Source organism: Jannaschia marina (assembly GCF_013404595.1).
GTDB classification, from domain to species: Bacteria; Pseudomonadota; Alphaproteobacteria; order Rhodobacterales; family Rhodobacteraceae; genus Jannaschia; species Jannaschia marina.
The window spans coordinates 1-55,000 of the sequence record NZ_JABVAX010000009.1 but is presented as its reverse complement, the minus strand read 5'-3'; the positions used below and the strand labels follow the sequence as shown (position 1 = coordinate 55,000).

General features: G+C 67.1%; 55 protein-coding genes and 3 tRNA genes (1 of these 58 cut by a window edge). 29 read left to right on the top strand and 29 right to left on the bottom strand.

Translation table 11 applies throughout. The annotated features are described in order from the left end of the window. The 9 genes from HSX43_RS14465 to HSX43_RS14425 form a co-directional block, all read left to right on the top strand. Positions 1-460, top strand: partial view of an AAA family ATPase gene (locus tag HSX43_RS14465; protein ID WP_179380858.1) — the 3' portion only. The gene continues 380 nt to the left of window position 1, outside the view; only the last 460 of its 840 coding nucleotides appear in the window; the start codon falls outside the window, past its left edge; its stop codon occupies positions 458-460. 320 nt (positions 461-780) lie between these two features. Continuing rightward, the gene (locus HSX43_RS14460) at positions 781-1,236 is read left to right on the top strand and encodes a GNAT family N-acetyltransferase (RefSeq protein ID WP_179380857.1); all 456 of its coding nucleotides are present in this window, start codon (positions 781-783) and stop codon (positions 1,234-1,236) included. After that, positions 1,236-2,612 (top strand): DUF2927 domain-containing protein, encoded by a 1,377-nt coding sequence (locus HSX43_RS14455; RefSeq protein WP_235962669.1) that lies wholly within the window; start codon positions 1,236-1,238, stop codon positions 2,610-2,612. Before HSX43_RS14460 ends, HSX43_RS14455 begins: the two co-directional genes overlap by 1 nt. 9 nt (positions 2,613-2,621) lie before the next feature. Continuing rightward, on the top strand, positions 2,622-2,783 hold the full coding sequence (locus HSX43_RS14450) for an apolipoprotein acyltransferase (protein ID WP_179380856.1): 162 nt from the start codon (positions 2,622-2,624) through the stop codon (positions 2,781-2,783). Then, a complete protein-coding gene (locus tag HSX43_RS14445) occupies positions 2,784-3,968 on the top strand; it encodes a vWA domain-containing protein (protein WP_179380855.1) in 1,185 nt (394 codons plus the stop codon). 87 nt (positions 3,969-4,055) lie between these two features. Next, positions 4,056-4,754, top strand: a complete 699-nt coding sequence (locus HSX43_RS14440; RefSeq protein WP_179380854.1) for a M48 family metallopeptidase — start codon at positions 4,056-4,058, stop codon at positions 4,752-4,754. Between the two features lie 49 nt (positions 4,755-4,803). Continuing rightward, positions 4,804-5,667: a PfkB family carbohydrate kinase gene (locus tag HSX43_RS14435; protein ID WP_179380853.1), complete on the top strand. Its 864-nt coding sequence runs from the start codon at positions 4,804-4,806 to the stop codon at positions 5,665-5,667. Further along, positions 5,664-6,053 carry a VOC family protein gene (locus tag HSX43_RS14430; RefSeq protein ID WP_179380852.1) on the top strand — a complete coding sequence of 130 codons (390 nt, stop codon included), beginning with the start codon at positions 5,664-5,666 and terminating at the stop codon, positions 6,051-6,053. Before HSX43_RS14435 ends, HSX43_RS14430 begins: the two co-directional genes overlap by 4 nt. A gap of 72 nt (positions 6,054-6,125) precedes the next feature. Next, positions 6,126-6,836 carry a DUF502 domain-containing protein gene (locus HSX43_RS14425; protein ID WP_179380851.1) on the top strand — a complete coding sequence of 237 codons (711 nt, stop codon included), beginning with the start codon at positions 6,126-6,128 and terminating at the stop codon, positions 6,834-6,836. A gap of 6 nt (positions 6,837-6,842) precedes the next feature. Here the strand turns inward: HSX43_RS14425 and HSX43_RS19675 are convergent, their stop codons facing one another. The 13 genes from HSX43_RS19675 to HSX43_RS14360 form a co-directional block, all read right to left on the bottom strand. Further along, positions 6,843-7,121, bottom strand: a complete 279-nt coding sequence (locus HSX43_RS19675; RefSeq protein WP_208454616.1) for a UBP-type zinc finger domain-containing protein — start codon at positions 7,119-7,121, stop codon at positions 6,843-6,845. Beyond that, positions 7,118-7,378 (bottom strand): hypothetical protein, encoded by a 261-nt coding sequence (locus tag HSX43_RS14415; RefSeq protein WP_179380850.1) that lies wholly within the window; start codon positions 7,376-7,378, stop codon positions 7,118-7,120. Before HSX43_RS14415 ends, HSX43_RS19675 begins: the two co-directional genes overlap by 4 nt. An 81-nt stretch (positions 7,379-7,459) precedes the next feature. Continuing rightward, positions 7,460-8,836, bottom strand: a complete 1,377-nt coding sequence (gene murD / locus HSX43_RS14410) for a UDP-N-acetylmuramoyl-L-alanine--D-glutamate ligase (RefSeq protein WP_179380849.1) — start codon at positions 8,834-8,836, stop codon at positions 7,460-7,462. Next, positions 8,833-9,558 (bottom strand): transglycosylase domain-containing protein, encoded by a 726-nt coding sequence (locus tag HSX43_RS14405; protein WP_179380848.1) that lies wholly within the window; start codon positions 9,556-9,558, stop codon positions 8,833-8,835. The genes murD and HSX43_RS14405 overlap by 4 nt, the downstream gene beginning before the upstream one ends. Beyond that, on the bottom strand, positions 9,558-10,640 hold the full coding sequence (mraY, locus tag HSX43_RS14400; RefSeq protein WP_179380847.1) for a phospho-N-acetylmuramoyl-pentapeptide-transferase: 1,083 nt from the start codon (positions 10,638-10,640) through the stop codon (positions 9,558-9,560). The genes HSX43_RS14405 and mraY overlap by 1 nt, the downstream gene beginning before the upstream one ends. A 7-nt stretch (positions 10,641-10,647) precedes the next feature. Continuing rightward, the gene (locus HSX43_RS14395) at positions 10,648-12,051 is read right to left on the bottom strand and encodes a UDP-N-acetylmuramoyl-tripeptide--D-alanyl-D-alanine ligase (RefSeq protein ID WP_179380846.1); all 1,404 of its coding nucleotides are present in this window, start codon (positions 12,049-12,051) and stop codon (positions 10,648-10,650) included. Then, on the bottom strand, positions 12,048-13,502 hold the full coding sequence (locus HSX43_RS14390) for a UDP-N-acetylmuramoyl-L-alanyl-D-glutamate--2,6-diaminopimelate ligase (protein WP_179380845.1): 1,455 nt from the start codon (positions 13,500-13,502) through the stop codon (positions 12,048-12,050). Before HSX43_RS14390 ends, HSX43_RS14395 begins: the two co-directional genes overlap by 4 nt. Positions 13,503-13,561: 59 nt before the next feature. Continuing rightward, the gene (locus HSX43_RS14385; protein ID WP_407929382.1) at positions 13,562-15,301 is read right to left on the bottom strand and encodes a peptidoglycan D,D-transpeptidase FtsI family protein; all 1,740 of its coding nucleotides are present in this window, start codon (positions 15,299-15,301) and stop codon (positions 13,562-13,564) included. 59 nt (positions 15,302-15,360) lie between these two features. Continuing rightward, on the bottom strand, positions 15,361-15,813 hold the full coding sequence (ftsL, locus tag HSX43_RS14380) for a cell division protein FtsL (protein ID WP_179380844.1): 453 nt from the start codon (positions 15,811-15,813) through the stop codon (positions 15,361-15,363). After that, entirely contained in the window at positions 15,813-16,796 is a 984-nt protein-coding gene (rsmH, locus tag HSX43_RS14375) for a 16S rRNA (cytosine(1402)-N(4))-methyltransferase RsmH (protein ID WP_179380843.1), read from the bottom strand. Before rsmH ends, ftsL begins: the two co-directional genes overlap by 1 nt. 3 nt (positions 16,797-16,799) lie before the next feature. Beyond that, positions 16,800-17,306: a division/cell wall cluster transcriptional repressor MraZ gene (locus tag HSX43_RS19475; RefSeq protein WP_208454615.1), complete on the bottom strand. Its 507-nt coding sequence runs from the start codon at positions 17,304-17,306 to the stop codon at positions 16,800-16,802. A gap of 698 nt (positions 17,307-18,004) precedes the next feature. Next, positions 18,005-19,078, bottom strand: a complete 1,074-nt coding sequence (locus HSX43_RS14365) for an Mrp/NBP35 family ATP-binding protein (RefSeq protein WP_179380842.1) — start codon at positions 19,076-19,078, stop codon at positions 18,005-18,007. A 25-nt stretch (positions 19,079-19,103) separates the two neighbouring features. Then, on the bottom strand, positions 19,104-20,294 hold the full coding sequence (locus HSX43_RS14360; RefSeq protein ID WP_179380841.1) for an MFS transporter: 1,191 nt from the start codon (positions 20,292-20,294) through the stop codon (positions 19,104-19,106). A gap of 222 nt (positions 20,295-20,516) precedes the next feature. Here HSX43_RS14360 and HSX43_RS14355 point away from each other — a divergent pair, with 222 nt between their 5' ends. Further along, complete coding sequence (locus tag HSX43_RS14355; RefSeq protein WP_179380840.1) at positions 20,517-20,738, top strand: DUF1127 domain-containing protein; 222 nt, start codon at positions 20,517-20,519, stop codon at positions 20,736-20,738. A 611-nt stretch (positions 20,739-21,349) separates the two neighbouring features. Further along, positions 21,350-22,408, top strand: coding sequence for a Hint domain-containing protein (locus tag HSX43_RS14350; protein ID WP_179380839.1), 1,059 nt, complete (start codon positions 21,350-21,352; stop codon positions 22,406-22,408). A 147-nt stretch (positions 22,409-22,555) separates the two neighbouring features. On the opposite strand, the gene HSX43_RS14345 is transcribed toward HSX43_RS14350, so the two are convergent. The 3 genes from HSX43_RS14345 to HSX43_RS14335 all read right to left on the bottom strand — a co-directional run bounded on the left by HSX43_RS14345 (position 22,556) and on the right by HSX43_RS14335 (position 26,030). Beyond that, on the bottom strand, positions 22,556-24,988 hold the full coding sequence (locus tag HSX43_RS14345; RefSeq protein WP_179380838.1) for an ATP-dependent helicase: 2,433 nt from the start codon (positions 24,986-24,988) through the stop codon (positions 22,556-22,558). Positions 24,989-25,070: 82 nt separating this feature from the next. After that, complete coding sequence (locus tag HSX43_RS14340; protein WP_179380837.1) at positions 25,071-25,211, bottom strand: hypothetical protein; 141 nt, start codon at positions 25,209-25,211, stop codon at positions 25,071-25,073. A gap of 54 nt (positions 25,212-25,265) precedes the next feature. Continuing rightward, complete coding sequence (locus tag HSX43_RS14335) at positions 25,266-26,030, bottom strand: aldo/keto reductase (protein WP_179380836.1); 765 nt, start codon at positions 26,028-26,030, stop codon at positions 25,266-25,268. 109 nt (positions 26,031-26,139) lie between these two features. Here HSX43_RS14335 and HSX43_RS14330 point away from each other — a divergent pair, with 109 nt between their 5' ends. Then, the gene (locus HSX43_RS14330; protein ID WP_179380835.1) at positions 26,140-27,003 is read left to right on the top strand and encodes a LysR family transcriptional regulator; all 864 of its coding nucleotides are present in this window, start codon (positions 26,140-26,142) and stop codon (positions 27,001-27,003) included. 60 nt (positions 27,004-27,063) lie between these two features. On the opposite strand, the gene HSX43_RS14325 is transcribed toward HSX43_RS14330, so the two are convergent. Beyond that, a complete protein-coding gene (locus HSX43_RS14325; RefSeq protein WP_179380834.1) occupies positions 27,064-27,360 on the bottom strand; it encodes a hypothetical protein in 297 nt (98 codons plus the stop codon). A 166-nt stretch (positions 27,361-27,526) separates the two neighbouring features. Between HSX43_RS14325 and HSX43_RS14320 the strand changes: the two genes are divergently transcribed. From HSX43_RS14320 to HSX43_RS14305, 4 genes are all read left to right on the top strand, one after another. After that, positions 27,527-30,967, top strand: a complete 3,441-nt coding sequence (locus tag HSX43_RS14320) for a pyruvate carboxylase (protein ID WP_179380833.1) — start codon at positions 27,527-27,529, stop codon at positions 30,965-30,967. Positions 30,968-31,123: 156 nt separating this feature from the next. Further along, positions 31,124-31,849 carry a hypothetical protein gene (locus HSX43_RS14315; RefSeq protein WP_179380832.1) on the top strand — a complete coding sequence of 242 codons (726 nt, stop codon included), beginning with the start codon at positions 31,124-31,126 and terminating at the stop codon, positions 31,847-31,849. A gap of 122 nt (positions 31,850-31,971) precedes the next feature. Beyond that, positions 31,972-32,046: transfer RNA gene (locus tag HSX43_RS14310), tRNA-Gly, on the top strand. A 135-nt stretch (positions 32,047-32,181) separates the two neighbouring features. Further along, a tRNA-Gly gene (locus HSX43_RS14305) sits at positions 32,182-32,256 on the top strand. A gap of 70 nt (positions 32,257-32,326) precedes the next feature. Here HSX43_RS14305 and HSX43_RS14300 read toward each other — a convergent pair. After that, positions 32,327-35,932, bottom strand: coding sequence for a Hint domain-containing protein (locus tag HSX43_RS14300; protein WP_179380831.1), 3,606 nt, complete (start codon positions 35,930-35,932; stop codon positions 32,327-32,329). A 231-nt stretch (positions 35,933-36,163) separates the two neighbouring features. On the opposite strand from HSX43_RS14300, the gene hisB reads away from it, so the two are divergent. Both hisB and hisH read left to right on the top strand, forming a co-directional pair. Beyond that, on the top strand, positions 36,164-36,751 hold the full coding sequence (hisB, locus tag HSX43_RS14295) for an imidazoleglycerol-phosphate dehydratase HisB (protein ID WP_179380830.1): 588 nt from the start codon (positions 36,164-36,166) through the stop codon (positions 36,749-36,751). 4 nt (positions 36,752-36,755) lie between these two features. Beyond that, complete coding sequence (hisH, locus tag HSX43_RS14290; protein ID WP_179380829.1) at positions 36,756-37,394, top strand: imidazole glycerol phosphate synthase subunit HisH; 639 nt, start codon at positions 36,756-36,758, stop codon at positions 37,392-37,394. A 56-nt stretch (positions 37,395-37,450) separates the two neighbouring features. On the opposite strand, the gene HSX43_RS14285 is transcribed toward hisH, so the two are convergent. Beyond that, entirely contained in the window at positions 37,451-37,837 is a 387-nt protein-coding gene (locus HSX43_RS14285) for a DUF2147 domain-containing protein (RefSeq protein ID WP_179380828.1), read from the bottom strand. Between the two features lie 134 nt (positions 37,838-37,971). On the opposite strand from HSX43_RS14285, the gene hisA reads away from it, so the two are divergent. Further along, positions 37,972-38,706 (top strand): 1-(5-phosphoribosyl)-5-[(5-phosphoribosylamino)methylideneamino]imidazole-4-carboxamide isomerase, encoded by a 735-nt coding sequence (hisA, locus tag HSX43_RS14280; RefSeq protein WP_179380827.1) that lies wholly within the window; start codon positions 37,972-37,974, stop codon positions 38,704-38,706. A gap of 22 nt (positions 38,707-38,728) precedes the next feature. Here hisA and HSX43_RS14275 read toward each other — a convergent pair whose 3' ends face one another. Next, on the bottom strand, positions 38,729-39,166 hold the full coding sequence (locus tag HSX43_RS14275) for a DUF302 domain-containing protein (RefSeq protein ID WP_179380826.1): 438 nt from the start codon (positions 39,164-39,166) through the stop codon (positions 38,729-38,731). Between the two features lie 147 nt (positions 39,167-39,313). Here HSX43_RS14275 and hisF point away from each other — a divergent pair, with 147 nt between their 5' ends. Beyond that, entirely contained in the window at positions 39,314-40,075 is a 762-nt protein-coding gene (gene hisF, locus HSX43_RS14270) for an imidazole glycerol phosphate synthase subunit HisF (RefSeq protein ID WP_179380825.1), read from the top strand. Positions 40,076-40,078: 3 nt separating this feature from the next. Then, positions 40,079-40,396, top strand: a complete 318-nt coding sequence (locus HSX43_RS14265) for a phosphoribosyl-ATP diphosphatase (RefSeq protein WP_179380824.1) — start codon at positions 40,079-40,081, stop codon at positions 40,394-40,396. Positions 40,397-40,770: 374 nt separating this feature from the next. Here the strand turns inward: HSX43_RS14265 and HSX43_RS14260 are convergent, their stop codons facing one another. The 3 genes from HSX43_RS14260 to rlmB all read right to left on the bottom strand — a co-directional run bounded on the left by HSX43_RS14260 (position 40,771) and on the right by rlmB (position 42,495). Beyond that, positions 40,771-41,244, bottom strand: a complete 474-nt coding sequence (locus tag HSX43_RS14260) for a CoA-binding protein (RefSeq protein ID WP_179380823.1) — start codon at positions 41,242-41,244, stop codon at positions 40,771-40,773. A 194-nt stretch (positions 41,245-41,438) separates the two neighbouring features. Continuing rightward, on the bottom strand, positions 41,439-41,705 hold the full coding sequence (locus tag HSX43_RS14255) for a hypothetical protein (protein WP_179380822.1): 267 nt from the start codon (positions 41,703-41,705) through the stop codon (positions 41,439-41,441). Then, positions 41,698-42,495, bottom strand: a complete 798-nt coding sequence (rlmB, locus tag HSX43_RS14250; RefSeq protein WP_179380821.1) for a 23S rRNA (guanosine(2251)-2'-O)-methyltransferase RlmB — start codon at positions 42,493-42,495, stop codon at positions 41,698-41,700. Before rlmB ends, HSX43_RS14255 begins: the two co-directional genes overlap by 8 nt. Before the next feature lie 100 nt (positions 42,496-42,595). On the opposite strand from rlmB, the gene HSX43_RS14245 reads away from it, so the two are divergent. The 4 genes from HSX43_RS14245 (at position 42,596) to HSX43_RS14230 (ending at position 44,143) form a co-directional block, all read left to right on the top strand. After that, positions 42,596-42,679, top strand: a tRNA-Tyr gene (locus tag HSX43_RS14245). 181 nt (positions 42,680-42,860) lie between these two features. Continuing rightward, positions 42,861-43,049 (top strand): hemin uptake protein HemP, encoded by a 189-nt coding sequence (gene hemP, locus HSX43_RS14240; protein ID WP_179380820.1) that lies wholly within the window; start codon positions 42,861-42,863, stop codon positions 43,047-43,049. After that, positions 43,046-43,519 carry a hypothetical protein gene (locus tag HSX43_RS14235; protein WP_179380819.1) on the top strand — a complete coding sequence of 158 codons (474 nt, stop codon included), beginning with the start codon at positions 43,046-43,048 and terminating at the stop codon, positions 43,517-43,519. The genes hemP and HSX43_RS14235 overlap by 4 nt, the downstream gene beginning before the upstream one ends. A gap of 135 nt (positions 43,520-43,654) precedes the next feature. Beyond that, complete coding sequence (locus HSX43_RS14230) at positions 43,655-44,143, top strand: hypothetical protein (RefSeq protein WP_179380818.1); 489 nt, start codon at positions 43,655-43,657, stop codon at positions 44,141-44,143. 10 nt (positions 44,144-44,153) lie between these two features. On the opposite strand, the gene HSX43_RS14225 is transcribed toward HSX43_RS14230, so the two are convergent. Genes HSX43_RS14225 through HSX43_RS14215 form a run of 3 tightly spaced genes read right to left on the bottom strand, consistent with a single transcriptional unit; the run spans position 44,154 to position 46,658 of the window. Then, complete coding sequence (locus HSX43_RS14225; RefSeq protein WP_179380817.1) at positions 44,154-45,305, bottom strand: AI-2E family transporter; 1,152 nt, start codon at positions 45,303-45,305, stop codon at positions 44,154-44,156. Continuing rightward, the gene (locus HSX43_RS14220) at positions 45,295-46,281 is read right to left on the bottom strand and encodes a YihY/virulence factor BrkB family protein (protein ID WP_179380816.1); all 987 of its coding nucleotides are present in this window, start codon (positions 46,279-46,281) and stop codon (positions 45,295-45,297) included. Before HSX43_RS14220 ends, HSX43_RS14225 begins: the two co-directional genes overlap by 11 nt. Continuing rightward, positions 46,278-46,658 carry a DUF4112 domain-containing protein gene (locus HSX43_RS14215; RefSeq protein WP_179380815.1) on the bottom strand — a complete coding sequence of 127 codons (381 nt, stop codon included), beginning with the start codon at positions 46,656-46,658 and terminating at the stop codon, positions 46,278-46,280. Before HSX43_RS14215 ends, HSX43_RS14220 begins: the two co-directional genes overlap by 4 nt. 84 nt (positions 46,659-46,742) lie before the next feature. Between HSX43_RS14215 and HSX43_RS14210 the strand changes: the two genes are divergently transcribed. Further along, complete coding sequence (locus HSX43_RS14210) at positions 46,743-47,480, top strand: SDR family NAD(P)-dependent oxidoreductase (protein ID WP_179380814.1); 738 nt, start codon at positions 46,743-46,745, stop codon at positions 47,478-47,480. On the opposite strand, the gene HSX43_RS14205 is transcribed toward HSX43_RS14210, so the two are convergent. Beyond that, the gene (locus HSX43_RS14205; protein WP_179380813.1) at positions 47,477-49,573 is read right to left on the bottom strand and encodes a TRAP transporter permease; all 2,097 of its coding nucleotides are present in this window, start codon (positions 49,571-49,573) and stop codon (positions 47,477-47,479) included. The genes HSX43_RS14210 and HSX43_RS14205 overlap by 4 nt on opposite strands. Positions 49,574-49,669: 96 nt before the next feature. Continuing rightward, on the bottom strand, positions 49,670-50,677 hold the full coding sequence (locus HSX43_RS14200; RefSeq protein WP_179380812.1) for a TAXI family TRAP transporter solute-binding subunit: 1,008 nt from the start codon (positions 50,675-50,677) through the stop codon (positions 49,670-49,672). A 143-nt stretch (positions 50,678-50,820) separates the two neighbouring features. On the opposite strand from HSX43_RS14200, the gene ltnD reads away from it, so the two are divergent. The 3 genes from ltnD (at position 50,821) to HSX43_RS14185 (ending at position 53,648) form a co-directional block, all read left to right on the top strand. Next, positions 50,821-51,732, top strand: coding sequence for an L-threonate dehydrogenase (ltnD, locus tag HSX43_RS14195; protein WP_407929381.1), 912 nt, complete (start codon positions 50,821-50,823; stop codon positions 51,730-51,732). Positions 51,733-51,993: 261 nt separating this feature from the next. Further along, positions 51,994-52,371, top strand: a complete 378-nt coding sequence (locus HSX43_RS14190) for a hypothetical protein (protein ID WP_235962668.1) — start codon at positions 51,994-51,996, stop codon at positions 52,369-52,371. Then, the gene (locus tag HSX43_RS14185) at positions 52,368-53,648 is read left to right on the top strand and encodes a relaxase/mobilization nuclease domain-containing protein (protein WP_179380810.1); all 1,281 of its coding nucleotides are present in this window, start codon (positions 52,368-52,370) and stop codon (positions 53,646-53,648) included. The genes HSX43_RS14190 and HSX43_RS14185 overlap by 4 nt, the downstream gene beginning before the upstream one ends. On the opposite strand, the gene HSX43_RS14180 is transcribed toward HSX43_RS14185, so the two are convergent. Continuing rightward, positions 53,637-55,000: hypothetical protein (locus HSX43_RS14180; RefSeq protein WP_208454614.1), on the bottom strand; the 1,364-nt coding region annotated here is incomplete at its 5' end. The genes HSX43_RS14185 and HSX43_RS14180 overlap by 12 nt on opposite strands.

Sequence of the window (55,000 nt, the reverse complement as noted above, 5' to 3'; positions counted from 1 at the left end):
CCTCCTGCAGGAGCTCGACCGGATGGAATTCCACGTCTACGAGACCGGCGAGACCATCCGCGCGCGGCACCGACCGATCGTCATCATCACCTCCAACAACGAGAAGGAGCTGCCGGACGCCTTCCTGCGGCGCTGCTTCTTCCACTACATCCGCTTCCCCGACGCCGAGACACTGTCGAAGATCGTCGAGGTGCATCATCCGGGTATCAAGCCCGCGCTCCTGACGACCGCGCTCACGCAGTTCTTCGCGATCCGCGATCAGCAGGGGCTCAAGAAGAAGCCCTCCACGTCCGAGATGCTCGACTGGCTCAAGCTGCTTCTTGCCGAGGACCTTTCCGCCGAGGATCTCAAGGCCGACCCTTCCTCCGCCCTGCCCCGGCTCCACGGCGCGCTGCTGAAGAACGAACAGGATGTGCATCTCTTCGAGCGGCTGGCCTTCATGGCGCGTGGCGGGCGATAGCGCCGCAAACGCCCCGGGCTGACAACGGTTCCCGCGCCGCCCTCGGCAGACGCATTTGCGGCGCTGTCGATTGTGTCCGCGGTGCGCTCCGCGGTATCCGCAGATATGCTTCTAATTTGCCTCATGTTTCTGGCATTTCTCGTCGGCCTCTCCGTCCTGGCGACCGGCATCGACGATGTCGTTGTGCCTGTACCGCGACGGGGCCGCGGCGTGCCCGGCTCCCGACCGGCACCGCAGGGGTGATTTCGCCCCGCTGCCCAAACTCCGCCACATTGCGTCACTAGACCTGCCACAAAGCACGTAGATGCGAGCGGGCAGAAATGGATTCGGAAACAGTTGATCTGCGCGAAATCGCGGATGACGATCGCGCGGATTGGGCCGCGCTCTGGGAAGGCTATCTGCAGTTTTATGGCACGATCCTTCCGGCAGAGACCTACGAGGCGACCTTCGCCGCCCTGACCGACCCTTCGACAGCGCATGTCGGAGGACGTCTCGCGTTGATCGGCGACACACCTGTCGGCCTCGTGCATTTCTTCCACCATCCGCACATGTGGCGGCCCGAGGGCATCGTCTACCTGCAGGACCTCTTCACGCTTCCCGAAGCGCGAGGCCGCGGCGTCGCCCGTCGCCTGATCGAGGCGGTCTATGAGCAGGCCGATGCCTGGGACAGCCCGCGCGTATACTGGATGACCCAGGAGACGAACTATGCCGGCCGGATGCTCTACGACCGTGTCGGGCGGCAGACGGGCTACATCAAATACGAGCGCGCCGTCTGATGCTGCGCCCCTTCGCGACCCTCGCCCTCATGGTCCTCACGGCTTGCGCGCCGACGACGACCGACCCGCAGGCTACCCGCGCCACCGTCGCCTCGGTGACCGAGGCCCTGCCGGAGATGCGCCGCTTCAGCGGGCGGCCCGCGCTCCCGATCCCGGTGCAGCCGAACGGCCAGCTCGCCCGCGACTTCATGGCGCTCACCTTCCAGCTCGAGACGGGGCGCCAGATCGACACCTTCACCCGCTTCGAGGGTCCGATCACCGTGGCCGTCGAGAATGCGAGCGGCAGCGCCCTGCCGCCGACGCTGCAGCCCGACCTCAACGATCTGATTTCCCGCTTGCGCTCGGAAGCGAGGATCGACATCTCCCGCGCCGGCCCGGACGAGATGGGTTCGATCACGATCTCCGCTCTCTCCCGCGCGACGCTGCAGCGGGTCGTGCCGGGGGCCGCCTGCTTCGTCGTTCCCCGCGTCTCGGGCTGGCGCGACTACCTGTCGAAACGCTTCGGTCCGGCGACCGACTGGACGACCCTGCGCACGAGAACGCGGGCAACCGTCTTCCTGCCGGTGGACGTCAGCCCGCAGGAGATCCGCGACTGCCTGCACGAGGAGGTCGCGCAGGCACTAGGGCCCCTGAACGACCTCTATCGCCTGCCGCATTCCGTCTTCAACGACGACAACATGCATGTCGTGCTGACGGCCTACGACATGATGATCCTGCGCGCGACCTACCACCCCGGCCTGACGTCCGGCCTGTCACAGGCGCAGGTCGCCCAGCGGCTGCCCGCGATCCTCGCCAACGTGAACCCGCGCGGGCGCACCGCCGATCGCGGGGCCATCGACGAGGGGCATCCGGCCTGGTCGAAGGCCATGCAGGGCGCGCTCTCGCCGACCGGCAGCAACGCCGCCCGCCTGACCCACGCCAAGAACGCCGTGACGCTCGCGCAGGCGCAGGGCTGGCGCGACGAGCGGCTCGCGGTCTCGCACCTCGCGCTCGGGCGCGCGGCCATCGCGACCGAGACCGACATCGCCCTCGCCGCCTTCCTCGAAGCGCAGGCGCTCTTCAAACGCAGCCCGGGCGACGGCATCCAGACCGCGCAGGTCGCCCTCCAACTCGCGGCCTTCGCGCTCTCCTCGGGGCAGGCCGAGGCCGCGCTCGGCATCCTCGACCGCGCGATCCCCGCGGCCGACGGCGCGCAGAACGCATCGCTTCTCGCCACGCTCCTCCTCCTGCGCGCCGAAGCCGCCGCCCTGCAGGGCGCGTCGGCCGAGGCCGCGCGCATCCGGCGCGAGGGCCTGGCCTGGGGCCGCTATGCCTGGGGCGACCGCGCGCTCGCGTCGCGGGCGGCGGAGGTTGCGAGCCTGCGGCCCGGGGCGTAAGTCCTTCCCATGCTACCGATCATCACTGCCACCGCGGGGGCCCTCCTCGGAGCCCTCTTCGCCCGCTCCCGCAAGGGCAACGGCTTCGACATCGCCCAATACGCCGCGGTCTGGGCCGTTATGGGCTTCATCCTCGGGGTGATCGCCATCATCATCGTGCCCCGCCTCTAGATGTTCCTGCGCTTCTTCGAGACCCTGCGCGGTGCCGGTGTCCCGGTTTCGCTGCGCGAGCATCTGGCGTTTCTCGAAGGGCTGACGGCCGGGCTCGTCACCTACGACGTCGAGGGGTTCTACTATCTCGCGCGCACCGCACTCGTGAAGGACGAACGCCACATCGACCGCTTCGACCGCGCCTTCGCGGCCAGCTTCGAAGGGCTCGAGAACATCTCCACCGCCGACATCCTCCGCGCCGTCGACCTGCCGGCCGACTGGCTCGAAAAGCAGGCCGAAAAGCATCTGACGCCGGAAGAACGCGCCGAGATCGAGGCGCTTGGCGGCTTCGACAAGCTGATGGAGACCCTGAAGGAGCGCCTGAAGGAACAGCAGGGCCGTCACCAGGGCGGGTCCAAATGGATCGGCACCGCCGGCACCTCGCCCTTCGGGGCCTACGGCTACAATCCAGAGGGCGTGCGCATCGGGCAGGACCGGTCGCGTCATCAGCGCGCGGTCAAGGTCTGGGACAAGCGCGAGTTCCGCAACCTCGACGACACGGTCGAGCTCGGGACGCGCAACATCAAGGTCGCCCTGAAACGTCTGCGCGCCTGGGCCCGCGACGGCGCGGCCGAGGAGCTGGACCTCGACGACACGATCCGCTCGACCGCCAAGGCGGGCTATCTCGACGTGAAGACCCGGCCGGAGCGGCGCAACGCGGTGAAGGTTCTGCTCTTCCTCGACGTGGGCGGTTCGATGGACCCGCATATCAAGGTCGTCGAGGAGCTCTTCTCGGCCGCTCGCTCCGAGTTCCGAACGCTGGAGCATTTCTACTTCCACAACTGCCTCTACGAAGGGGTCTGGAAGGACAACCGCCGCCGCTGGAACGCCGTCACGCCCACGCAGGACGTGTTCAACACCTACGGCCCCGACTACCGCTGCATCTTCGTCGGCGATGCCTCCATGTCGCCCTACGAGATCGCCTATGCCGGCGGCGCGAACGAGCACTGGAACGAGGAGCCGGGCCAGGTCTGGCTGGAGCGTGCTCGGGAGAAGTGGGCCTCCAACCTCTGGATCAACCCCCTGCCCCGCCCGCATTGGGATCACACCCACTCCGTGCGCATGATCCGCGAGATCTTCGAGGACCGGATGGTGCCGATGACGCTCGAGGGCCTGAGTGCGGGGATGCGGATGCTCACACGCTGAACGATCCGTCGCAACGGAGTATTTGAGGCAGGAAGAGGCCGGGATGCCGCACTGGACGGCCGCCGCCGCACCTCCCATATCCAGTGCATGATCAAGGCCCCCGTCATCCTTCTGGCCGTGCTCTACGGCCTCGTCGTCTGGTTCTTCTCGGCCTGGCGGCTGAAGGCGCAGATGGATGCGACCTCAACGCCGCTCGACCATCCCGCCCTCGAAGCGGAGCTGGAGCGGCTGGCCGACGTGCTGGAGCTGGACCGCATCATCGTGAACGTCCACGAGGTCGAGCCGGTCAATGGCCTTGCCGCGCCGGACGGGCGCATCTTCCTGACACGCGGGTTTCTGAACAAATACGACGCCGGTGAGGTGACGGCCCCGGAACTCGCCAGCGTCGTCGCCCATGAGCTCGGCCACGTCGCGCTCGGCCATTCCCGCCGCCGGCTCATCGACTTCAGCGGGCAGAACGCGATCCGGGTCGTGCTGGCGGGGATTCTTGGGCGGATCCTGCCGGGGATCGGACCGCTCGTGGTCAACGCCCTGACATCACTCGTCGCGGCGCGCCTGTCCCGGCGTGACGAATACGAGGCCGATGCCTACGCCAGCGCCCTGCTCGTCAAGGCGGGCATCGGAACGGAGCCCCAGAAGGCGCTCTTCACCAAGCTCGGCGCATTGACGGGAATGCGCGGCCGGGGCGCGCCGGCATGGCTGATGAGCCATCCGAAGGCCGCCGACCGGATCGCCGCGATCGAAGCGAACGAGGCGAAATGGGGCCTGAGACCGCCCCCGTCCTGAACCATTCCCGCGTCTTTACCTGCCTCCCCCGATCGGGCAGACCGCGGGGATGACACCGGATATCCTCTGCATCGGCTCCGTCCTCTGGGACATCATCGGCCGGTCGAACGCGCATATGCAGAAGGGCTCCGACGTGCCCGGCCGCATCACGCGCATCCCGGGCGGCGTGGCGCTCAACATCGCCATGGCGGCGCGGGCCTACGGGCTCAGCCCCGCGCTCCTCTCGGTGGTCGGGCGGGACGCGGAGGGCGACGAGCTCATCGCCGCGCTCGACCGGCTGGGCCTCATCACGAACACGATCTACCGATCCGATGACCTGCCGACGGACGTCTACATGGCGGTCGAGGGCGGCAACGGCCTGATCGCGGCGATCGCCGACGCCCACTCGCTCGAGGCGGCGGGCGACAAGATCCTGCGGCCGCTCGACGACCTCGGCTTCGACGGCCCGATCGTGGTCGACGGCAACCTCACGCAGGATCTCCTGGCGCGGATCGCCCGCGACGCGCGGTTCGCAGGTGCGGACCTGCGCATCGCCCCGGCCTCGCCCGGCAAGGCAGAACGGCTCCTGCCCTTCCTCGATCACGGCTCGGCGACCCTTTACGTCAACCTGGAGGAGGCCGGACTCCTCCTCCATGCGCCACAGCCCGACGCGCGCACGGCGGCCGAGGCCCTGCGGGCGCGGGGCCTTCACCGTGCCCTCGTCACCGACGGGCCGAACCTCGCCGCCTGCGCGCACGCGGGCGGTACCGTCGCCCATCAGCCGCGCAGTGTGATGGTCACCCGCGTCACCGGGGCGGGCGATACCTTCATGGCCGCCCATATCGCCGCCGAGGCCGGAGGCGCAGGCACCGACGCGGCCCTCGCGCGCGCCCTGGAGGCGGCTGCGACCTACGTGTCGGGCGACACCTATTGATCCCGGTCCTGCGCGTCGCCCGGGCCTCCGCCGACTTCGACGGCGTGCTGCGCTTCTATCGCGACGGCCTCGGCTTCGATGTGCTGGCCGACTTCACGGACCACGCAGGCTTCGACGGACTGATTCTCGGCCACCCCGCGGCCCCCTGGCACCTCGAGTTCACGCGCCACGCGGACCACCCGGCCCCGCCGCCGCCCGGGCCCGAGAGCCTCCTCGTCCTCTATCTGCCCGATCCGCGGGCATGGCAGGCGGCGGTCGACCGAATTGAAGGCACCGGCATCGCGCCCGTCGCGGCCCTCAACCCCTACTGGGACAGATGCGGCCGCACCTACGCGGACCCGGAGGGCCGGCGCGTGGTGTTGCAGCGGGCGGACTGGACGACCTGACGCCCGTCGCCCGCGCTTGTCCCCGCTGCGCGTGGGGCTTATGTCCTGTCGGAACACGACTAAAGACGCTGCATGCAACTTGGCGACGAACAGCCGCCGCGCCCGCCCCGGGCCGGCTTCCTCGCGCGGATCAGGAACAACTTCCTGACCGGCCTGATCGTGATCGCTCCGATCGGGCTGACGTTCTGGCTGATCTGGTCGGTGATCGGCTGGTTCGACGGTTGGGTTCTGCCCTTCATCCCGCTGAGCTACCGGCCCGACATCTGGCTCCTTCAGCGGTTCGGCCTCGACCTCGACATCCGCGGCATCGGTGTCGGCATCTTTCTGCTCTTCACGTTGCTCGTGGGGATGCTCGCCAAGGGTCTGATCGGCCGGTCGATCCTGCGGTGGGCCGAGAACCTCGTGCAAACCATGCCGGTCGTCCGCTCGGTCTACTCGGGCCTCAAGCAGATCGCCGAGACGATCCTGGCGCAGGACCAGAGCAGCTTCGAGAAAGCCTGCCTCGTCGAATACCCGCGCAAGGGCATCTGGGCGATCGGCTTCGTCTCGACGACGGCCAAGGGCGAGATCGCGACACGTGCCGCGATGCCGATGGTCTCGGTCTTCCTGCCGACGACGCCGAACCCGACATCGGGCTTCCTGCTCTTCGTGCCGTCCGAGGACGTCGTGGAACTCGAGATGTCGGTCGAGGATGCGGCCAAGCTCGTGATCTCGGCCGGTCTGGTCTATCCCGGCAACCGCGCGCCCGAAGACATGCCTCCGGGCGCGACGGTGGTGAACTGATCCGCCTCAGCGCCGGCCGATCACCGCATCGTCCAAGTAGCAATAGGTCCAGATCTCGCGCGGCTCGGCCGAGGTGATGATCGGATGATCCTCGCCCTCCGCATGCGCGCGGGCGTGCCGGTTCGGGCTGTCGTCGCAGCAGAGCACCGCACCGCAGGTCCGGCATTGCCGCAGGTGAAGCCACCTGCTGCCACTCTCGGCACAGGCGGCGCAAACCAGATCCGCCTTCTCCGCCTCCGCGAGCGCCGGGACGGCGATCCGATCTCGGTGCGCGCAGGCGCTCACGTCTCGGACGTGCCGCGGATCTCGCCGTCGTGGACATGTTCGAGGTGCGCCTGCAGGCGCGGCGGCAGTGTTTCGGGCTTCAACAGCACCTTCCCGTCGTGCGCCGAGGCGATCTGCTCGGCGGTGATGACGATGTCGCCGTAGCCCTCGATATAGACGACCAGCTGCTTCGCCTGCACCTTGCGAACGGCCCCGAACCCGACGGCCCCCTCCTCGGTGAACACCTCGTCGTCGATCTCGATGGTTGCGAGAGACATGTCATCCTCCGTCGATTGCATTCGTCCCAGCAAACGACGGAATGATCCGACTGTCCATGCACTTCACCGGCGATGAGGGCTTCAACCGAGCGCCGCCACCCGCGCCGCGAAATCCTCGCCGCGTTTCTCGAAGCTGTCGTACTGATCGAAGCTCGCCGCCGCCGGGGCGAGAAGGACGACGTCGCCCGCCTCCGCCTCCGCCGCAGCGCGGGCGACGGCGGTGGCCATGTCGGTGCAGATCTCGCTCTCGACCCCCGGCCCGAGGTCGAGCGCGAAGGCCTCCGCCTCCCGCCCGATGACGTAGGCCTTGGCGACGTGTCCCAGATGCGGATGCAGGGCCGCAAGCCCGCCCTCCTTCTGCAAGCCGCCGCAAATCCAGCGGATGCGCTTGAAGGCCTGCAGCGCCTGCACGGCGGCATCGACGTTCGTGGCCTTCGAGTCGTTGACGAAGATCACGCCGTCCCGCTCGGCGATGCGCTGGCTCCGGTGGGGCAGACCGGGGTAGCTGCGCAGGCCCGCCTCGATCTCGCGCGGCGAGAGGCCGAGCGCGCGCGCCGCAGCCCAGGCGCAGCAGGCGTTCTGATGGTTGTGCGTACCTGGCAGCCCCGGGATGTCGCGCAGATCCACGCTCGCCACCTGCCGCCCCTTGCGATGCTCGGCAAGCCAGCCCTTGCGCGCGGTCACGAGCCACCCCGGCCCCGAGAGCTTGCCCGTCGCCACCCGGATCACACGATCGTCGACCGGTGCCTCCTGCAGCTGGTTGGCGAGGAACCGGCCCTCGTCCTCGTCGACGCCGATAATCGCGCGGTCCGGCCCGCCTTCGGCGAAGAGACGGCGTTTCGCCGCGAAATAGCCACCGAACCCCGCGTGACGGTCGAGGTGATCGGGCGTCAGGTTGGTAAATACGCAAATGTCGGGCGTCAGGCTGCGCGCGAGTTCGGTCTGGTAGCTCGACAGCTCCAGCACGACGATGTCCGCCTCGCCCGGCGCATCGAGGTCGAGCACACCGCGCCCGATGTTGCCCGCCAGATGCGCCGTCTTGCCCGCGGTCGTCAGGACGTGATGCAGGAGCGCCGAGGTCGTCGACTTGCCGTTCGATCCGGTGATGCAGACGGTCCGCGGGGCCTCGGGCCCAAGCGACCGGAAGAAGAGGCCGATGTCGTTGTCGACAGCGACGCCCGCGTCCCAGGCGGCACGGATCGCCGGATGCGGAGCCGGATAGAGGTGGGGAATGCCGGGCGACGTGACGAGCGTGACGACGCCGTCGAGCGCGCCCGCTTTCGTCAGGTCGCGCACCTCGAAACCCTCGGCCTCCGCCGCATCGCGCCCCTTCGCGCCGTCGTCCCAGGCGAGGACAGTCGCGCCGCCCGCGCGCAACGCCCGGGCCGCCGTCAACCCCGAGCGTCCGAGGCCCAGGACGGCGACCATCGCGCCGGTGAAGCCGCGCACGGGGATCATTCGGCGCACCCGTCGAGCCAGACGTCCCCGTGCCCGGTCGGCGCGCAGTCTCCGGCCCAGAGCCGCGCGATCCGGCCGTCGCGCTCGGCCAGCGCTTCGGGGTCGTCGCCAAGCGCGGCCGGCGCGATCAGGCGCGCGACGAGGGCGCGGAAATCTGCGTCGTCGAGGGCCGCCGGCGTGGCACCATGGGCCCGCTCCGCCGCGGACCAGAAGCCGACGGTCCAGCCCTTCTCCTCCGGTCCCTCGATCCGGCCCATCTCGACCGTCTCGAGCCAGAGCGCGCCGATCTCCTCCTTTGTCATCCCGGTCTCGTAACCGAGCGCGAGGCCCGTCTGCCGCAGCTTGGACCAGCCCGGGCGAAAGTCTTCGAAGCCGACCCGCTTGGCGAGCGACTGCGTGACCGTCGTGATGCCCGCGCCGGGCGTGGTGAAGTCGATGCCCGAATGCTGCTCGAACCCCGGATCCTGTACGGCGAGCAGCTTGTCCCACCGGCCCGGCCCGAGGTCGTTCGGCCCCTGTCCGGCCCGGATCAGCGCCTGCGCGCTCTGCGCCAGCTGCGGGGCCGCGCGCTTGCCCGCCAGATAGCCCGAGACGACCGGCCAGGCGATGATCGCCACCGCCAGCAAGACTGCCAGCGCCCCGAACCGCGCCGCCCGCGTGCCAAGCCGGACGGGCGGCCGCGCCGTCCTCGTCCGCCAGGCGAGGTAGCGGCGGACGACCATCACCGGACCTTCAAGGTGGCGAGACCGATCAGGGCGAGGATGAGCGCGATGATCCAGAAGCGGATCACCACCTGCGGCTCGGCCCAGCCCTTCTTCTCGAAGTGGTGATGGATCGGAGCCATGAGGAAGACGCGCTTACCCGTCGACTTGAAGTAGAGCACCTGGATGATGACCGAGAGGGCCTCGACCACGAAGAGGCCGCCGATCACCGCCCACACGAGTTCGTGCTTCGTCACCACGGCGATCGTCCCGAGCGCCCCGCCGAGTGCGAGGGAGCCCGTATCGCCCATGAAGACGGCTGCGGGCGGCGCGTTGTACCACAGGAACCCGAGGCCCCCGCCGATGAGCCCGGCGGCGAAGATCAGCAATTCGCCCGTGCCCGGCACGTAATGCACGTCGAGATAGTCGGTGAAGTCCACCCGCCCGACCGCATAGGCGATGACGCCCAGCGTGCCGGCGGCGATCATCACCGGCATGATCGCGAGACCGTCGAGACCGTCGGTCAGGTTCACCGCGTTCGCGGATCCCACGATGACGATCATCACGAAGGGGATGTAGATATAGCTCATGTTCAGGAGCACGTCCTTGAAGACGGGAACCGCAAGCTGCGCCTGAAGCTCCTCCGGATGCACGTAGATCGCCACGCCCCCGGCGACCGCCGCGATCACGAAGCCGAGGAGGAGGCGCACGCGACCGGGCACCCCCCGCGCGTTGCCGGCGCTCACCTTGGCGAAGTCGTCGATGAAGCCGATCGCGCCGAAGCTGATCGTGACGCCCAGGACGAGCCAGATATAGGGGTTGTCGAGCCGCCCGAAGAGGAGCGTCGCCACGCTGACCGCTCCGAGGATGAGCACGCCGCCCATCGTGGGCGTGCCGGCCTTGGCGAAATGGCTTTCGGGGCCATCGTCGCGGATCGGCTGTCCCTTGCCCTGCCGCTTGCGGAGCAGATTGATGAGCGGACGGCCGAAGATGAAGCCGAAGATCAGCGCGGTGAAGAACGCCCCGCCGGCGCGGACGGTGATGTAGTTGAACAGGTTGAAGACATCGCCGCCGTCAGAAAAGTTCGTCAGCCAGTAGAGCATGGGTGTCCTATGTCTTCTTGGGCCCGGCACCCTCGGGTGCCTCGCCGAGGGCGCGCAGCCCCTCGACCAGTCGGGCCATTTTCATCGAAAGCGATCCCTTCACCAGCACAGCGTCGCCGGGCTCGACCAGGTGGCGCAGCCCCGGCGCGAAGGCCGCGCTGTCGGGGGCATGGGTGCCGCGCCGGTCAGCCGGCAGCGCGTCGTGAAGATGTCGCATCAGCGGGCCGACCGTATGCACGAGGTCGAGATCGCTCACCGCCGGGTGGTCGGCCAGCGCTGCGTGAAGCTCCGGCCCGGTTGGCCCCAGCTCCTTCATGTCGCCCAGGATTGCGACACGCCGCGCCCGCGCCGGCACGCCGGTCGCGGCCAGCAGGTCGAGCGCCGCCCCCACCGAGGCCGGGTTCGCATTGTAGGCATCGTCGATCAGGTCGAGCGGCGGCGCATCCGGATGCAGCACGACGGCATGGCGCTGCCCCCGGCCCTCCGGCGGGGTCCAGTCGGCGAGACGCAGCGCCGCACGCGCGACATCGGCCCCCGCCGCATGGACAGCGGCCAGCACCGCGAGCGCGTTCAGGGCGAAATGCGCGCCCGGTGCGCCGATGCGGAACATCAGCTCTCCGAGCGGCGTCCCCGCGCGGCAGGTGGTGGCATCCGCTCCCGCATTCACCTCTACGAGCCGCCAGTCGCAACCTTCGGTCCGCCCGAAGGACACCGTGCCGCTCTCGGCCAGAATGTCCGACACTTCGAGATCCGCGTTCCAGATCGCCGCGCCGCCGGGCACCAGACCGGAGAAGATCGCGGCCTTCTCGCGCGCGATGCCGGGCAGGCCATCGGCGAAGGCTTCGAGGTGCACGGGCGCGACGGTGGTGACGGCCGCGACATGCGGCGCGGCCTGCGCCGCGAGCGGCGCGATCTCGCCCGGATGGTTCATCCCGATCTCGATCACCGCGAAGTCCGTGTCCCGCGGGATCGCGGCCAGCGTGAGCGGAACGCCCCAGTGGTTGTTGTAGCTCTTAATCGCAGCGTGGGTCCGGCCCTGCCCCTCGAGACAATGGCGCAGCATCTCCTTCGTGGAGGTCTTGCCGACACTGCCGGTGACCGCGATCACCTTGGCCCGCGTCCGCGTCCGGCCCGCGCGGCCGAGCGCCTCGAGCGCCAGCTGCACGTCGTCGACCAGAAGAAGCGGCGCATCCTCGCAGCTCTCCGGCACCCGGCTGACGAGCGCGGCGGCGGCCCCGGCGTCGAGGGCGGCGCGCACGAAATCATGCCCGTCGCGCGCGGCCTTCAGGGCCACGAACATCGCACCGGGGTCCATCGCGCGACTGTCGATGCCGAAACCGTCGACCGTCCAGTCGCCGCGCGCGGTGCCGCCCGTGGCCGCCGCCGCCGCCGCCGAAGTCCAGAGCGTCATGCGTCCCGCCCTTCGAGGGCCGCGACCGCGATCGACGCCTGCTCCACGTCGTCGAAGGGCAGGACCATATCACCCACGGTCTGTCCGCTCTCGTGGCCCTTACCCATGACCAGAAGCGCATCCCCAGGCTCCAGCATGGCCGTCCCCTTGAGGATCGCCTCCGCGCGGTCGCCGACCTCCGTCGCCTCCGGAGCGCCTGTCCTCACCGCCGCCCGGATCACCGCCGGATCCTCGGAGCGGGGGTTGTCGTCGGTGACGATGACGTGGTCCGCATCCGCCGCGGCCGCGGCCCCCATCAGGGGGCGTTTCGCCGTGTCGCGGTCGCCGCCCGCGCCGATGATCGCCACGATCCGCCCCATGACATGCGGGCGCAGCGCGCGCAGTGCCGTGGTGATCGCGTCGGGCGTATGCGCGTAGTCGACAAAGACCGCCGCACCGCCCGCCCGAGTCGCCGCCAGCTCCATCCGCCCGCGCACCCCGGCGAGCTTCGGCATCGCGGCGAAGGTGGCCTCGGCCTCCTCGCCCGCGCCGATGACAAGCCCCGCCGCCAGAAGCGCGTTCGCCGCCTGGAAGCCGCCGATGAGGTCGAGACGCACCGAGACCGCCCGGTCCTGCCACCGGAACAGCAGCTCCTGCCCCGTGGCGTCAAAACGCTGCCCGGTCAGGCGCAGCCGCGCCTCGGCCGCACGGCCCACCCCGATCACCTCCTGCCCCCGCCCCTCGCAGGCGGCGGCGAGGTCGGGCCCCGCCGGATCATCGAGGTTGATGACCGCCACGCCGTCGCCGGGCAGCAACCGGTCGAAGAGCCCGGCCTTGGCGGCCAGGTACGCCTCCATCGTGCCGTGGTAGTCGAGGTGATCCTGCGTGAGGTTCGTGAACCCCGCCGCGGCGAGGCGCACCGCCTCCAGCCGCCGCTGGTCCAGCCCGTGGGAGGAGGCCTCCATCGCCGCATGGGTCACGCCCGCCGACGCCATCTCCGCCAGCAGGCGATGGAGCGTGATCGGCTCGGGCGTCGTATGGGCCGAGGGCGCGTGGAAGGCCCCTTCCACACCGGTCGTTCCGATATTGACCCCGGCGAGGCCCATCGCCTCCCACAGCTGCCGCGTGAAGCTTGCCACGCTGGTCTTGCCGTTGGTGCCGGTGACCGCGACCATCACGTCGGGCTGAGCCCCCGCCATGAGCGCCGCGGCAAAGGCCAGGGCAGCGCGGGGGTCTTCGACCACGATCGACGGTGTAGCCTCGGGCAGGATCGCCGCGCCCGCCTTGTCGGTCAGCACCGCCACGGCCCCGCGCGCGACCGCATCGGCGGCGAAGCGCGCGCCGTGGGTCACCGCCCCCGGCAGCGCGGCAAAGAGATCGCCCGGGCGCACGGTACGGTTGTCGACCGAGAGGCCGGAGATTCGCAGGTCCGACGGCCCCGTCAGGCCAAGCTCGCTGAGTGTCTTCTGCATCTTCTTCCCCCGACCCCGATGCCCTACCGCGCCGCGCCGGTGCCGTCCATCACCGACGCCTATCGGCTTGCCGCGGCTTGTGTCAGATATGCACCGAAGCTGTCCGCCCTCGGGTCGAAATCGGGCCGAAGCCCCAGAAGCGGCGCGACCCGGCGCACGATCTCGGAGGCGACGGGTACGGCCGTCCAGCCCGCGGTCCGCCGCTCCTCGCCTGCCGCGAAGATCGACGGCTCGTCGAGTGAGACGACGATCACGTACTCCGGGTCCTGGGCGGGGAAGATACCGGCAAACGTCGTGATCGTCTTGTCATCGTAGTAGCCGCCCGTCGGGCTCGGCTTGTCCGCGGTCCCCGTCTTGCCGCCAACCTGGTAGCCCTCGACCTCCATCAGGGACGCCGTACCCCGCGTCACCACCTGCCGCAGCATGTGGCGTGCCTCCGCCGAGACGCGCGGGCTGACGACACGCGCCCCGGGCTCCACCGCGTCGTCGCGCGCGAGCAGCGTCGGCGTCACCCGGGTGCCGCCGTTCAGAAGCGAGGCATAGGCCGTGGCGAGGTGCAGCGGCGAGGCCGAGAGGCCGTGGCCGTAGCTGATGGTCATGGTCGAGATCTCAGGCCAGCGCGTGGGCACGATCGGCCGCGCGCCCGGAGCCTCGGTCAGCTCCACGGGCGTGGGTGCGAAGAAGCCGAGCGACTCGAGAAAGGCCTTCTGCCGGGCCGCCCCGATGTCGAGCGCCATCCGCGCCGTGCCCACGTTCGACGATTTCACGATCACATCCGTCACCGACAGGCGGGGCCCGTAGTCGTGGAAGTCGCGGATCCGGTGCCGCCCCTGCCGCATCGGCCCCTGCGTGTCGATCATCGTGCCCGCGTTGGTCAGCCCCAGTTCCAGCGATTGCGCGGCGGCAAAGATCTTGAAGGTCGAGCCCAGCTCGTAGACGCCCTGCACCGCGCGGTTGAAGAGCGGGCTGTCGCCCGGATCGCCTTCGGTCGCGGGGGCGGGCCGGTCGTTCGGGTCGAAGTCCGGGAGGGAGGCGAGCGAGACGATTTCGCCGGTCTTCGCGTCCATCAGGATCGCGGCGGCCCCCTTGGCGTTCATCAGGCCCATGCCCGACGCCAGCACCCGCTCGACCGCGGTCTGCACCGACAGATCGACCGACAGTCGCAGCGGCGCGCCCTCGCGCGCGGGGTCGCTCAGATAGTCGTTGAAGACCGCCTCGACGCCCGCGACACCTTTGATCTCGGCCGCGCGCACGTCCTGCGCGCCATAGCGCGCCCCGCCCAGCACGTGGGACGCGAGGGGCCCGTTGGGATAGACACGCATCTCCCGCTGCCCGAAGAGGAGGCCGGGCTCGCCCAGGTCGTGCACCGCCTGCTGCTGCTCGGGCGAGATATTGCCCTTGAGCCAGTAGAACTTGGAGCCCGAGGTGAAGCGCCGCGTCCAGGTGTCGACCTTCATGTCCGGGAAGATCCGTGCCAGCCCCTCGGCGGCAGCAACAGGATCGACCATCAGATGCGGCTGAGCGTAGAGCGCCGTCGCGGTGACATTGGTGGCGAGCACCCGCCCCTCGCGATCGGTGATGTCGGCCCGCGCCGAGACGATGCCGGCCCCCGCGAGCCCGCCGGTCCGCGGCTCCCGCGCCTCGGACGCGGAAATGGCCCCCATCTTGAGGCCGACGACGGCAAACCCGAAGACGAAACAGGCCGCGGTGAACTTCAGGCGCCGTTCGGCGCGCAGGCGCATCTTCTCGGGGTTCTCGCGCGGGGGGGCGACGGCGACGGGATCGCGGGGGCGCGGCACCCGGGGGGTGACCGGCTGGAACGGGTCGGTTGCGACGGGTTTCGGCTTGCGACGGAAGATCACGGCAGCTGCTCCCCGTCGTCGGCGAGCGTCGGCGGCGCGATGAGCCGCGGCGCGGCATCGGCCCCGTAGCGGTGGGTCATCACGATGACGTCGCCGATCTTCTCCTCCAGCGCCGCGCCTTCACCCCAGGCCATGACCGTCTGCGGCGGCTCCGGCGGGGCGGGCGGCGGATAGCCGACCTGATCGGCCAGCGCGAAATGATCGGGGGCGAGCGGAATGAGGCCGAGGCTCTCGAAGTTCATCTCCGCCAGCTCATGGAGCCTGTCGGGCCGGTTGAGATAGGCCCATTCGGTGCGGAGCATCGAAAGCTCCTGATGGCGCTGCCCGATCTCGCGCTCAAGCCGCGCAACGGCGCGCTCGGTCTGCCGGGTCTCGTAGCCTTCGCCATAGGCCCAGAAGGCGAGGCCGACGACGGCGGCGACGGAAAGGGCATAGAACAGGCTTCGCATCAGGATCCCCCGAGGGTGACGGCGGCCGGGAGGCCGAGGGTACGGCGATCGACGCGCCCGGCGGGCGCATCGGTGCGGCGGGCGACGCGCAACCGGGCGGAGCGGGCGCGCGGGTTGGCGGCGACCTCCTCTTCCGTCGGCGCGATGGCCTTGTGCGTGATCTCGAAGGCGGGCCTGCGCGCGGCACGTTCGGGCGCATAGCGGCTACCGCCCCCGCCCGCGTCGGCGCGGTCGGCGAGGAAGCGCTTCACCGCGCGATCCTCGACGGAATGGAAGGAGACGACCGCGAGCCAGCCACCGGGCTTCAGCACGCGCTCCGCCGCCTGCAGGCCCTCGGCCAACTCGCCGAACTCGTCGTTCACGGCGATGCGCAACGCCTGGAAGCTGCGGGTCGCGGGATGGCTCTGCCCGGGTTTCGGACGGGGAAGGTTCGCGGCGACGACCTCGGCCAGATCCAGCGTCGTGGCGAAAGGGGCCTCTTCGCGCCGCTTGACGATGGATTTCGCGATCCGCCGCGCCGCCCGCTCCTCGCCGTAGCGGTGCAGGATGTCAGCCAGATCCCCCTCGCCGAGCCCGTTCACGAGATCCGCCGCCGTCGGCCCGGCATCCCCCATACGCATGTCGAGCGGCCCGTCCCGCAGGAAGGAGAACCCGCGATCCGCGCGGTCGAGCTGCATCGAGCTCACCCCGAGATCCAGCACGACGCCATCCACGGCCTCGCCGACCTCATCCATCTCCGAGAACACACCCTGCACAAGTGTCACCCGCTCGTCTGCCCAATCGGCCGCCATCTGGTGAGCCAGCGGATCGCGGTCGAGACCGATCACCCGGTCCGCGCCCGCCTCCAGCAGCCCCCGGGTGTACCCCCCGGCGCCCATGGTGCCATCCAACCACACGCCCCCGACCGGGGCCACGCTTTCCAGAATCGCCCCCAGAAGAACCGGGATATGTGGCGCACCGGACTCACTTTCTGCGCGGACCATCGCTCATGCCTCCGGACGGCGCTTCTTCGGCAACAGGGAGGTGATCGGCCGACCCTCGGGCAATTCACCAAGGACCTGACCCAGACGGCTCGTCGCCTCCTGTGGGGCGGCGGGCGAATAGATGCGGAAGGTCTTGCCCTTGCCGGCGAAGACCGCCTCCGACGCGATGCCGATCCGCTCGCGCAGGTCGGCCTTCAGGATGAGGCGGCCGCTGTCGTCGATGCCGATCGTCTCGGCCTGCGAATAGAAATAGTCCTCGAGTGCCTCGCGGTGCGGGTCGCCCTCGTCCATCTCGTCGATCATGTCGCTGATCTCGGTCACGGCCTCGACCGAATAGGCGGTGTAATACGGCACGCGCGCATCCCCGAAACAGAGGACGAGGCGCGGGTTCACGCCAGCTTCGCGCCCCGGGTCGCAGGCGTCGAGCACGCGACGGAAATCGGCCGGGATCGAAACCCGGCCTTTCGCGTCCACCCGGTGGGTGCTGGTGCCCCGGAAGCGATGCTCCAACCCGTCTGCCCTTCTGCGGCGCGGCGCGCCGCGCGATGCCTGCCCCCAAACGGAAACGGGCGGATCGGGTGTCTGCCAAAACCCGATCCGCCCTGTGCTCCCGTACTGCGCCTGGCGCAAATCGGGCGTCTTCGGCGCGCGGTCACTGGGGGGTTCGTTCGCTGCGCGCTTCAGATCTTCTGTCGTCCAGAGACGATGTGGGGGGTGCCTGTTTTCGACCTGCCTCTTGTTTTTCTAGGGGTCTGAGGTCTGCGCCTCTTTCCTCCCCGCTCTCTGTGAAACCGTTGATGCCATGGCCGACCCGAGTCGGGAAGCCCTTTTATGCCACTTGATGCCACTTTTGTTATCCACAGGCTGTGATTAAGCCTGTGGAAGACTCACTAGACCACAATATGTTGTGTTTTAGAAAAAAATAAACGGAATTTCTTGTCTTTAATCTATTTCAGTCGCGGTAACACGCCTCCCTGCGCTGCGTTGCAGTTTTCGCACAGGGAAGGAGGAACTCGCCTATAGGCAGAACAAAGCCACCGTCGTACGGTAGTAGCTATCAAACTGAATATAATAGATTATCTATACGCACGCGCGTCAAACGGCCGGAATCGGCCGACAGGTGCCTAGAACATGCGCCGGAGTCGCGGGGGCATCGATTCCCATCGCGCTCCGTCGGCGGCATGAAAGCCCGTACCGGACCGCCGATCTCAGCCGACGGCCTCGGCGACCGCGCGCGCAAGGGCCGCAAAGGCCTCCGTCATCGGCCCCTCGCCAAGGGCAACCGGCCGCCCGGCGTCACCCGCTTCCCGCGTCTCGAGGTCGAGCGGCAGCGCACCGAGGAACGGCAGGCCGAGCCGCCGCGCTTCCCCCTCGACCCCGCCATGGCCGAAGATATGCGCCCTGTGACCACATTCGGGGCAATGGAACATCGACATGTTCTCGACAAGGCCGAGGACCGGCGTCTTGAGCGTGGCGAACATGTCGAGCGCCTTGCGCGCGTCCAGCAGCGCCACGTCCTGCGGCGTGGAGACCACGACCGCCCCATCGACCACCGCCTTGGTGCAGAGCGTGAGCTGCACGTCGCCCGTGCCCGGCGGAAGATCGACGATCAGAGCGTCGAGCGCGCCATCGTGGTAGTCCCATTGGACCTGACCCATCATCTGCTGCAGCGCGCCCATCAGCATCGGCCCGCGCCAGACAACGGCCTTGTCCTCGGCCAGCATCAGCCCGATCGACATCAGCGTGACGCCGTGAGCCCGAAGCGGAATGATCGACTTGCCGTCGGGCGAGGCCGGGCGCGCGCTTGCGCCCATCATCCGCGGCTGGCTCGGCCCGTGGATATCGCCGTCGAGCAGCCCGACCTTCCAGCCCTGCCGCATGAGCGCGACAGCGAGGTTCGCACTCACCGTGGACTTGCCGACGCCGCCCTTGCCCGAGGCGACGGCGATCACCCGCTTGACGCCCGGAATGCGCATCGGCCCGTCCTGCGGCTTCGGATGCCCCCCGATCTTGAGCGACGGCGGTGCCTTCTCGGCCGTGGGTGCGGTCAGCACCGCCTGAACGCGGGCCACGCCGGGAACGGCGGCGACCGCCCGCTCGGCCGCGGCGCGCAGGGGCTCGGAGACCTTCGCGATCTCGGCCGAGGGCACCTCGATCACGAACCGGACGGCGTCCTTCTCGACCACGAGCGCGCGGACCATGTCGGCCGAGACCAGCGTGCCGCCGCCCGGCACCTCGATGGCGGAGAGGGCACGGGTCACGGCGTCGCGGGTCGGGGTCATCTCGGGGTCCTTTCCTGTCTCCCCGCTAGGTGGCCGTCCGGCGCGGCGATGACAAGGCCAGGAGACACGCGGCCGCACCGCCAGCGACACCGGCCCAGGTCAGCACCGGCATCAGCCCGAAGCCCTGCGCGAACCAGCCGAGTCCGCCCGAGCCGAGGGCGACCGCGCCGATGCCGACGACGACCCAGAGCGACATGACCCGCCCGCGCAGCGCGTCGGGCAGATCCTCCTGCACCGCCGCCTGCAGGCTCACGCCGCAGAAGGTCGAGGCGAAGCCCGCAAGGGCCGTCCAGCCGAGCGCCGCAGCCCAGCTCGCCGAGAGGCCGAGCGCGGTGAGCCCGAGGACGCCCAGAACCAGCGTCGCCCGCGTCCCGCGCGAGATGCCGCCCTGTCCCACGCCGGCGGTCTTGGCAAGCGCCGCGACGAGGGCCCCTCCGCCCGCCGCCGCCGTCAGAAGGCCCAGCCCCTCGGCCCCGCGGCCGTGCACGCCCTCGGCCATCACCGGCAGAAGCTCGAGGTAGCCCCGCACGAAGACGGCGATCGCGAAGGTCAGCAGGAGCGCCTGGCGCGCCACCGGCGCACGGGCGAGATAGGACAGCGCCTCGCCCAGCCCGCCGAGCACCGTCGTCGGCGGGCGGGCCCCGAGGTCGCGCGGGTGCATCCAGCGCACCGCGACGAGCATCGGCAGGTAGAGCGCCGCCGAGAGCCAGAGCGTGACGACCGGCCCGAAGGCCGCGATGGCGACACCGGTGAGCAGCGGCCCGATCATGCGGCCGAGATTGAAGTTGAGCGCCGAGAGCGCGACGACGTTCGGTACATCCGCCCGCGGGACGAGACGCGGTCCGAGCGACATGCGCACCGGATGATGCGCCGCGGTGATGAGCCCGATACCGAGGGCGATGAGCGCAAGGCCCCACGGCCCAAGCCCCGGCCCACCGGCCAGCAGCGCGGCCAGCACGAGGAGCGCGCACATCGAACCCGAGGTCAGCCGAAGCGCCTGGCGGATGTCGGCCCTGTCCACGAGAACACCGAAGACCGGACCCGCGGCGATCGCGGGCGCAAGGCCGAGCGCGGCGACGAAGCCCACGAAAGCGGCCGACCCCGTCACGTCCCAGGCCAGCCAGCCGATGGTCACGCGCTGCGCCCAGAGCGCCTGCACGAGCGGAATCGCGGCGAGAAAGTAGGCGCGGAAGCCCTGGTGTGACAATGCGCTCATGTGGCCCTCGCCCGACCGCCGACCGGCATCGGGTTACCGAAAGGCGAGTGCCGCGACACGGCACTCCCGCCATGCAAATGCTGCATAGCGGCATTGATCGAACTGTGGATTGTGCAAGCGCGGCATCGGGTCCATTTCAATCTCAACGAAACGACGCGCTGCCCGGCAATGGGGTCGGAGCGCAGACGAGGCAAGACATGCCTCAGACAAGAGGAAAGCATCATGGCTTACACCACCTACGGCAATTCGGCCGCCGCCTCCATCTCCCTCCGCGACCGGATCGCGGCCCGCATCGAAACCGCCCGTGCGGACTACGCCAAGTGGCGCGTCTACCGCCGCACGATCAACGAACTCTCGGCGCTGTCGAACCGTGACCTGGCCGATCTCGGCCTCTCGCGCTCGATGATCCACGGCGTCGCGCTCGAAGCCGCCTACGGCGTCTGATCAGGAACACCCTTGCCGCTTCCTCCTCCCTTTGCGGCAAGGGAACATGCGACGGCGATCTCCTCCTCCCTTGATCCGTCGTCGCAGCTTTTCCGGCCCCTCCTCCCTTGGGCCGGAGCGGTCCGAACCCCTCTCCTCCCTTGGGGGACGGACCTTGCGAAGGAACCGGTGGTGCCCTCCTCCCTTTGGGCATCACCGGAGCCTTCCACGAAACGACATGGAACCGATCGCGTACCGCGTGTGTTCGATGACAGAATTCGACGACGCCTCCCTCCTCCCTTGAGGTTTCGTCGAAGTGGCGCGGTCCCTCCTCCCTTGGACCACGCCCCATGCAAGAAGCCGCGGTGTCCCTCCTCCCTTGGGCATCGCGGCTTTTTCGTTCCTTGCGCAAGCTGCTGCACGAAAAGCGAATTCCGGACCTGAGACGGCAGTATCGGCCTGTCGGCCAACAGATGCCCAAATGCATCACTGCGTCGGCATATTGCCGCCGACCCGAAAGTTCGGACGCCGAGCCCTTTTCCAGAAGCCGCGGTGATGCATAGTTTTATTTGTATTTGATGAATACCGCCCCATCCTTAAAATACATTTGAATCCGATGCGGAGGTTTTCCCATGCCGCTCACTTGGAACGCGATCCTTCTGGGCAGCGGACCCGACCTCGATACCGATGAATCCACCCTGGCGACCGAACGCTCGTTCGCCGGGGCAACGGCCGGCAGCGCTGCGGATCCGCTGGCCGACGGCGACGGCTTTCACCAATTTACGGTAAACGACACCGACGGCGACAACATCTGGGACCGGGACAACACCCCGGCACAGGCGGAGACGGCGACGATCCGGCCGCCGGGCGGCGGCCCGACGGAGACGTCGCAACTCGATTCCGCCGTCGTCTATAATGCGACGATCACCTACACCGACGGCACCACGGCCACGATCACGGCCGTCACGTTCCAGCTGCCCGACGGGCGCGTCTTCCTCGCGCCCGAGATCAGCGCGAATGCCGACAACACCGCCCTGAACGCGCAGCCCCTGCAGTCGATCCGGCTCGACAGCGTTGCGAACAACAACACGAACCTCACCGCCGACCGACAGCCAGGCAACTTCGTTCCGTGCTTCGCCGCGGGTACGCTGATCCGAACGATGGCGGGCGACGTCCCGGTCGAGACACTGGCAGCCGGGGATTTCGTGACGACCTACGACCACGGTGCGCAGCCCCTGCGGTGGGTGGGACAGACGACGGTTCCGGCGACAGGACGCTTCGCCCCGGTGCGGTTCGCGGCCGGCGCGCTCGGCACGACGCGCGATCTGACTGTATCGCCCCAGCACCGCATCCTTATCACCGGCTGGCGCGCGGAGCTTCTCTTCGGCGGCCCCGAAGTTCTGGCACCGGCGGTGGGTCTGGTGAATGACACGGATATACAGCGCGTGTCGGGGGGCGAGGTGACCTATGTGCATCTGATGTTCGACCACCACGAGATCGTCTACTCGAACGACATCCCGACCGAGAGTTTCCGGCCCGACAGCTATAGCCTCGGAGCCGTCGACACGGCGACGCGGGAAGAGATCTTCGCGCTCTTCCCCGAGCTGGCGCTGCCCGAGCCGCAGTTCCAGCGTCCGGCGCGGGCCCTGCTGACTGTGCGCGAGGCCAGGACAATGGAGGCGATGCTTTAGGCCGGCCCGAGGTAACCGCCGCCCGCGAAAGATGGTCGGGCCGGGCACGACCATGACGGTTCACGGCACAGAGGGACGCAACGCCTCTACGATCGCGCTCTCACCGCACAAATCCTACCGCGATGGCACGCCGATCGAGCACCTGCCTCAGAACGGCACCTCGCCCGCCTCGGCCGCCGGAACGAGGAAGCGTGCGACGATCTTCTTCGTGCCGGCCTTCTCGAAGGCCACTTCGAGCTTGTCGCCCTCGATCGCCTTTACTGCGCCGTAGCCGAACTTCTGATGGAAGACGCGCTCTCCCTCCGCAAAGGCCGAGACGGCGGTGGCGTCGATGGTCAGGTTCTTGGCTTCCACCGGCTGCATCATCGGACGACTGGACTTGGACTGCAGGCGTTTCCAGCCCGGCGAGTTGTAGACGTCTGCGCGGGCGGCCCGTTCCGGCATGTCCGACGTGACCCCGCCGCCCATGGCGCTGTGCTGTGCGGCAGCCATCCCGGTCGCGCCGAAGCCTCCGCCATAGAGCCCCGGGGGCGTCAGCACCTCGACATGATCGGCGGGCAACTCGTCGATGAAGCGCGACGGCAACGCCGACTGCCACTGGCCATAGACCCGGCGATTGGCGGCGAAAGAGATGGTGCAGACCTGCTCGGCCCGGGTGATCCCGACGTAGGCCAGCCGCCGCTCTTCCTCGAGCCCCTTCACCCCGCTCTCGTCCATGCTGCGCTGCGACGGGAAGAGGCCGTCCTCCCACCCCGGCAGGAAGACGACCGGGAACTCGAGGCCCTTCGCCCCGTGAAGCGTCATCAGCGTGATCTGCGGCTCCGCCTCTCCGGCCTGATCGTTGTCCATGATGAGCGAGATATGTTCGAGGAAGCCCTGCAGGTTCTCGAAGCCTTCGAGCGCCTTCACCAGTTCCTTGAGGTTTTCGAGCCGGCCCGGGGCCTCGGGCGTCTTCTCGTTCTGCCAGAAGGTCGTGTAACCCGACTCGTCGAGGATCTCCTCCGCGAGGTGGATATGATCGCGTCCGTCCAGCAGCTCGCCCCGCCAACGGTCGAAGCCGTCGCAAAGCTCCTTCAGCGCCGCACCGCCCTTGCCACCGATGGTCTTCGTGCGCACGCAGAGTTTCGCACCTTCCAGAAGCGATACGCCGTTCGAGCGGGCCATGCGTTGAATGGTCTGTTGCGCCTTCTCGCCCAGGCCGCGCTTCGGCGTGTTCACGATCCGCTCGAACGCAAGGTCGTCGTCGGGGCTGACGGTCACGCGGAAGTAGGCCATGGCGTCGCGGATCTCCATCCGCTCGTAGAAGCGCGGTCCACCGATCACGCGGTAGGGCAGGCCGATTGTCAGGAACCGGTCCTCGAAGGCACGCATCTGATGGGCGGCGCGCACGAGAATGGCCATGTCGTCGAGGCTTGCGGGGGCGAGTCCACGGGTTCCGCGCTGCATCGACTCCGCCTCTTCCCCGATCCAGCGCGCCTCCTCGTCGCCGTCCCAATGGCCGATCAGGCGGACCTTCTCGCCCTCCTCTGCCTCGGTCCAGAGCGTCTTGCCGAGGCGGCCCTTGTTCCCGGCGATGACGGCCGAGGCGGCGGCGAGGATATGCGGGGTGGAGCGGTAGTTCTGCTCAAGCCGGATGATCTCGGCCCCGTCGAAATCCTTCTCGAAACGCAGGATGTTGCCGACCTCGGCCCCGCGCCAGCCGTAGATCGACTGGTCGTCGTCGCCCACGCAGCAGATGTTGCGATGCCCGCCCGCCAGTAGCCGGAGCCAGAGGTACTGGGCGACGTTGGTGTCCTGGTACTCGTCGACGAGGATATAGCGGAACCAGCGACGATACTTGTCGAGCACGTCGTCATTCGCCTGGAAAATGCCGATGACATGCAGAAGGAGGTCGCCGAAATCGACCGCGTTCAGCGTCAGGAGCCGATCCTGGTACGCGCGGTAGAGCCCGACGCCCTTGCCGTCGAAGGCCTGCGCCTCTGATGCGGGCACGGTTTCGGGCGTCCAAGCACGGTTTTTCCAATGGTCGAGAATGCCGGCCAGCATCCGTGGCGGCCATTTCTTGTCGTCGATCCCGGCGGCGAGGATCAGCTGCTTCAGGAGGCGGATCTGATCGTCCGTATCGAGGATCGTGAAGTTTGACTTCAGGTGCAGATCGCGGGAACCGCCCTCGAGGAGCGGGTCGGTCACCGTGCGGCCGACAAGTTCGGCGTGCCGGCGCAGGAGCTTCACGCAGATCGAGTGGAAGGTGCCGAGCCAAGGCATTCCTTCGGCCACCTCGCCCATCATGGCACCGACGCGTTCGCGCATTTCCCGCGCCGCCTTGTTGGTGAAGGTGACGGCCAGGATTTCGTTCGGACGCGCCTTTCCCTGCGACATCAGATGCGCAATTCGGGCCGTCAGCGCCCGCGTCTTGCCGGTGCCCGCCCCGGCGAGCATCAGCACCGGACCATCGAGCGTGTGGACGGCCCGAAGCTGCGCGTCGTTCAGCCCCTCGAGGTAGGGCGCGGGCCGTGCGGCCATGGCGCGGGCCGACAGGCTCGCCGCTTCCATGGCGTCGGAATCGTCGAAATCCATCATGGGCCGAGACTACTGCGCGGAGGGCGAATTGGAAAGCGGGCGTTCCCCCTTCGTTCAGCGTCCCGCTCCGGTGTTCGCCCGGTCAGTCCTCGCAGGCGCTGTTGGTGGATTGGGTAGCGGGATCGAGGCCATTGCACCCGGGCTTGTGGCCGTCGGCGAGAAGCGGCGCGCTCGAGAGCAGTCCGGTGACGAGCGCAGCGATAAAGGTCTTGGGCAGGAACATCGGGCATCTCCTTGGGGATGGAAAGGAACGCGCCGCCGGGCGGCGCGGTTCCGTTCAGGCGGTGGCTCCGACCCGCAGGTTGGCGCGCAGATGCGCGGGGTTCGTCGTGCCGGGAATCGCGATGACGTTCGGCGCGAGGTCGAGAAGCCAGCGGAGCGCCTTGCGGGTGTCGAGCGTTGCCCCCTGTTTCATCGGGTTCGCACCGAGAGGGCCGTAGGGTAGGAAGGCGATGCCGAGGGCGCGGGTCTTTTCGACCATGGCAAGGTTGTCGCGGTCACCCATGTTGAGCCGGTTTTGCACCGCGGCGATCGGGGCCACATCCCGGGCCCGGTCCAACTCCTCCGCGGTCACGTTCGAGAGGCCGATATGCACGATGTGCCCCTTTTGCCGCGCGGCCTCGAGGGCTTCCACGCTGCGCTCCAACGGCACGGCGGGGTCGACCCAGTGCAACTGGAAGAGGTCGATGGTGTCGCGGCGCAGATTGCGGCGCGCGTCCTCGATCTGTGCCGTCAGACGCTCGGGCGAAGCGTCGCGCTTCATCTCGGAGGGGCCGAACTTGTCGATGCCGCCCTTGGTCGCGAGGAACACGTCATCCCGGTCGCCAAGCGCCTCGCCAAGGATGCGGTCCGCGTGCTCAGGGCCATAGGCGCGGGCGCTGTCGAAAAGCTGTACGCCATTGTCGGCCGCCTGTCTCAGGAGCGCGAGGCCCGCCTCCCAATCCGGGTAGGGACCGAAGTTGCCGGGTTGCCCGGTCAGGCGCATGACGCCCATGCCGAGACGGTTGATCGAGCGGCCGTCGGAAAATGTGAAGGTCTGCATGTCGTGTCTCCGATCTGAGGTTCGTTTCGCTGTGGGAGAAGGTGGCAGCTCGATCGCTTCAATGGTATTGGCATGATGTGTTCTACTGTTATGCGATTTCCGAATAGACATGCCCGACCGCCTCCTCGCCCTGACAACGTTCCTCCGCGTCGCGGAACGTGGCAGCCTGACCGCCGCGGCGGCCGATCTCGGCACGTCGCAGCCGTCGGTGACGCGGGCCGTCGCCGCGCTCGAGGCGGAACTCGGCACCCGCCTCTTTCACCGCACGACCCATGCCGTGACCCCAACCGAAGCGGGCCGGATGCTTCTGCCGAAGGCGCGGTCGCTCGTGGCCGGGTGGGACGACCTCTCGGACGCCCTGCGCGCCACCGACGACCTGCGCGGCCCCTTGCATGTCGTCGCACCCGTGGCGCTCGGTCAGACCGAACTGATCTCCGTTTTGACAGACTTTCGCACCGCGCATCCGGGCGTGTCGGTGAACTGGCAGCTGACGGATGCGGAAATCCGGCTGGCTGAAGTGGGGGCGGATCTCTGGATCCGTGTGGGCGCGGTGCCAGACGACCGATTGGTGCAGCGCCGGCTCGGGACAGTCAGGAGATCGGTGCTCGGTCACCCGGATTTCATGGGGCGGGAACTGAAGCATTGCCCGTGGATCACGCTCGGCCCCTACGAGGGGCGGCGGATCGAACTCGCCGAGGGATCCTTCGAGGTCGAGCCGGTCCTCAACACGAACTCGATCGCCGTCGTGTCCGAGGCCCTGCGCGCGGGACTGGGCGTGGCGATCGCGCCCGAATGGTACCTTCGGGACGATCTGGCCGAGGGTCGCCTTCGCCGGCTCGGAGGCACGGCCACCGCCCTTCCCGTACATCTGGCCCATGCCCCGGAAGGTCGGAGCCGCAGGCTGTCGGCCCTGATGGACGCGGTCGCGACGCATATGACCGCGCGTGTGCTCGACCAGGCCGGAGCCGATTGAAAAAGGGGCGGAGTCGCCCCCGCGACCCCGCCCCGTTAGCCCGGAACAAGGTGTGCCGGATCAGTCTTCCTCTTCGCCGTCGTCGCCGTCTTCTTCGAAGCGGGCGTATTCCTCGTCGTTCACGCCACCGTCGCCGTCGCGGTCGTAGCGGTTGAACTCGCCCGCGGCGAATTCTTCCTCGGACACGTCACCGCTGCCGTCGGTGTCGTAGTCGATGAAGCGCTTGCCGCCCTCGGCTTCACCGAACTCCGCGTCGTTGAGCATCGCGTCGCCGTCGGAATCGTAGTCCTCCATCTCGGCGAAGGCCGGCGTGACGGCGAGCAGCGTTGCGGCAAGGGTCGTGACGATCGTCTTCATGAATCTCTCTCCAGTGTTTGCAGATTGTGTATTTGAACGGATTCGAGCGGCATCGGTTCCGGGCCGGCGGGGACAGGGCTTCCCCGGCTACCCAGTGCCCCGCAGTTGCCGCGCCGCGGCGAAGTCGTTACGAAACCGTCATCGACAAGCCTGCCGGGGGATACACATGGCCGACTTCAAGAAAATCCTTATCGCCAACCGCGGGGAAATCGCCATCCGGGTGATGCGCGCCGCCAACGAGATGGGGAAGAAGACGGTCGCCGTCTACGCGGAGGAGGACAAGCTGGGTCTGCACCGCTTCAAGGCGGACGAGGCCTATCGCATCGGCGAGGGGCTCGGACCCGTCGCGGCCTATCTGTCGATCGAGGAGATCATCCGCGTGGCCAAGGCCAGCGGGGCCGATGCGATCCATCCCGGCTATGGCCTGCTCTCCGAGAACCCCGAGTTCGTCGACGCATGCACCGCGAACGGCATCACCTTCATCGGGCCGAAAGCCGAGACCATGCGCAAGCTCGGCGACAAGGCCAGTGCCCGCCAGGTGGCGATGGAGGCCGGCGTGCCCGTGGTGCCCGCCACGGATGTACTGGGCGACGACATGGACCTGATCCGCAAGCAGGCCGCCGAGGTGGGCTACCCGCTCATGCTCAAGGCCAGCTGGGGCGGCGGCGGCCGGGGAATGCGGCCCATCTTCTCCGAGGACGAACTGGAGGAGAAGGTGCTCGAAGGCCGGCGCGAGGCCGAGGCGGCCTTCGGTAATGGCGAGGGCTATCTCGAGAAGATGATCCAGCGCGCCCGCCACGTCGAGGTGCAGATCCTCGGCGACACCCACGGCAACACCTATCACCTCTACGAGCGCGACTGCTCCGTCCAGCGCCGGAACCAGAAGGTCGTGGAGCGCGCCCCGGCTCCCTACCTCTCCGGCACTCAGCGTGAGCAGCTCTGCGCGCTCGGCAAGAAGATCTGCGAGCATGTCGATTACGAATGCGCGGGCACGGTCGAGTTCCTGATGGATATGGACTCGGGCGAGTTCTACTTCATCGAGGTGAACCCCCGCGTGCAGGTCGAGCATACCGTCACCGAGGAGGTGACGGGCATCGACATCGTGCGCGCCCAGATCCTGATCGCGGAGGGCAAGTCCCTGACCGAAGCGACCGGCGTGGCGTCGCAATACGACGTCAAGCTCGACGGGCACGCGCTCCAGACGCGCGTGACGACCGAGGACCCGACCAATAACTTCATCCCGGACTACGGACGCATCACCACCTATCGCGCCGCCACCGGCATGGGCCTGCGCCTCGATGAGGGCACGGCCTATTCCGGCGCGGTCATCACCCGCTACTACGACAGCCTGCTGACCAAGGTGACCGCCTGGGCCCCGACGCCCGAAGCGGCGATCAAGCGGATGGACCGGGCCCTGCGGGAGTTCCGCATCCGGGGCGTCAGCACGAACATCGCCTTCGTGGAAAACCTGCTCAAGCATCCGACCTTCCTGTCGAACGAATACACGACGAAGTTCATCGACGAAACGACGGAGCTCTTCGACTTCAAGCCGCGCCGCGACCGCGCGACGAAGATCCTGACCTATATCGCCGACATCTCGGTCAACGGGCATCCCGAGACCGAGGGCCGGCCGCGCCCCGCGGACGACATCCGCGCGCCGAAGGCCCCCGCGCCCCTGCGCGAGGATGCGCCCGAGGGCACCAAGCAGATCCTCGACCGCGACGGACCCAAGGGACTTGCCGACTGGATGCTTTCGCGCGACCGGCTCCTGCTGACCGACACAACGATGCGCGATGGGCACCAGTCGCTTCTGGCGACGCGGATGCGATCCATCGACATGGTGCGCGCGGCCCCGGTCTATGCGACGAACCTGCCCGAGCTCTTCAGCGTCGAATGCTGGGGCGGTGCCACTTTCGACGTGGCCTATCGCTTCCTGCAGGAATGCCCCTGGCAGCGCCTGCGCGAGTTGCGCGCGGCCATGCCCAATATCTGCACGCAGATGCTCCTGCGCGCGTCGAACGGCGTGGGCTACACGAACTATCCCGACAACGTCGTCCAGAGCTTCGTGAAGCAGGCCGCAGCGACCGGCGTCGACATCTTCCGCGTCTTCGACAGCCTCAACTGGGTCGAGAACATGCGCGTCGCGATGGACGCGGTGATCGAGGCGGGGCGCATCTGCGAAGGTACGGTCTGCTATACTGGCGATATCCTCGACCCGGATCGCGCGAAGTACGACCTGAAGTACTACGTCGCCATGGCGAAGGAGCTGGAGGCCGCCGGGGCCCATGTCCTCGGCCTCAAGGACATGGCGGGCCTCCTGAAGCCTGCCGCCGCGCGCGTCCTCATCAAGGCACTGAAAAACGAGGTCGGCATCCCTGTCCACTTCCACACGCACGACACGGCAGGCATCGCCTGCGCGACGATCCTTGCCGCGACCGAAGCAGGCGTGGACGCGGCCGATGTCGCGATGGATGCATTCTCGGGCAACACGAGCCAGGCGACCTTCGGCACGATCCTCGCGGCCCTCAAGGGCGACGCGCGCGATCCGGGCCTCGATGCCACGGCGGTGCGCCACATGTCGGACTATTGGGAGGCCGTGCGAGCCCAGTACCTCGCCTTCGAGAGCGGCATGCAGGCCCCCTCCTCCGAGGTCTACCTGCACGAGATGCCCGGCGGTCAGTTCACCAATCTCAAGGCGCAGGCCCGTTCCATGGGTCTGGAGGAGCGCTGGCACGAAGTCGCGCAGATGTATTCCGACGTGAACCGGATGTTCGGCGACATCGTAAAGGTTACCCCGTCCTCCAAGGTCGTGGGTGACATGGCGCTGATGATGGTTGCGCAAGGCCTGACCGTCGATCAGGTCGAGGATCCGAAGACGGACGTGAGCTTCCCCGACTCGGTCGTCGACATGATGAAGGGCAACCTGGGCCAGCCCCCCGCCGGATGGCCCAAGGCGCTGCAGAAGAAGGCACTGAAGGGCGAAACGCCCCTGACCGACCGACCGGGCAAGCACCTGGAGCCCGTCGACCTGGAGAAGGTCCGTGCCGAGGTCGCCGCCAAGACCGGCGAGGAGATCGACGACGAGGATCTGAACGGCTACCTGATGTACCCGAAGGTCTTCACCGACTACGCGGAGCGCCACGCGACCTACGGCCCCGTGCGCGCCCTGACGACGCCGGTGTTCTTCTACGGGATGGAGCCCGGCGACGAGACCCACGCCGAGATCGACCCCGGCAAGACTCTCGAAATACGCATGGTCGCCCGCGGCGAAACCAACGAGGACGGCGAGGTCCGCGTCTTCTTCGAGCTGAACGGCCAGCCGCGCAACATTCGCGTGCCCGACCGGCGCGTCGCCGGCGCGACAGCCAAGCGACCGAAGGCCGAGCTGGGCAACGCCGATCATGTCGGCGCGCCGATGCCCGGCGTCGTGGCCAGCATCGCCGCGACCGTCGGGGCGACCGTCAAGAAGGGCGACCTGCTGCTGACGATCGAAGCGATGAAGATGGAGACGGGCCTCCATGCGGACCGGGACGCGACGGTCGCGGCCGTTCACGTGACCCCCGGCGCGCAGATAGACGCGAAGGATCTGTTGGTCGAGCTGTCCTGAGGCGATTTTAAGGGTCCGCCGGGACAATCCCGGCGGACAACTAAAATTGTATATATTTCCAGACCATATCGCCCCATTTCAGGCGCCAACCAACCCAACGGCCGACGCAGTCACCCGATACGACGAGGTATGATTTTCTCAGTACCGAGTCCTGCCATGCGTCTAGAACTTGACTACATCCGGGAGTTCCTCCGTGATACCAAGGGGGCGATTTCCGTTGACTACGTCGTGCTTGCCGGAGCCGTGACCGCGGTGGGGCTGGCAACGACGGACGTGATCGAATGGGGCATGCGCGCCCTTGCAAGTACGGTCGACTCGGAGCTGAAAGGCGAGGCTCCGGGCAGCGAGAACGGCCTGAGTTACAACAACGGCTTCGATAACACCGCCGCCGGCTGGACGGGTGCAGGTGTCACCGAGATCAACGGCATCGGCAATGTCCTCGGTCCCATCGAGAACACCGGTGGTCAGGCGGGCGTGAATCGCGACTTTACCATCGCCGACGATGTGGACCGCGCGACGTTCACATTCGACCTGCTGTCGATGGACAACTTCGACGGCGACACCGGGACCGTCTACGTCGACGACCAGGCGGTGGGCTCTGTCACGGTCTCGAATGGCACACCCGTCTTCACCGCGGCCGACAACCTCGAAGAGCGAGGGATCATCATTCGCTACACCGAGATCGACACCGGCGTGCAACTCGGCGGCGGCACCGATGTCGATGCCCGCTCGAACATCGCGATCACGGTGCGTAACGACGATCCCGACAACCCGCTGGGCAATGTGAACATCGGCTTCGGCTCGAATGCCACGGCTGGTGCCGACAACGAGTTCTTTGCCATCGACAATTTCCGGGCAACGGGTCTGGCCGGAGAAGGCTGAACGCCCTGCATGACCGCCAAAGGGCGGCACGGACATCTTTGGCCGGAGATCTACGAATCTCCGGCCGATTTTCGACTTGCAGACAGGATATCTGCCGCATAGGTGGCCCATATCGAACCGGCGCGGGCGTAGCTCAGGGGTAGAGCATAACCTTGCCAAGGTTAGGGTCGGGCGTTCGAATCGCCTCGCCCGCTCCAGTTCGATCATCCCGGCCATCCTGCCAAGCGACCGTTCGAGCGGCCCTCTGCAAGTCGGCCGTTTTTCCGCTCCGGCTCCCCGTTTTCCGCTTGCGGCCTCGCAGCGCATTTCCTAAATAGCCGCTACCGAAGAGGGCGGGCGTAGCTCAGGGGTAGAGCATAACCTTGCCAAGGTTAGGGTCGGGCGTTCGAATCGCCTCGCCCGCTCCAATTCGGCCAATGAAAAGCCCTCGACCGGACGGTCGGGGGCTTTTCGTTTGTTCCGCCGCGATCGCGGTCGTCAGCCGGCCAGCAGCATTCCCGTCCTCACGCGGGCCGTCGCCCGTGCCGTCGCACCGTAGGAGCCAAGATCCGTGCGAAGCTCGGGGCGGACGGCGAAGAGCCTTGCGCGGGCCGCCGCGTCGATCCCCTCGAGCCCTTCGGCGGCGGGCAGGAACGTCTCGGCCGGCGCGCCCTCGGCGAAGATGACCTGATGTGCGGGCGTCAGGAGGTGGTGGTAGGTGACGGTGCCCGGCCCCTCGGCCAGAACGAGGCGACCATCGACGAGCGCCTTGGCGGGCACCAGCACTTCCTCCTCGCCGAAGAGAAGCTGCGCGCGCCAGCCCGTCACCAGCATCCGGTGGTTCGGCGAGACACGCAAAGGTGCCGTGTTTCCAAGCGCGCCCGCACGGAACAGGATCGGAGCCATCTCGCGCCCGACGAGCCCCCTGCGCGCGCCGACCCATTCGAGAGGCTGCGGCCCGGCGTCGCCGGTCAGGACAAGATCGCCGGCGATCAGATCCTCCACTGCGCGGGGGCCGTCGGGCGTCGCGATGCGGGTACCGCTGGCGAAGCAGATAACGGACTCCATTTCAGAGAAGTCGACGACCGTGCCGTCGGTCAGCGTGGCCTCGCCGCCGAGCGACGGATCGTCGAAGTTGACCTCGCCCGAATCCCATAGACCGTTGAAATCGACGGTGTCGCCCGCCGTCTCGGAGGTCTCGCCCCCGGTCACCGTGATCGTCCCGCCGCCCGCATTGAGCGTGTCGACGAGGAACAGGTCGTCGTCCGCCCCGCCCGTTGCGACGTCGCCCACGCCGACGTTCAGGGTGTCGTCCCCTGCCCCGCCGGTCAGACTGTCGTTGCCGGCCCCGCCCGAGAGGGTGTCGGCACCCGCACCGCCGGAAATGGTATCGTCACCCGTGCCGCCCGTGATCGTATCCGCCCCGTCGCCTGCGACGACGTCGATGCCCGCCGTGTCGAACGTGGCATCCACCACATCGTCGAAGTCCGTCAGGATCAGCCGTTCGATGTTCGAGAAGGTGATCGTGCTCGTGCCGTCGGTGATCGTACCGGCCTCGTCGCCGGTGTAGGTGACGGTAACCGGGCCGGAGAGGCCAGAGAGGTCGATGACGTCATCGTCGGTGCCGCCTTCGCCCCCGTCGATGGTATCGTCGCCGAAGGTGCCGGTGACGTTGAACGTGTCGGCGTCGGCCCCGCCCGAGAGCACATCGGCCCCGGCACCCCCGTCGATCGTGTCGTCGCCCGAGCCCGCGCTTAAGGTATCGCCTCCGGAACCGCCGGTGAAGATGTCGTCGCCCGCGAAGGAGGCCACATCGACGCCGCCGGTCGACGCGCGGGCGTCGATCGTGTCGTCGGCCTGGGTTGTGTGGACCGTCTCGATCTGGCTGAAGGTGGTGGTCTGGCCGCGCAGCGTGCCGGTGCCCGCTTCGTCCGAGGAAAAGAGGATAAAGGCCGCATCGGCGGCATCGGCCTCATTTTCCCAGCTGATCGTGTCGCGGTCGTCCCCGGCCTCGCCGCCGATGACCGTCTGGTCGAAGTCGGAGGCCTCGGCAAAGAGGAAGTCCGCATCGGCCCCACCGTCGACGAGATTGGCACCTTCGGCGAAAGAGATGGAATCGTCGCCGGCCTCGCCGCGAAGCGTATCGTCGCCGGCCCCGCCGATCAGCGTGTCGTCGCCCGCGCCGGCAAAGATGTCCTCCGCCCCGCTGCCACCTGCGACGGAGTCGTCGAAATCGGTCAGGACGAAGCGCTCGATCTCCGAGAATTGCGCCGTGTCGGTGCCGTCGGTCGCGCTGCCCGCTTCCGGGCCGGAGAAGGTGACGGTGACCGCATCGCCCAGATCGGCGAAGTCGACGATATCGAGGTCGGTTCCGCCCTCCCCGCCGGTGAGCGTGTCGGCCCCGAATCCGTCGGCCATGTCGAAGGTGTCGGCGTCGTCGCCACCCGAGAGCGCATCGGCGTTGCCGGAGGAGACGATCGTATCGGAGCCGGTACCGCCGTCGACCGTCTCGGTGCCCGCGCCACCGGAGATGAGATCGTTGCCCGCCCCCCCGGTAACGAGGTTCGAGGTACCCTCGGCCCGGATCGTGTCGGCCCCGCCGTCGCCGGTCAGCACGCCGTTGCCGCCGGTGAACGTGATGCTGTCGGCCCCGCCGCCACCCCGCAGAGTGTCGTCGCCCTCGGAACCGGTCAGCGTGTCGTTGCCGCTCCCGCCCAGCAGGCTGTCGTTGCCGGCCTCGCCGTCGAGCACGTCATTGTTCGCACCGCCCGAGAGCGTATCGTCGCCCGACCCGCCCAGCAGGCTGTCGTTGCCGGTCCCGCCGTCCAGCGTGTCGTCGCCCGAGTCGCCGTCGAGCGTATCGTTTCCGGCACCCCCAAGAACGGTGTCGTTGTCGGACCCCGCGAAGACGCTGTCGTCGCCCGCGCCCGCGTCGATGCTGTCCGCGTTGCCCTGGGTCGAGACGGCATCGTAGTTGATGTCGGAGATGAACACCGCCTGCTGGGTGTTGCCGCCGTTGTCGTAGAGGATCTCGATCCGCTCGACCGGCCCCCCGATCGTAACGAAGATCGCGCCGTCCGCTTCGGACGGTTGATCGCTGTCGATCAGACCCGTGACAGTGTTCCCCGAGAGGGTGTCGTTGCCGAGGATCTCGATGTCGACGTCGATCTCGTTGCCCTCGACATCGAAGGCGCGGATCGTGACGATATCCTGGAAGTTGTTGCCCGCGTTGATGACGCCGTCGATGTCGGACACCACGAACTGGACATTGTGCACCTCGGTCGAGGTGCCCGGGTCGGCGCTGTCGAAGTCGATCGTCAGCAGCGTGTCCGTCGCCGTCCCGTTGGCGAAGAACCGGGCGTTCGACGTGGCCGAGAAGCCGCTGCCCGGGGGGACATAGACGTTCTCATCCGTCCCGCCGATGCCGTCGTCGTAGTTGGCGATGAATGTGGAGCCCGGAGGCGCGTCGGCGCTGAAGGTGACGAGGACGTCGCCGTTCGTCTGGCTGCCGCCCGCCGCGCCGGCAAGGTCGGCGTTGTCGCCGAAGCTCGACCAGGTGAAGGTCTCCTGGCTCGTCTCGCTGGTATAGAGGTCGTTGTTGTCGACGCGGTCGCCGTTCGGGTCACCCGTGTAGTCGCGGTCGATGACGTCGTTGCCCGCGGTACCCAGAACGGTGCCGTCGTTGTAGTCCTCGTAGGCGAAGCCCGTGCCCTCGCCTTCGGTCGGGGAGGCGTCGAAGGAGATGGTCTCGTAGGACCGCCCCTCGACCAGCGGGCTCGAGGAGATGGTGTAGTACTGGGCCCCGTTGTTGACGTTGAACGTCGTGACGGTGATCTCCTCGCCGGTGATCGTGTCACGGACGAGCCACGTCTCCTCGGCCTGGATCGAGGCATTCGTAGCCGAGAAGCCGCCGACCGTTACGTCAGTCGTCGCTGTCTCGGTGTTGTCGACGAGGAAGTCCTGCGCCGTGCCCCCGCCATTGTCGGTGAGGATTGCCGTTCCCGTCGCCTCGCCCGGCCCCGTCCAGGTGGCCGTGTTCCCTGCCGTCTGGCTCAGGATGCCGAAGGGGTCGGCAGCATAGAGACGGAAGGAAAAGGTGGGCATCGGAAAACGGTCACTTCTGCAGTGGCGCACCCGGAAACCGCAGGCGCGTGCTTCCGCGCATAGCCGCGAATTTCGTTCAAATTGTGACCGTTTGGCTGGGGCTCGCGGGAAACAGCATTTCAATCACGGTTTCGTTGCCGTCGAACCGGAAACGCCGCACACCGGCCTTTTCGGGGCCGCCCGCTCGGGCTAGAGAGCGCCCGATACGCCCCGAGACACCGGAGAGCCGCTATGCGCAAGGCCACGATCAGCCGCAAGACCGCCGAGACCGACATCACCGTCGAGATCGACCTCGACGGCATCGGCAGCTACGATAACCGGACCGGCGTCGGCTTCTTCGACCACATGCTCGACCAGCTCGCGCGCCACGCGCTCATCGACATGCGCGTGCGCTGCGACGGCGACACGCATATCGACGACCATCACACGGTCGAGGATGTGGGTATTGCGCTCGGACAGGCCCTGACCGAGGCCATGGGCGACAAGCGCGGGATCGTGCGCTACGGCTCCTGCCACCTGGCGATGGACGACGCGCTCGTGCGCGCGGCGCTGGACCTCTCGGGGCGGCCCTATCTCGCTTGGGACGTCGCCATGACCGCCCCGCAGATCAAGGATTTCGACACGGAGCTCGTGCGGGAGTTTTTCCAGGCAATCTCGACACATGGCGGCATCACGCTGCACATGGACGGACTGCGCGGCGTCAATTCGCACCACATCGCCGAGGCCGCCTTCAAGGCCTTCGCCCGGGCGCTTCGCGACGCACTCGAGACGGACCCGCGCAAGGCGGACGCGATCCCCTCGACCAAGGGCTCTTTGTAAGCTCATGCTTACGGTTCTCGTCGACTACGACAGCGGCAACCTGCACTCCGCCGAGAAGGCCTTCGAGCGCATGGCGCGGGAGGTGGACGCGGGGCAGGTTCTCGTGTCGCAACGCCCCGAAGACGTGGCCCGCGCAGATCGCGTCGTTCTTCCCGGTGATGGGGCCTTTCCCGCCTGCCGGCGCGGATTGCAGGGCTTCGCCGGTCTGGAGGAGGCCGTTCTGGACGCGGTGCGCAGCCGCGCCGTGCCCTTCCTCGGCATCTGTGTCGGAATGCAGATGCTCGCCACGGTGGGCCGCGAATACGAGGAAGTTCCGGGCTTCGACCTGATCGGCGGCGCGATCGAACGGATCGTGCCCGACGACCCGGGGCTCAAGGTCCCGCACATGGGCTGGAACGACCTGATCGTCACTGGCGCGCACCCCGTCCTCGACGGCGTTTCGACCGGGGATCACGCTTATTTTGTCCACTCCTACCAGATGGTTATGACGGACGTGTCCGACCGACTGGCCCATGTCGAATACGGCGGCGACGTCACCGCCATCGTCGCGCGTGACAACGTGGTGGGCACGCAGTTCCACCCGGAAAAGAGCCAGGCGACGGGCCTGCGGTTGATCGCCAACTTCCTGCGTTGGACGCCCTGAACGCGAAACGGCCCGCGCGAGGGCGCGGGCCGTGCTGTGCGAAAATTCTGTCTCGCCTACTGGATCTTGACCCAGTTCTGACGCGCGCAGATCAGGCCGCCGGCGACGCAGCCGCGCAGTGCCATTTGATTGCCGTTGAGGGCGATCTTGCCGACGTAGACCTTGTCGTTCGACGGCCGCCAGACCTGGCCCTCGTATTCGCCGCCGCCCTGCGCGGCCATGTTGCGCACGATCTGCTTGCCGATGTTGGGCGAGCGGTATTCGCCGTCCGAGTTGAACGTGCGGCTGATCGTACCGCAGAAGTTTCCCCCGCAGGGCGCGATCGTGACGTAGGCGAAGGAGCCGTCATCGACCTCCGTCTGCCAGACGCCCTCGATAGGGTCGGCGGAAGCGGCGGTGGCAAGCCCGATGCCGGCCACGAGTGTCAGGATGAAGCGTTTCATGTGGTATCCTCCCAGATATGCGCAGAGCCTGACCGTCCGGGGCGCGGCAAATCAAGCGTTACGTTTCGGCACGGGGTTTTCGCGCCGCGCCGGATGGGGCATGAGCCGGGCGAGACCCGCATCGGAGCCATGCCATGATCCTCTATCCCGCCATCGACCTGAAGGACGGCCAGGCCGTGCGCTTGCTCCACGGGGAAATGGAAAGCGCGACCGTCTTCAACGACGACCCGGCGGCGCAGGCGGCAGCTTTCGCCGCAGCCGGCTGCGAATGGATCCACCTCGTCGACCTGAACGGGGCCTTCGCGGGCAAGCCAGTGAACGCGGCCGCGGTCGAGGCGATCCTGTCGGGTGTCGACGTGCCCTGTCAGCTCGGCGGCGGCATCCGCGATCTTGCGACCATAGAAGCCTGGCTCGGCCGGGGACTGGCGCGGGTGATCCTCGGCACCGTGGCGGTGGAAGACCCCGGGCTCGTCCGCGAAGCGGCCCGCGCTTTCCCGGGTCAGGTCGCCGTCGGCATCGACGCGCGCAAGGGCCGTGTCGCGACGCGGGGCTGGGCCGAGGAGACGGACGTGATGGCGACGGACCTCGCCCGCCAGTTCGAGGACGCGGGCGTCGCGGCGATCATCTACACCGACATCAGCCGTGACGGCGCGATGGGTGGCCCGAACGTCGAGGCGACGGACGCACTGGCCCGTGCCGTGTCGATCCCGGTGATCGCTTCGGGCGGGGTGTCGTCTCTCGATGATCTCGAGGCATTGAAGGCCAGAGGCACGATCGCGGGAGCGATCTCGGGCCGTGCGCTGTACGACGGGGCGATCGACCTTCAGGTGGCTCTGGATCGTCTGGCCGACAAAGACCGGGGGCGCTGAAGGCACCCCCGGTTCGCTGGCTTTACTCTTCCGCGGCCTTCGCGGTCAGTTTCTCCAGCGCGCCCGCTGCCATCTTGACCGGCTCGCTTTCGAGATCCACGTCGAGGCCCGCGAACATCTCTTCGGGCGACTGCCAGCGGATCATCGTGCCCTCTTCGGTCTCATGCACGAGCACCCGCAGCGGAAGGACGAGGCCAGCCCCGAGATCCTGCTGCATGATCGGCGTGCCGACCTTGGGGTTGCCGAAGACCAGCAGCTGCGCCTCGGGCAGCTCCATGTCCACGTTCGCCGCCCCCGCGGCATGGTCGACACGCGCCATCACGGTGGCCCCGGCCCCTTCGACGGCGGCGACGAGGTTGTCCATCGTCTCGGTGACGGAATGGGGCGACGCGAGCGTGCCGGCGACGGCCGGCAGGGCGAGGGTCATGGCGGTGACGGCTCCAATGAGAGTGCGGAACATGGGTCTTCTCCTAAATGTCGTGGCGATGGACATAGCGTATACACGCGCCGCCGCACGTCACCCTTTCGTGAAATCCCGTCGCGCGGCGATGCCCCGCCGATCACCACTGCACTTGCTTCGACGGCGGAACCGCGCCAAACCGCGCCCATGCTGAAGACACGCATCATCCCCTGCCTCGACGTGGCCGATGGCCGGGTCGTCAAGGGCGTCAACTTCGTGGATCTCGTCGATGCCGGCGACCCGGTGGAATCGGCCCGCACCTACGATGCGGCGGGTGCGGACGAGCTCTGCTTCCTCGACATCCACGCCACGCACGAGAACCGCGGCACGATGTACGACCTGGCCACCCGCACCGCCGAGGCGTGCTTCATGCCGCTGACCATCGGGGGCGGCGTACGAACGGTGGACGACGTGCGAAACCTGCTGCTGGCGGGGGCGGACAAGGTCTCGTTCAACTCCGCCGCCGTGGCCGACCCCGACGTGCTGAGCCGCGCGGCCGACAAGTTCGGTAGCCAGTGCATCGTCTGCGCCATCGACGCCAAGACCGTGGCCCCCGGCAAATGGGAGATCTTCACCCACGGCGGGCGCAAGCCCACGGGCATCGACGCCGTCGCCTTCGCCCGCACGGCGATGGAAAAGGGCGCGGGCGAGATCCTGCTGACCTCGATGGACCGCGACGGCACCAAGGCCGGGTTCAACCTGCCCCTGACCCGCGCGGTCTCCGATGCGGTCACGATTCCCGTGATCGCATCGGGCGGTGTCGGCACGCTCGATCACCTCGTCGACGGGGTGCAGGAAGGCGGAGCGTCGGCCGTGCTGGCCGCGTCGATCTTCCACTTCGGCACCTACACGATCGCGGAGGCCAAGGCGCACATGGCGGCCGCGGGCATTCCGATGCGGATGGAGTAAGCTATGAGCGATAGCCTGGACCGCCTCTGGCGAACCATCGAGGCCCGGCGCGAGGTCGATCCGGACGAAAGCTGGACGGCGAAGCTCTTGTCAAAGGGGCCGGAAAAGTGCGCCGAAAAGTTCGGGGAAGAGGCCGTCGAGGCGGTGATCGAGGCGGTCAAGGGCGACCGCGCGGCGCTGACCCGCGAGGCGGCGGACGTGCTCTATCATCTCTGCATCATGCTCGCATCGCGCGAGGTGACACTCGACGATGTCTATGCAGAGCTCGACCGGCGGGCCGGACAATCCGGGCTGATCGAAAAGGCGAACCGGGACGCGTGATCCCCTCACCGGCGTCATCTATGTTTTTTGACATACTTCTGGCACAGAAGGCGGCTTATTTCGCTCTCTCATCCGGTGGCCCGATACGAAACAAGGCGACACCACAGGTTCGCACCATGCGGGTCGCCTTGCCTGTCCCTGCGATAACCAACCTGCAAACAGGTCACCACCGAGACGGCATGACCCTATAAGCATTGGGCGTTTGGCGTCTATACCCCGCACGGGGGTTTTCCGCTTTTCAACCTTAAGATGAAATATGGACTCACAACCCGGAAGCGCGCGTGACACCGGAGCCGGGTCGACCTCACATCTATATCATATGTCGCACGACATATTTTTTACGTAAGGTTCTGGTATGTAAAACTGTCTTTGCGTCAGAGCCTCGAACTGATGACACCCGTATTGAACCCTCCACGTCGCAACTCGCCGAAGAGGCGCTGATGCTCGATCTTCGGACAACGGTCCTGGATCAGAATGACGCCCGCCGCCGCACAGAGGCGCTCGGCCTCGGGACTGCGCAGACCGAGCTGGAGCCATACGCACTTCAGACCGGACAGCGCGGCGAGTCCCTCCTCGACGATCCCCGGCACGGCATCCGGGCGACGGAAGACATCGAGCACGTCGACCGGTCGACCGATCTCCGCGACGGACCCCACGAAAGGCTCGCCAAAAAGCTCCGTCCCGATATGGGCGGGATGCACCGGGATGACCGTATAACCACGGCGTGACAGGTAGCGACCCACGAAGTTGCTCGGCCGCACGGGATCGGGGGAAAGCCCGACGCAGGCGAAGCTGCGAGCCCCTATCAGGACCTGGCGCAGGAGCGTATCGGAAGGTGCCACAGTCATCGTCTCATGGGATGACAAAAAAAGGCCCGCGACAAGCGCGGGCCAAGGCGTGGAACGAGGGACAGTGAACAGATGGCAGGAGTTCCAGCTCTGCCGTCTTCAGACATGTAGGAAACGCCCGGGCCTCAAAGAAGTTCCGTTCACGGTTTTGTTTTCACGCCGGTACCTGAATGCCGAGCCGTCATCCCGTTCGCTCAGTCGAAGATGTCCTCGACCACGTCCTCGATCTCGTCGAAGAGCCGCTTCATGAGGCTCTTGCGCTTCTTCGGCCGTTTCGGCTTGCGCATCTTGTGCGGCTTCGGGTCCGGCGCGTGCCGGGCCACCGCGCGCGCCTGGGCCGGGCGCAGCGGCTTCATGTCGCGCAGGGGTGCCCCGCAGGAGCCGCAGACGAGCGTATGGTCCCCCATCCGCAGCGCCGACCGGCGGCCGCAATAGCAGCATGTGGCGAGTTTCTCAGGCATCCCGGCCGTCTCCCCCGGTCAGCGCGAAGAGCGACACGGCGGCCGCGTTCGAGACGTTGAGCGAGCCGAAGGTCCCCGCCGCGTCGATGCGCACCATCCGGTCGCAAAGCCCGCGCGTCCGCTCGCGCAGGCCCGGCCCTTCAGCCCCGAGGACGATGGCAGTCGGTATATCCGCGAGCCCGGGCGCGGCCGCGGAGAGCGTCTCGGGGGCCTCGCCGTCGAGACCGACGAGTGCGTATCCCATCTCGCGGAGCCGTTCCATCGTGTCGCCGAGGTTGCCGACCCGCAGATAGGGCTGCCGTTCGAGCGCGCCCGAGGCAGTCTTGGCGAGCGCCCCGGTCTCGGGCGCGGAATGGCGTGCGGGGGCGACGACCGCGCGCGCCCCGAAGACCTCGGCCGAGCGAAGGATCGCTCCGATGTTGTGCGGGTCCGTTACCCGGTCGAGGAGGACGAGCCGTGGGGCCTGCCCCGCGCCGGGGCGGGCCAGATCCTCGATGCGGCCCCAGTCGAGCGGCCTGACCTCGAGCGCGGCCCCCTGATGCACGGACCCGGGGTCGAGCGGCACCGGAAACTTGCGTGGGTCGACGACTTCGGGCTCCATGTCCGAGGCCGTCACGACCTCGCCCAAGCGATCCATCGCGTTGCGCGTCAGCACGAGGCGCAGGCGTTGCCGCATCGGGTTCGCGAGCGCGTCGCGCACCGCGTGCAACCCGAAGAGCCAGACCGTCGCGCGTGCGGCCGCGCGGCGCTCCTGCTCCTTCCGGACAATCCGTTTCGGCTTCTGCGCCATGGTCTTTCCCCGTTCGAGATCGAGCCCTTATCGCGTGCAACGAAAGTCGCCACAACACCGCTTGACCCCACCCGGCACCACGGTTATCCCCGCCGCCAGTGGGCGACAGGCCGCAAGGTGTGGCAGGGGACTGTAACTCCCTCGAGGCGACTCACGCCTGGTTCGATTCCAGGGTCGCCCACCATTTTCCATTTCAGTTTAAAATCAGGGCAACGGGCCGCGCGGTCCGGTGCATTGCGGTGCATGTCGGACCCCGCCCGATGTGATGGATTGACTTATCCGAGTAATCCAGTCAGGATTTCTACAACGTCCAGCTACCCCGCCCGGCGGGCAAGCCCGACATTCCCGGATGCGAGGCTTCTTCGATGTTGCAGACGACCGACACCCCCCCCGCCGAGCGAGACAACCGGCCCGCCCGCGAGGCGGCTGAAAACCTGCCGACCTACGCCGCGCGGGATCTGACGCGCAACGGCGACCTGGCGCGGATCGTTCTGCGCGATCAGGCCTACACCCTGCGGATCACGCGGGCGGGCAAGCTGATCCTGACCAAATGACCGACCGGCAGAAGGGCCGTGGCGGGGCGGCAGTGGGCGTGTTGAGCGATCTCGACGCGGTGGAGGCGGCTGCGGTCCTCTACCTGCGGCTCTGGTGCGACGGCCCCGAGGCTCAGGCGCAGGTCTGGGACGACTTCCGGCGCACGCTCGGCCCGGATCACGGTCGCCGGGCGCTCAAGTCATTCGAGACGCTCTGCGGCCTCTGCACGCGGCACGGGCGCCGACCGCTGATGCGCCATTCACTGCGTTGCGCCTGTGTCGGGGCCGACGAATCCTGCTTCGCGACCTTCATCGCCACGGCGAGCGGCGGCGAGCGCGAGGATGCGATGTTGATCGCCACGCTCCTGGTCCGGGCCGACGTCGCACCTCTCGTCGCCGCGCTTGCGAGCGACGTCGGTCTGGCCTTCCGTCGGATGAACCTGAAAGACCCGCGTGCGCAGATGCCGGAGCCGCACGAGACGCTCCACTGACACGCGCTCGGAGACCGATTGTTGCATCCGCACCGCAATCGCCCCCGCTTTGCCGTCCGGCCCCCCGAAACGGGGTATGTCACGCCGAAAAACCGGTGCTACCGTGCCCGCACTAAAAAGTAAGGGACGGTTTCCATGTTCAGTAAATTGCTTTCCGCCGGGGCGCTCGCCTTCGGCCTTTCCCTCGTTGCCGGTGCGGCGGCCGCATGCCCGGATGTCCGGCAAAACGGCGCGACCGGACGCTACACGGGGCAACAACTCTACGACCCGAAGTTCTTCAACGTCACGGCGGGCGGCAACCATAGCCTGCAGCGCAACTGTCGTCGGATCTACAACAGCCTGCGCTCCGACCGGGGCGAAGGGTACTTCCCGGTCCGCCCCGATTTCACCCTGCAGACGCCCGGACTTCAGGGTTTCAAGCTGGTGATCTCGGTGGTGTCGGAATGCGACTCCACGCTGCTCATCAACACGCCGGCCGGCAACTGGTACTACGACGACGACGACAACGGGAACCTGGATGCGCGGATCGACCTGACGTCGCCCTCGTCTGGCATCCTCGACATCTGGGTCGGCACCGTCGACGGAGAATACTGCAACGCGCAGCTGCGTCTCGAAACGTTCTAAAGCGCGGGCTTCAGCCGATTTCAGCGACCTGCGGGCGGGGCGACGTGCCCCGCTCGCCAGGCTGGAACCCGGTTGCATCGCCGAGGAATATGCCAAGCTTGTTGTAGCGCGGCACCGCGTCGCAGACGACCTTCACCACGATCAGGAGCGGCACGGCCACGACCATGCCCATGACGGACCAGATCCAGGCGAAGAAAGCGACCGACAGGAAGACCATCGTGACGTTCAGGCGCAGGCGCTGCCCCACCAGGGCGGGCGTGACGAGCTGACCCTCGATGGCCGTGAGCGCGTAGTAGGTCGCCAGTACGGCAAGGGCCGTCCAGGTATCCGCGAAAGCCACGAAGGCGATGACGCCCGCGACGAGCGCCCCGATCACGGCCCCGACGAAGGGCACGAAATTCAAAACCGTCGCCATGCAGCCCACGAGCCAGGGTGACGGCAGATCCCACATCCACATCGCCGCTCCGATGACGAGGCCGAGGACGATGTTGATGAGGGTGATCGCGCCGAGGTAGTTGCCCAGCCGCGCCTCGATCGTGCGGACCATCATCAGCGTCGTCTTCTTGTCCTCGAAACGGTCGGCGACCTGCAACGCCTTCTGGATGAAAAGATCACCGGACGCGACGAGAAAGAAGAGCAGGCAGAGGGCGAAGACCACCTGACCGAGCAGGCCCGGTGCGACCGAAGCGACCGAGGCGGCGATGCTGCTATTGCTGACGACCTGCACCCGGACGGGCGCTTCTCCGGGTTCGCCCATCACCTGATCGGTTGCCTGCGCGGCACGGTTGAACGCCTCGAACGGACCGCCCGGAGCGGAGAGCGTGGCGAAGAAGCTGTCTATGAGATCGGGGATGTCGGTGACGAACTGCGAGATCGGATCGCTGAGCGCCATCGCCCCGAGCGTCAGGACGACGCCGATGAGGGCCGTGAAGATACCAGCCGCCACGGGGGACGGGATGCCGACGCGCGCAAGCGCGCGCCGCGGGGCGTTCAGTATGAAGTAGCCGAGAACCGCCGTGGTCACCGGGATCAGGAACTCGGATGCGAAGATGAGCGCATGGACGAGCAACAGGACGAAGATGCCCGTGACCGGCACGAGGAGCGGATTGCGGCCCTTTCGTACCCCCGGCCGCGCCGATGGCAGCTCGCGATCACCGGACATCGCCGAGCTCGTCTGCCTTGGTGGCCCCGCGGTGACCGAGCGGCTCGCGCGTGCCGGTTGTCGTATCCCGCGCCGTCTGCGCCTCGAGCTCGGCGTTGATCTCGGCCCCGAGCAGGATCACGAAGGCCGAGAGCCACATCCATGTCAGCAGGACGATGACGCCGCCGATCGACCCGAAGGTCTCATTGTAGGAGCCGAAGGTCTGGACGTAGAGGGAGAACCCGATGGAGGCGACGAGCCAGAGCCCCGACGCCAGAAGCGCGCCGGGCCAGAGCCAGCGCCACTGCGCCCGTGCCCGATCGGGGCCCCAACGGTAGAATGCCATGAGCCCGCCGATGAAAATGAGCGCCAGCGGCACGTAGGCCACGAGCTGGATCAGGCGTTCGAGGCCCGGGGTGAAGGCAACGATCGACAAGGCGACGGGCACCGCGACGATCAACATGGCCGAGAGAATGAGCCCCACGATCATGGCCAGCGTCATCGCAATCGTGCGCAGCTTCAGCGCGACGAAGCCACGCGTCTCCTCCTCTCCGTAGGCGACGTTGAGCCCCTGGACGAGACTGCCCTCGCCGGCGGACGCCGACCAGAGGGCGAGGCCAAGGCCGAAGACGAGGCCCAGCGTCAGGCCGCTCTGATCGCCCCCCGTCACGTCGCGCGCCTGATCGAGAAGGATGCGGCTCACGTCGGGCGGCACGACCCGCGCCGCACCTTCGAGCACGGCCACGACCTCGGCCGGCTGATAAAGCAGCCCGGTCAGCGACATGAGCGCGGTGATGGCGGGGAACACGGCAAGAAGACCGTAGAAGGCGACGCCCGCCGCGATCAGCAAAAGGCGGTCCGATGCGATCCGGTCCTTCAGCCGCGCGCCGACGTCAAGCAGACCGGCTTTCGGAACGCCCGTCGGCGTTGCGGCGTCCCGCCCCCGGCCCGGCTCGACGGCGATCGCGTCGGCGGTGGTCACCGGCACGCGGCTCATGCGGGAGCAAACTCGCCCGTGGGGGCACCGAGATGCTCCCGGAGCAGCGCGACGTTTCGGCGATTGCCCTTGAAGCCGATGTCGAAAATATCGCCGATCACCGGAACGAGCCCGATGAGCCAGTCGATCCCGATATTCCCCAGCATCCGTGCCGTCGTGGCGTTCGAGGCGCCGAGCGATCGGCCCTCGGCCACGATATAGGCCGCCGGCGCAAGCGCGGCGACGTCTCCGATGCCCGGGATGAACCCCAGGATCGCGTCCCAGCCGAAGCGGATCTCCGTAAAGGGCACACGGAATTGACTGTCGAGTTTGTCGGCCAGTTGCTCGAGCCGCGCAAGCCGCGCGTCGATGTCGGATGTGGTGCGGCGATCTGTCATGCAAGGTAGACGCATGAGAGGGCCGGCGGGTTCCCTGCCCCGCACCCTGCGGCTACGGTCGTGCAACATGTCGGGGAGGACAGCATGGACAAGACATTCGAGGGCCAGGTGGCCGTGGTGACCGGGGGCGCACAGGGCATCGGGGAAGCCGTGGTGACCCGATTGATCGCGCAGGGCGCGCGGGTCGCAAGCTGGGACGCGAACGCGGAGCGCAACGCGGCGACCTCCACGCGTACCGGCGCGCTCGCCGTGGCGTGCGACGTGTCCGACTACGCCTCGGTCGAAGTGGCGCTGTCGCAGACCGTCGACGCCCTCGGAACCCCGGCCGTCCTCGTCAATTCGGCCGGGATCGCGGGGCCGAATGCCCCGGTCGCCGACTACGACCTCGACGACTGGGCCCGGATCGTCGCGATCAACCTGACGGGCACCTTCCACGTCAACCGCGCAGTGGTGCCGGGGATGCGGGCCGAAGGCTACGGCCGCATCCTCAACATCGCCTCCATCGCGGGCAAGGAGGGCAACCCGAACGCCTGCGCCTATTCCGCGTCGAAGGCGGGGGTCATCGGTTTCACCAAATCGCTCGGCAAGGAGCTCGCCGACCTCGACATCGCGGTCAACTGCGTCACGCCGGCCGCCGCGCGCACGCCGATCTTCGACCAGATGAGCGCCGAGCACATCGAGTACATGCTCTCCAAGATCCCCCGGGGCCGCTTCCTCGAAGTGGAGGAGGCGGCGGAGATGATCGTCTGGGCGGTGTCACCCGCCAACAGCTTCACCACCGGGGCCGTCTTCGACCTCTCGGGCGGGCGCGCGACCTATTAGGCCGTCGCCTCCGACCGTCGCGCCAGCACCTGCATCGCCAGGACAGGAGACAGCAGGGCCGCGCCGATCAGGAAGGTCGTCAACCCCGGCGCGATGAAGAGAAGCGCGACGAGCCCCGTATAGATCCGCTGCCACATCGGCATCCGGGCGAGCAGGTAGCCGGTGAAGGCGATCCCGAGCGCCCCGATCCCCATAGCCGCCCCGGCCAGCGTGACGGTGAAGGCCGGCCAGCTGAAGCCCTCCGCCACCAGAAGGAGCGCGGGCGAATAGACGAAGACGAAGGGAACGAGCGCCTTGGCGATTCCGAGGCGGAAGGCGGTGTTTCCCGTCGTGAACGGGTTCGAACCCGCGATGCCCGCGGCCGCATAGGCGGCGAGCGCGACGGGCGGCGTGATATCGGCAAGCACGCCGTAGTAGAAAACGAAGAAGTGCGCGACGATGGGCTCGACGCCCAGGATCTGGAACGCACCCGCCGTCACCGACACGAGGATGATATAGGTCGCCGTGGTCGGCACCCCTGCCCCCATCACGATGCAGGCGATCGCGACGAGGACGAGACTGAAGAAGAGAGACCATTGCTGCAGGTCGAAGATATTGGCGAGCGGCAGAGCCGAGACGAAGCCCGCGATGTCGTTTGCCGTGGTGATGACGATGGAACCCACGCGGAACCCGGAGCCGGTCAGGGTAACGACACCGACGATGATGCCTACGCATGCCGCGGCGGCACCGATGGCGATCGTGCCCCGCGCGCCCGAGGCCAGCGCCTCCAGAAGCGCCTTCGGTCCGAAGAGGTCGCCCGGCACCGGGGCCCCCTTCGCCTTGGCCTCGGCCCGCGCGATGCCGTTCTGCATGAAGCCCACGACCACGCAGGCGATGATCGCGTAGACGGCGGCATAGCTCGGCGTGCGCCCGTCGAGGATCATGTAGATGAGCACGACAAGCGGCGCGATCGTCAGCCAACCCGAACGCAGGACCCGCAGAAGCTGCGGCATCTCGGATGCCGAGAGCCCTCGGAGGCCCAGCTTCTTGGCCTCGAGGTGCACCATCACGAAGATGCCGAAATAGTGCAGTAGCGCGGGGAAGAGCGCGGCCGCGAGAATATCGCGCAGCGGGATGTTGAGGTAGTCGACCATGATGAAGGCCGCGGCCCCCATGACCGGCGGCGTGATCTGACCGCCCGTCGAGGCCGTAGCCTCGGTCGCCGCCGCGAACTCTCTCGGGTAGCCCACGCGCTTCATCGCCGGGATCGTGAGCGCGCCGGTCGTCACCGTGTTGCCGATGGAGGAACCTGAAATGGAGCCCATGAAGGCCGAGGAGACGATCGCCACCTTGGCCGGTCCGCCCGAAAAGCGGCCCGCGATGACAGAGGCAAGATCGATGAAGAGCTGGCCCAGACCGATCCGCGTGGCGAGCGCGCCGAAGACGACGAAGAGGAAGACGTATTTCGCCATCGCACCGATGGCGACGCCGTAGATGCCCTGGTTCGTCATGTAGATGTGATTGATGAAGCCGAGCCAGCTCGTCCCCCCGTGCTTGAGCGCGCCGGGCGCGAATTGCCCGTAGAGTGCAAAGAGGATGAAGACGATCGCAATGATCGGCAGGGTCGGCCCGATGGAACGGCGCGCGACCTCGAGCGTGATGAGAAGAAGCGCCGAGCCCATGAAGATCTCGAGCGTGCCGGGGTTGCCCACGCGTTGCGCCACGATCTCCGGCGAAAGAAGCGGCAGGTAGAGCGCAGCGCCCACGGCGAGCACCGCCATGAGGATGTCGAAAAGACTGACACCGTCGAAGGCCCACCAGGCGCGGGGCGGCGCGGCGTCGGCGGACGGACGCCGCCACGAGAAAAGGAGGAAGCCGAGGCCCAGCACGAAGGCGAGATGGATGCCGAAGTGCAGAAGTTCCCGGATGAGGGCGAAGCCCGCGGCGTAGAAGTGGTAGATCGACATCGCGGCAAGGGCCGCGAAGATAACGCCGCCCATGATCGGGCCAGTCGGGCGGAACGCGGTCTCCGGGTCGAACCTGCGCTCGATGGCTGCCAGCTCTTCGGGGCTCAACTCACGTGCGGGCGCGGGATCGTTGTCGGTCTTGGTCATGGGGCCCTCGGGCGAATGGTGCGTAGGGCCAAGGGACGGCAGGGCCCGGTGTGAGACCGGGGGCGGCACGATGGTCGCCCCCGGCGATCGGTCGATCTACTCCGTCAGGATGCCGGCTTCGCGGTAGAAGCGCTCGGCCCCCGGATGCAGCGGCACGCCGACACCGTCGAGCGCGGTCTCCGCGGTGATCGCGGCCCCTTTCGCATGGCCCACGTCGAGGAGCTTGCGGCTCTCCTCGTTCCAGAGCGCCTTGGTGATGTTGTAGATCAGCTCTTCGTCGGCGTTGGCGGAGGTCAACCACTGCGCCCCGACCGAAATGGTTCCCGCGCCCGCGACGCCTTCATAGGTCCCTTCGGGGATCTCGGACGCCGCGAAGAAGGCGTATTCATCGGTCAGCGCGGCGGCGACGTCGCCGTCGATCGGCACGATCTTGATATCGGCGGCGGAGGCCAGCTCCACGACGGCCCCGGTCGGGTAGCCGGCGACGGCGAAGAAGGCGTCGATCTGCCCGTTGCGCAACGCCTCTGCGGCGGCGGCCCCCTTGAGCGCCTCGACGGTGATGTCGTCCTGGCTGAGGCCGCCGGCCTCGAGGATCAGGTTCGCGTCGACATAGGTGCCTGAACCCGGCTCATCGAGCGAAACGCGCTTGCCGGCGAGGTCAGCGACGCCGTCGATGCCGCTGTCGGCCAGGGCGACGAGATGGATGTGCTCCTCGAAGAGCGCCGCGATCGTGCGCAGGTCTTCCGCAGGTTCCTCGCCCTCGCGCGTCCCGGTGCCGGTGTAGGCCCAATAGGCCACGTCCGACTGTGCGAAACCGCTGTCGCGCAGGCCCGAGAGGATGGCGTTGATGTTGTCGACCGATCCGCGCGACGACACCGCCGAGGCGATCAGCCCGTCGACCCCGCAGGAGCCGCCCTCGCCGCACTCGCGCGAGCCCGGGGGCTTCGAGATGGCATTCGCGATCACGCCGCCGACGGGATAGTAGGTAAAGGACGTACCGCCCGTCCCGATGGTGAAGAAGGTGAGATCCTGCGCGCTCGCCGCGCCGCCGAGGCCGAGCGCGACGGTCGCGGAGAGAACCGCGGTCTTGAGTGTCTTGAGCATTTTCCATCTCCCTGAGGTCGGGGCAGTCGCCCCCAATGGTCCGACCGTGACGCAGGGGCACGGCATTGGCAACCGGCTCCGCCATCCGTCGCGTTGACGCTCCGGCACCGTCCCGCGATGGTGGTACGACACCGGTGGGGAGAATGACGATGGCGGATAGCAACACGGCCCGGAAGATCCTTGCGATCGGGCTCGGGTCGATGGGCTACGGCATGGCGCGGTCGGCGGTGCGGGGCGGCCACATGGTCTGGGGTCAGGACGTCAACGCGGCACAGGTCTCCCGCTTCGCCGAAGAGGGCGGTGCCACCGAACCGGTGCCGCACGGCGATCTCGAAGCTGTGGTCGTCACGGTGCTGAACGCTGCACAGACCGAGGAGGTGCTCTTCGGCCCCGACGGCGTCGTGCCGCGGATGCGCGCGGGGGCCGCGGTGATGTCCTGCGCGACGGTGCCGCCCGACTTCGCGCGCGCCATGGCCACCCGCTGCGGCGAGCACGACGTCCTCTACCTCGACGCCCCGATCTCCGGCGGCGCGGCGAAGGCGGCGGAGGGGCGTCTGTCGATCATGGCCTCGGGAGAGCCCGCGGCCTTTTCTGCCCTGCGCCCCGTCCTCGACAGCCTGGCAGAGACCGTGTTCGAACTGGGCGACGCCGCCGGCACGGGCAGCGCGATGAAGGCCGTCAATCAGCTACTGGCCGGGGTTCATATCGCCGCCATGGCCGAGGCCCTGACCTTCGGCATAACACAGGGGGTCGCGCCGCAAGACTTCCTCGATGTCATCAGCAAATGCGCGGGCACGAGCTGGATGCTGGAAAACCGCGCGCCGCATGTCGTGACGGGCGACTACACGCCGCTGAGCTCCGTCAACATCTGGCCGAAGGACCTCGGAATCGTCCTCGACATCGCGCGCGCATCAAATTTCGGCGCGCCGCTGACCGCCGCCGCGCTGCAACAGTTCGTCGCGGCCGCAGGCATGGGCCTCGGTCAAGAGGACGATGCGGCGGTCGCGAAGGTCTATGCCCGCAATGCCGGGTTGCGACTGCCCGGCGAGGATTGAGCATCTTGGCCACTAGCGCCCCACTCTGTCCGGAGATCGCCGGGTCAGGCACTACCATGACGGTCGATGCGGGAAACCTGTGGTGCGCTCCACCGAGAATTGTTCGAACTCTGAGCGGGGTGTTTCGAGCGGGTTCGCCGGTGGGGATTTCGCCTCGGTAGCGCTCGACGGCGACGCCGACCTCGACGCGGTGTTTGCCGAGCTGGAACGATGGGAAGTAATCCTTCGTCCGCATGCCGATGAGCTTCGGAGGCTCGTGCCATGAGCGGGGTGGGTGAGCAGAAGAGACGGCCCGCCCCGTTCTCGCTGCGCCTGACGGTAACGGAACGGGCGGCGTTCGAGCGCAAGGCCGGGGATATGGCGCTCGGGGCTTACATCAAATCGGTGGTCTTGGCCGATGAGGCTCCAAAGGTTCGCAAGAGTCCCAAGCCGCCCGTTGCCGAAACCCAGCTTTTGGCGGAAGTGCTGGCCCGGTTGGGGCAATCAGGAACAGCGCGCAATCTGGCGCAGATCGCCGATGGCATCCAGCGAGGAACGCTCGTCGTCGATGAGGAGCTGGAGGACGATCTGAAGCGAGCCATTGCCGAAGTGGCGTGGATGCGCGTGACGCTGATGCGGGCGCTTGGCGTCAAACCATGATCCTCAAGGCGTCGCAACGCGCGGGCGCGGTGGCGCTCGCCGATCATCTGATGAACGACCGCGACAACGATCATGTCACGCTGGGTGAGATACGGGGTTTCGTGGCTGGTGATCTGCACGGGGGCTTGAGAGAAGCACATGCAATCTCGAAGGCCACGCGCTGCACGCAATATCTCTTTCAGGTCAGCCTAAACCCGCCACAGGACGCCCGTGTCGATGAGCACGCCTTCTATGAGGCCGCAGACCGGATCGAAGCCAAGCTCGGATTGGAAGGCCAACCCCGCGCGGTCGTCTTCCATGAAAAGGAAGGCCGCAGGCATGCGCATGTGGTGTGGTCGCGCATCGATGCCGACAGCCTGACGGCGATCAACCTGCCCCATTTCAGGACGAAGCTGCGCGACGTGGCGCGGGAACTGTATCTCGATCATGGCTGGGCTTTGCCGGATGGTCTCGCCACTTACGGCAATCGCAATCCGCTCAACTTCACGCTGGAGGAATGGCAACAGGCCAAACGGCTCAGCCTCGACCCCAGGGAGATCAAACAGGCCTTCCGGGACGCCTGGGCGCGCTCGGATGATGCGAAGTCGCTGACGCATGCCCTAGAGGAGCGGGGCTATTACCTGGCCAAGGGAGACCGGCGCGGGATTGTTGCGGTCGGGCTCGATGGCTCGGTCTTCGCCTTCGGGCGCTGGGCAGGGCTCAAAGCGCGAGAGGTGAAAGCCAAGCTTCCCGATCCGTCGATCCTACCCTCGGTGGATGAGCGTCAGGATGATCTCCGCCGCAGGCTGAATGAGCAGGCCCTTGGCTATATCTCGACCATCAATGCGAAGCATGCCAAAGCGCTTGCTCCGCTGATCTTGCGCCGGGAGGTGATGTCGAAGGCGCAGAGGGAAGAGCGCGCCGCGCTTCGGGCCAGACAGGCGGAGCGATGGCGGCATGAGACCGCCGAGCGCATGGCGAAGCTCAATGGCGGCATGCGGGGCCTGTTCGACCGGCTGACTGGCAAGGCCAAGCAGCAACGCCTTACTAATGAGAAAGACGCCTGGGCCTGCGCGCGACGGGATCAGACGCAACGCGACGACCTCATCGCCGCGCAGATAAAGGACCGGCGAGTGCTTCAGCATCGCTTCAAGCTGCTGCGCGATGGACAGGCCCGCGACCGCAAGGCGCTGGCCCAAGATATCACCCGGTATCTCCGGCGATCTGACGCCGAAAGAGACATGGCTCTTCAGAGGGAGACGAGACGGCGCGATCGGGGTTTCGATCTATCGAGATAGCGTCACGGAGATGTGCGCTCCGTTATCACCTGGGAAGCGTTCGCAGTAGCATCGTAATTCAGTGTTGCTGAGATCAACCCTGGTGTCGAAAGAATCCAGTGATGGAAGCATGGCTTGGGTATCTACACTCTCTGCTCCAGTCGCCCTTTCGCATAATTCATCGACAATATCTCGAAACACCTCTAGCGCCGCATGGCCATCGAACTTATCAAGAAATCTTGCCGTCAGCTTCAGTTCAGTGACGACACCCTTTCGACCGGTCAAGTAGAAGGCACAATTTGATGGCACCAGATGCTCATCAAGATCAACATAGCCCGAATTAGCCCAATGATCCTCACCAGCCCCTCGATGATAGTCATTCGTTCTAAGTCCATAGTCTGCAAGAAAGTCCCTCGCAAGATAAGGACTCCAACCCTCATCAGGTGAGACATCGGGTGGGTCTTCTTTCTCTCGCAATGACTGGAGGATGTCGAAGATAATCGTATCTACGTCATCAAGCTCTTTCGCTTGGAGATGAAACTGGCGCACTGCACGACGAAGAAGCCATGGTCTCGCCATAAAAATCAGAAAGAAACGCTTGCGCGCATAATTTTTGAGCTCCGCTGATTGATAATTCTTCTGATTGATCGCAATACGCGCACTCTCAATATGAGAATAGCAATACCAAATATAGAAGATTGGAATTGATCCAACTGCGAGAAACCCCGGAAGAACGAAGTTTCTCCCCGTGGCTGTTGTAAAGAAGTCTTCTGGATCAGATATGATCTGTTCAACTGAGTTCCACAGGATAAAGACACCGATTGCCAACAAGACAATCTCAAAAAGAGTTTTGGCCGGCGCATGACTTTCCTCGCGCCCTGCCACTGCAATAAGCGCAGCTAAGAGCATAAGCACTGGAAGGAGAATGATCTCGACGACAAGTGAGAACGAATACGCAACGACTACAAACTCAAATGCTCCCGCAACTGCAAAAACCTTGAAAAATATATTACGAAAGTAGCCATCGCCTTCCTTAGCGGAAATTGCATTTGCAGAAAGAACGCACCCAGAAGTCAGAAGCCAGAGTATTGTCGAGATCGTTTGATCGAACGCCCATAGGCCAGTCTGCTTGAGCATGGCGGCAATCAGAGCAGTGTTGATGCTTAGAGATATGAACCATAGAACTAGCTTCCATTGAAGAGCTGCTCGAATAACATCAATCAAGCCTGCGCGCAGGTCCTTGATGGCGAGAACTGTGAGGTGCTCCCTGGAAATTGGACGCTGACGGGAGCTACGATCTGAGGTCATCTTGGTCTTCGAGAAGGAGACGGACGAGATGGCGAAGAGGAAGCGGCACGCGGCCGCGTTCAAGG

Coding starts and splice junctions, on each gene's coding strand:
- HSX43_RS14460 (WP_179380857.1), top strand. CDS start 781: ATGGATTCGGAAACAGTTGATCTGCGCGAAATCGCGGATGACGATCGC.
- HSX43_RS14455 (WP_235962669.1), top strand. CDS start 1,236: ATGCTGCGCCCCTTCGCGACCCTCGCCCTCATGGTCCTCACGGCTTGC.
- HSX43_RS14450 (WP_179380856.1), top strand. CDS start 2,622: ATGCTACCGATCATCACTGCCACCGCGGGGGCCCTCCTCGGAGCCCTC.
- HSX43_RS14445 (WP_179380855.1), top strand. CDS start 2,784: ATGTTCCTGCGCTTCTTCGAGACCCTGCGCGGTGCCGGTGTCCCGGTT.
- HSX43_RS14440 (WP_179380854.1), top strand. CDS start 4,056: ATGATCAAGGCCCCCGTCATCCTTCTGGCCGTGCTCTACGGCCTCGTC.
- HSX43_RS14435 (WP_179380853.1), top strand. CDS start 4,804: ATGACACCGGATATCCTCTGCATCGGCTCCGTCCTCTGGGACATCATC.
- HSX43_RS14425 (WP_179380851.1), top strand. CDS start 6,126: ATGCAACTTGGCGACGAACAGCCGCCGCGCCCGCCCCGGGCCGGCTTC.
- HSX43_RS14415 (WP_179380850.1), bottom strand. CDS start 7,378: ATGTCTCTCGCAACCATCGAGATCGACGACGAGGTGTTCACCGAGGAG.
- murD (WP_179380849.1), bottom strand. CDS start 8,836: ATGATCCCCGTGCGCGGCTTCACCGGCGCGATGGTCGCCGTCCTGGGC.
- HSX43_RS14405 (WP_179380848.1), bottom strand. CDS start 9,558: ATGGTCGTCCGCCGCTACCTCGCCTGGCGGACGAGGACGGCGCGGCCG.
- mraY (WP_179380847.1), bottom strand. CDS start 10,640: ATGCTCTACTGGCTGACGAACTTTTCTGACGGCGGCGATGTCTTCAAC.
- HSX43_RS14395 (WP_179380846.1), bottom strand. CDS start 12,051: ATGACGCTCTGGACTTCGGCGGCGGCGGCGGCGGCCACGGGCGGCACC.
- HSX43_RS14390 (WP_179380845.1), bottom strand. CDS start 13,502: ATGCAGAAGACACTCAGCGAGCTTGGCCTGACGGGGCCGTCGGACCTG.
- ftsL (WP_179380844.1), bottom strand. CDS start 15,813: ATGCGAAGCCTGTTCTATGCCCTTTCCGTCGCCGCCGTCGTCGGCCTC.
- rsmH (WP_179380843.1), bottom strand. CDS start 16,796: ATGGTCCGCGCAGAAAGTGAGTCCGGTGCGCCACATATCCCGGTTCTT.
- HSX43_RS14365 (WP_179380842.1), bottom strand. CDS start 19,078: ATGACCCCGACCCGCGACGCCGTGACCCGTGCCCTCTCCGCCATCGAG.
- HSX43_RS14360 (WP_179380841.1), bottom strand. CDS start 20,294: ATGAGCGCATTGTCACACCAGGGCTTCCGCGCCTACTTTCTCGCCGCG.
- HSX43_RS14355 (WP_179380840.1), top strand. CDS start 20,517: ATGGCTTACACCACCTACGGCAATTCGGCCGCCGCCTCCATCTCCCTC.
- HSX43_RS14350 (WP_179380839.1), top strand. CDS start 21,350: ATGCCGCTCACTTGGAACGCGATCCTTCTGGGCAGCGGACCCGACCTC.
- HSX43_RS14345 (WP_179380838.1), bottom strand. CDS start 24,988: ATGATGGATTTCGACGATTCCGACGCCATGGAAGCGGCGAGCCTGTCG.
- HSX43_RS14340 (WP_179380837.1), bottom strand. CDS start 25,211: ATGTTCCTGCCCAAGACCTTTATCGCTGCGCTCGTCACCGGACTGCTC.
- HSX43_RS14335 (WP_179380836.1), bottom strand. CDS start 26,030: ATGCAGACCTTCACATTTTCCGACGGCCGCTCGATCAACCGTCTCGGC.
- HSX43_RS14330 (WP_179380835.1), top strand. CDS start 26,140: ATGCCCGACCGCCTCCTCGCCCTGACAACGTTCCTCCGCGTCGCGGAA.
- HSX43_RS14325 (WP_179380834.1), bottom strand. CDS start 27,360: ATGAAGACGATCGTCACGACCCTTGCCGCAACGCTGCTCGCCGTCACG.
- HSX43_RS14320 (WP_179380833.1), top strand. CDS start 27,527: ATGGCCGACTTCAAGAAAATCCTTATCGCCAACCGCGGGGAAATCGCC.
- HSX43_RS14315 (WP_179380832.1), top strand. CDS start 31,124: ATGCGTCTAGAACTTGACTACATCCGGGAGTTCCTCCGTGATACCAAG.
- HSX43_RS14300 (WP_179380831.1), bottom strand. CDS start 35,932: ATGCCCACCTTTTCCTTCCGTCTCTATGCTGCCGACCCCTTCGGCATC.
- hisB (WP_179380830.1), top strand. CDS start 36,164: ATGCGCAAGGCCACGATCAGCCGCAAGACCGCCGAGACCGACATCACC.
- hisH (WP_179380829.1), top strand. CDS start 36,756: ATGCTTACGGTTCTCGTCGACTACGACAGCGGCAACCTGCACTCCGCC.
- HSX43_RS14285 (WP_179380828.1), bottom strand. CDS start 37,837: ATGAAACGCTTCATCCTGACACTCGTGGCCGGCATCGGGCTTGCCACC.
- hisA (WP_179380827.1), top strand. CDS start 37,972: ATGATCCTCTATCCCGCCATCGACCTGAAGGACGGCCAGGCCGTGCGC.
- HSX43_RS14275 (WP_179380826.1), bottom strand. CDS start 39,166: ATGTTCCGCACTCTCATTGGAGCCGTCACCGCCATGACCCTCGCCCTG.
- hisF (WP_179380825.1), top strand. CDS start 39,314: ATGCTGAAGACACGCATCATCCCCTGCCTCGACGTGGCCGATGGCCGG.
- HSX43_RS14265 (WP_179380824.1), top strand. CDS start 40,079: ATGAGCGATAGCCTGGACCGCCTCTGGCGAACCATCGAGGCCCGGCGC.
- HSX43_RS14260 (WP_179380823.1), bottom strand. CDS start 41,244: ATGACTGTGGCACCTTCCGATACGCTCCTGCGCCAGGTCCTGATAGGG.
- HSX43_RS14255 (WP_179380822.1), bottom strand. CDS start 41,705: ATGCCTGAGAAACTCGCCACATGCTGCTATTGCGGCCGCCGGTCGGCG.
- rlmB (WP_179380821.1), bottom strand. CDS start 42,495: ATGGCGCAGAAGCCGAAACGGATTGTCCGGAAGGAGCAGGAGCGCCGC.
- hemP (WP_179380820.1), top strand. CDS start 42,861: ATGTTGCAGACGACCGACACCCCCCCCGCCGAGCGAGACAACCGGCCC.
- HSX43_RS14235 (WP_179380819.1), top strand. CDS start 43,046: ATGACCGACCGGCAGAAGGGCCGTGGCGGGGCGGCAGTGGGCGTGTTG.
- HSX43_RS14230 (WP_179380818.1), top strand. CDS start 43,655: ATGTTCAGTAAATTGCTTTCCGCCGGGGCGCTCGCCTTCGGCCTTTCC.
- HSX43_RS14225 (WP_179380817.1), bottom strand. CDS start 45,305: ATGTCCGGTGATCGCGAGCTGCCATCGGCGCGGCCGGGGGTACGAAAG.
- HSX43_RS14220 (WP_179380816.1), bottom strand. CDS start 46,281: ATGAGCCGCGTGCCGGTGACCACCGCCGACGCGATCGCCGTCGAGCCG.
- HSX43_RS14215 (WP_179380815.1), bottom strand. CDS start 46,658: ATGACAGATCGCCGCACCACATCCGACATCGACGCGCGGCTTGCGCGG.
- HSX43_RS14210 (WP_179380814.1), top strand. CDS start 46,743: ATGGACAAGACATTCGAGGGCCAGGTGGCCGTGGTGACCGGGGGCGCA.
- HSX43_RS14205 (WP_179380813.1), bottom strand. CDS start 49,573: ATGACCAAGACCGACAACGATCCCGCGCCCGCACGTGAGTTGAGCCCC.
- HSX43_RS14200 (WP_179380812.1), bottom strand. CDS start 50,677: ATGCTCAAGACACTCAAGACCGCGGTTCTCTCCGCGACCGTCGCGCTC.
- ltnD (WP_407929381.1), top strand. CDS start 50,821: ATGACGATGGCGGATAGCAACACGGCCCGGAAGATCCTTGCGATCGGG.
- HSX43_RS14190 (WP_235962668.1), top strand. CDS start 51,994: ATGAGCGGGGTGGGTGAGCAGAAGAGACGGCCCGCCCCGTTCTCGCTG.
- HSX43_RS14185 (WP_179380810.1), top strand. CDS start 52,368: ATGATCCTCAAGGCGTCGCAACGCGCGGGCGCGGTGGCGCTCGCCGAT.